This window comes from Lacticaseibacillus zhaodongensis (genome assembly GCF_009687905.1).
Taxonomy (GTDB): Bacteria; Bacillota; Bacilli; order Lactobacillales; family Lactobacillaceae; genus Lacticaseibacillus; species Lacticaseibacillus zhaodongensis.
Window position 1 is genome coordinate 230,403 of the sequence record NZ_BLBG01000002.1, and the last position, 57,315, is coordinate 287,717.

The 57,315-nt window shown below is 51.7% G+C and carries 56 protein-coding genes, 1 tRNA gene and 2 pseudogenes (2 of these 59 running past the window's edge); 40 read left to right on the top strand and 19 right to left on the bottom strand.

What is annotated here, in order from left to right; genetic code table 11:
* From pcrA to GN107_RS03640, 11 genes and pseudogenes are all read left to right on the top strand, one after another.
* Positions 1-1,589, top strand: the 3' portion of a protein-coding gene (gene pcrA / locus GN107_RS03590; RefSeq protein ID WP_155286477.1) for a DNA helicase PcrA. It extends 697 nt beyond the left edge of the window; 1,589 of the gene's 2,286 nt are visible here — the last part of the coding sequence; the start codon falls outside the window, past its left edge; its stop codon occupies positions 1,587-1,589.
* Between the two features lie 15 nt (positions 1,590-1,604).
* On the top strand, positions 1,605-3,614 hold the full coding sequence (gene ligA / locus GN107_RS03595; RefSeq protein WP_155286478.1) for an NAD-dependent DNA ligase LigA: 2,010 nt from the start codon (positions 1,605-1,607) through the stop codon (positions 3,612-3,614).
* A 7-nt stretch (positions 3,615-3,621) separates the two neighbouring features.
* A complete protein-coding gene (locus tag GN107_RS03600) occupies positions 3,622-4,797 on the top strand; it encodes a CamS family sex pheromone protein (protein ID WP_155286479.1) in 1,176 nt (391 codons plus the stop codon).
* Between the two features lie 486 nt (positions 4,798-5,283).
* Positions 5,284-5,580: an Asp-tRNA(Asn)/Glu-tRNA(Gln) amidotransferase subunit GatC gene (gene gatC / locus GN107_RS03605; RefSeq protein WP_155286480.1), complete on the top strand. Its 297-nt coding sequence runs from the start codon at positions 5,284-5,286 to the stop codon at positions 5,578-5,580.
* Positions 5,581-5,583: 3 nt separating this feature from the next.
* A complete protein-coding gene (gene gatA / locus GN107_RS03610) occupies positions 5,584-7,041 on the top strand; it encodes an Asp-tRNA(Asn)/Glu-tRNA(Gln) amidotransferase subunit GatA (protein ID WP_155286481.1) in 1,458 nt (485 codons plus the stop codon).
* Positions 7,041-8,471: an Asp-tRNA(Asn)/Glu-tRNA(Gln) amidotransferase subunit GatB gene (gatB, locus tag GN107_RS03615; RefSeq protein ID WP_155286482.1), complete on the top strand. Its 1,431-nt coding sequence runs from the start codon at positions 7,041-7,043 to the stop codon at positions 8,469-8,471. Before gatA ends, gatB begins: the two co-directional genes overlap by 1 nt.
* Before the next feature lie 45 nt (positions 8,472-8,516).
* The gene (locus tag GN107_RS03620) at positions 8,517-9,530 is read left to right on the top strand and encodes a diacylglycerol kinase (RefSeq protein ID WP_155286483.1); all 1,014 of its coding nucleotides are present in this window, start codon (positions 8,517-8,519) and stop codon (positions 9,528-9,530) included.
* Positions 9,531-9,624: 94 nt separating this feature from the next.
* The gene (rlmD, locus tag GN107_RS03625) at positions 9,625-10,986 is read left to right on the top strand and encodes a 23S rRNA (uracil(1939)-C(5))-methyltransferase RlmD (RefSeq protein WP_155286484.1); all 1,362 of its coding nucleotides are present in this window, start codon (positions 9,625-9,627) and stop codon (positions 10,984-10,986) included.
* A 458-nt stretch (positions 10,987-11,444) separates the two neighbouring features.
* Positions 11,445-12,376 (top strand): annotated as a pseudogene (locus tag GN107_RS03630) (ABC transporter substrate-binding protein).
* A gap of 163 nt (positions 12,377-12,539) precedes the next feature.
* Positions 12,540-13,088 (top strand): SDR family NAD(P)-dependent oxidoreductase, encoded by a 549-nt coding sequence (locus GN107_RS03635; protein WP_155286485.1) that lies wholly within the window; start codon positions 12,540-12,542, stop codon positions 13,086-13,088.
* Positions 13,089-13,143: 55 nt separating this feature from the next.
* Positions 13,144-13,410 carry a hypothetical protein gene (locus GN107_RS03640; RefSeq protein WP_155286486.1) on the top strand — a complete coding sequence of 89 codons (267 nt, stop codon included), beginning with the start codon at positions 13,144-13,146 and terminating at the stop codon, positions 13,408-13,410.
* 75 nt (positions 13,411-13,485) lie between these two features.
* On the opposite strand, the gene GN107_RS03645 is transcribed toward GN107_RS03640, so the two are convergent.
* Both GN107_RS03645 and GN107_RS03650 read right to left on the bottom strand, forming a co-directional pair.
* Positions 13,486-14,358, bottom strand: a complete 873-nt coding sequence (locus GN107_RS03645; RefSeq protein WP_155286487.1) for a DegV family protein — start codon at positions 14,356-14,358, stop codon at positions 13,486-13,488.
* A 132-nt stretch (positions 14,359-14,490) separates the two neighbouring features.
* Positions 14,491-14,940: a MerR family transcriptional regulator gene (locus GN107_RS03650; protein ID WP_155286488.1), complete on the bottom strand. Its 450-nt coding sequence runs from the start codon at positions 14,938-14,940 to the stop codon at positions 14,491-14,493.
* A gap of 126 nt (positions 14,941-15,066) precedes the next feature.
* Here GN107_RS03650 and GN107_RS03655 point away from each other — a divergent pair, with 126 nt between their 5' ends.
* The 6 genes from GN107_RS03655 (at position 15,067) to GN107_RS03680 (ending at position 19,920) form a co-directional block, all read left to right on the top strand.
* On the top strand, positions 15,067-15,831 hold the full coding sequence (locus GN107_RS03655) for an SDR family NAD(P)-dependent oxidoreductase (RefSeq protein ID WP_155286489.1): 765 nt from the start codon (positions 15,067-15,069) through the stop codon (positions 15,829-15,831).
* Positions 15,832-16,003: 172 nt separating this feature from the next.
* Positions 16,004-17,002, top strand: a complete 999-nt coding sequence (locus tag GN107_RS03660; RefSeq protein ID WP_155286490.1) for a YihY/virulence factor BrkB family protein — start codon at positions 16,004-16,006, stop codon at positions 17,000-17,002.
* Positions 17,003-17,073: 71 nt separating this feature from the next.
* Positions 17,074-17,886: a Cof-type HAD-IIB family hydrolase gene (locus GN107_RS03665; protein ID WP_155286491.1), complete on the top strand. Its 813-nt coding sequence runs from the start codon at positions 17,074-17,076 to the stop codon at positions 17,884-17,886.
* Between the two features lie 78 nt (positions 17,887-17,964).
* Positions 17,965-18,765 (top strand): metallophosphoesterase, encoded by an 801-nt coding sequence (locus tag GN107_RS03670; RefSeq protein WP_155286492.1) that lies wholly within the window; start codon positions 17,965-17,967, stop codon positions 18,763-18,765.
* A gap of 182 nt (positions 18,766-18,947) precedes the next feature.
* Positions 18,948-19,301 carry a ribonuclease G gene (locus GN107_RS03675; RefSeq protein ID WP_155286493.1) on the top strand — a complete coding sequence of 118 codons (354 nt, stop codon included), beginning with the start codon at positions 18,948-18,950 and terminating at the stop codon, positions 19,299-19,301.
* Between the two features lie 127 nt (positions 19,302-19,428).
* Positions 19,429-19,920: a GNAT family N-acetyltransferase gene (locus GN107_RS03680; RefSeq protein ID WP_155286494.1), complete on the top strand. Its 492-nt coding sequence runs from the start codon at positions 19,429-19,431 to the stop codon at positions 19,918-19,920.
* Positions 19,921-19,987: 67 nt separating this feature from the next.
* On the opposite strand, the pseudogene GN107_RS03685 reads toward GN107_RS03680, so the two are convergent.
* The 3 genes and pseudogenes from GN107_RS03685 to GN107_RS03695 form a co-directional block, all read right to left on the bottom strand.
* Positions 19,988-20,455: pseudogene (locus GN107_RS03685) on the bottom strand (NUDIX hydrolase).
* Between the two features lie 30 nt (positions 20,456-20,485).
* A complete protein-coding gene (locus tag GN107_RS03690) occupies positions 20,486-21,451 on the bottom strand; it encodes an SPFH domain-containing protein (RefSeq protein WP_371863473.1) in 966 nt (321 codons plus the stop codon).
* Positions 21,452-21,505: 54 nt separating this feature from the next.
* The gene (locus tag GN107_RS03695; protein WP_155286495.1) at positions 21,506-21,700 is read right to left on the bottom strand and encodes a hypothetical protein; all 195 of its coding nucleotides are present in this window, start codon (positions 21,698-21,700) and stop codon (positions 21,506-21,508) included.
* Positions 21,701-21,812: 112 nt separating this feature from the next.
* On the opposite strand from GN107_RS03695, the gene GN107_RS03700 reads away from it, so the two are divergent.
* Positions 21,813-22,544 carry a GH25 family lysozyme gene (locus GN107_RS03700; RefSeq protein WP_155286496.1) on the top strand — a complete coding sequence of 244 codons (732 nt, stop codon included), beginning with the start codon at positions 21,813-21,815 and terminating at the stop codon, positions 22,542-22,544.
* A gap of 136 nt (positions 22,545-22,680) precedes the next feature.
* Here the strand turns inward: GN107_RS03700 and GN107_RS03705 are convergent, their stop codons facing one another.
* Entirely contained in the window at positions 22,681-23,088 is a 408-nt protein-coding gene (locus tag GN107_RS03705; protein WP_196246235.1) for a DUF4828 domain-containing protein, read from the bottom strand.
* A 199-nt stretch (positions 23,089-23,287) separates the two neighbouring features.
* Here GN107_RS03705 and GN107_RS03710 point away from each other — a divergent pair, with 199 nt between their 5' ends.
* The 3 genes from GN107_RS03710 to GN107_RS03720 are packed head-to-tail and all read left to right on the top strand — an operon-like array spanning position 23,288 to position 25,958.
* A complete protein-coding gene (locus tag GN107_RS03710) occupies positions 23,288-24,277 on the top strand; it encodes a Gfo/Idh/MocA family protein (protein WP_155286498.1) in 990 nt (329 codons plus the stop codon).
* A gap of 31 nt (positions 24,278-24,308) precedes the next feature.
* Positions 24,309-25,619 (top strand): DEAD/DEAH box helicase, encoded by a 1,311-nt coding sequence (locus GN107_RS03715; protein ID WP_155286499.1) that lies wholly within the window; start codon positions 24,309-24,311, stop codon positions 25,617-25,619.
* A gap of 18 nt (positions 25,620-25,637) precedes the next feature.
* A complete protein-coding gene (locus GN107_RS03720; protein WP_155286500.1) occupies positions 25,638-25,958 on the top strand; it encodes a PTS sugar transporter subunit IIA in 321 nt (106 codons plus the stop codon).
* A gap of 81 nt (positions 25,959-26,039) precedes the next feature.
* On the opposite strand, the gene GN107_RS03725 is transcribed toward GN107_RS03720, so the two are convergent.
* From GN107_RS03725 to GN107_RS03735, 3 genes are all read right to left on the bottom strand, one after another.
* Positions 26,040-26,113, bottom strand: a tRNA-Arg gene (locus tag GN107_RS03725).
* Positions 26,114-26,165: 52 nt separating this feature from the next.
* Positions 26,166-26,864 carry a YjjG family noncanonical pyrimidine nucleotidase gene (locus GN107_RS03730; RefSeq protein WP_155286501.1) on the bottom strand — a complete coding sequence of 233 codons (699 nt, stop codon included), beginning with the start codon at positions 26,862-26,864 and terminating at the stop codon, positions 26,166-26,168.
* Between the two features lie 180 nt (positions 26,865-27,044).
* On the bottom strand, positions 27,045-28,277 hold the full coding sequence (locus GN107_RS03735) for an aminopeptidase (RefSeq protein WP_155286502.1): 1,233 nt from the start codon (positions 28,275-28,277) through the stop codon (positions 27,045-27,047).
* 196 nt (positions 28,278-28,473) lie between these two features.
* Here GN107_RS03735 and GN107_RS03740 point away from each other — a divergent pair, with 196 nt between their 5' ends.
* The 3 genes from GN107_RS03740 (at position 28,474) to GN107_RS03750 (ending at position 31,448) form a co-directional block, all read left to right on the top strand.
* Positions 28,474-29,100, top strand: a complete 627-nt coding sequence (locus GN107_RS03740; protein ID WP_155286503.1) for a TetR/AcrR family transcriptional regulator — start codon at positions 28,474-28,476, stop codon at positions 29,098-29,100.
* 94 nt (positions 29,101-29,194) lie between these two features.
* Entirely contained in the window at positions 29,195-30,337 is a 1,143-nt protein-coding gene (wecB, locus tag GN107_RS03745) for a non-hydrolyzing UDP-N-acetylglucosamine 2-epimerase (RefSeq protein WP_155286504.1), read from the top strand.
* Positions 30,338-30,437: 100 nt separating this feature from the next.
* Positions 30,438-31,448 (top strand): alpha/beta hydrolase, encoded by a 1,011-nt coding sequence (locus tag GN107_RS03750; RefSeq protein WP_155286505.1) that lies wholly within the window; start codon positions 30,438-30,440, stop codon positions 31,446-31,448.
* An 89-nt stretch (positions 31,449-31,537) separates the two neighbouring features.
* On the opposite strand, the gene GN107_RS03755 is transcribed toward GN107_RS03750, so the two are convergent.
* Positions 31,538-31,996, bottom strand: coding sequence for a flavodoxin (locus GN107_RS03755; RefSeq protein WP_155286506.1), 459 nt, complete (start codon positions 31,994-31,996; stop codon positions 31,538-31,540).
* Positions 31,997-32,178: 182 nt separating this feature from the next.
* Between GN107_RS03755 and map the strand changes: the two genes are divergently transcribed.
* The 5 genes from map to GN107_RS03780 all read left to right on the top strand — a co-directional run bounded on the left by map (position 32,179) and on the right by GN107_RS03780 (position 37,181).
* Positions 32,179-32,997, top strand: a complete 819-nt coding sequence (gene map / locus GN107_RS03760) for a type I methionyl aminopeptidase (RefSeq protein ID WP_155286578.1) — start codon at positions 32,179-32,181, stop codon at positions 32,995-32,997.
* 89 nt (positions 32,998-33,086) lie between these two features.
* Positions 33,087-34,079 (top strand): YihY/virulence factor BrkB family protein, encoded by a 993-nt coding sequence (locus tag GN107_RS03765; RefSeq protein WP_155286507.1) that lies wholly within the window; start codon positions 33,087-33,089, stop codon positions 34,077-34,079.
* 170 nt (positions 34,080-34,249) lie between these two features.
* A complete protein-coding gene (locus tag GN107_RS03770) occupies positions 34,250-35,320 on the top strand; it encodes a phosphomevalonate kinase (RefSeq protein ID WP_155286508.1) in 1,071 nt (356 codons plus the stop codon).
* A 207-nt stretch (positions 35,321-35,527) separates the two neighbouring features.
* Positions 35,528-36,457, top strand: coding sequence for a UTP--glucose-1-phosphate uridylyltransferase GalU (gene galU / locus GN107_RS03775; RefSeq protein WP_155286509.1), 930 nt, complete (start codon positions 35,528-35,530; stop codon positions 36,455-36,457).
* A gap of 160 nt (positions 36,458-36,617) precedes the next feature.
* The gene (locus GN107_RS03780; RefSeq protein ID WP_155286579.1) at positions 36,618-37,181 is read left to right on the top strand and encodes a restriction endonuclease; all 564 of its coding nucleotides are present in this window, start codon (positions 36,618-36,620) and stop codon (positions 37,179-37,181) included.
* Here GN107_RS03780 and GN107_RS03785 read toward each other — a convergent pair.
* Complete coding sequence (locus GN107_RS03785; RefSeq protein ID WP_155286510.1) at positions 37,178-37,468, bottom strand: hypothetical protein; 291 nt, start codon at positions 37,466-37,468, stop codon at positions 37,178-37,180. The two genes, GN107_RS03780 and GN107_RS03785, sit on opposite strands and share 4 nt — an antisense overlap.
* Before the next feature lie 162 nt (positions 37,469-37,630).
* Here GN107_RS03785 and GN107_RS03790 point away from each other — a divergent pair, with 162 nt between their 5' ends.
* The 5 genes from GN107_RS03790 to spxB all read left to right on the top strand — a co-directional run bounded on the left by GN107_RS03790 (position 37,631) and on the right by spxB (position 44,262).
* The gene (locus tag GN107_RS03790) at positions 37,631-38,518 is read left to right on the top strand and encodes a magnesium transporter CorA family protein (RefSeq protein WP_155286511.1); all 888 of its coding nucleotides are present in this window, start codon (positions 37,631-37,633) and stop codon (positions 38,516-38,518) included.
* A gap of 218 nt (positions 38,519-38,736) precedes the next feature.
* Positions 38,737-39,927: a thiolase family protein gene (locus GN107_RS03795; protein WP_155286512.1), complete on the top strand. Its 1,191-nt coding sequence runs from the start codon at positions 38,737-38,739 to the stop codon at positions 39,925-39,927.
* Positions 39,920-41,173, top strand: coding sequence for a hydroxymethylglutaryl-CoA reductase, degradative (locus tag GN107_RS03800; protein ID WP_196246236.1), 1,254 nt, complete (start codon positions 39,920-39,922; stop codon positions 41,171-41,173). The genes GN107_RS03795 and GN107_RS03800 overlap by 8 nt, the downstream gene beginning before the upstream one ends.
* A 2-nt stretch (positions 41,174-41,175) precedes the next feature.
* Positions 41,176-42,348, top strand: coding sequence for a hydroxymethylglutaryl-CoA synthase (locus GN107_RS03805; RefSeq protein ID WP_155286514.1), 1,173 nt, complete (start codon positions 41,176-41,178; stop codon positions 42,346-42,348).
* A gap of 144 nt (positions 42,349-42,492) precedes the next feature.
* Positions 42,493-44,262 carry a pyruvate oxidase gene (spxB, locus tag GN107_RS03810; protein WP_155286515.1) on the top strand — a complete coding sequence of 590 codons (1,770 nt, stop codon included), beginning with the start codon at positions 42,493-42,495 and terminating at the stop codon, positions 44,260-44,262.
* Between the two features lie 110 nt (positions 44,263-44,372).
* Here spxB and GN107_RS03815 read toward each other — a convergent pair whose 3' ends face one another.
* The 3 genes from GN107_RS03815 to rlmD (GN107_RS03825) form a co-directional block, all read right to left on the bottom strand.
* Positions 44,373-45,380, bottom strand: a complete 1,008-nt coding sequence (locus GN107_RS03815; RefSeq protein WP_155286516.1) for an SLAP domain-containing protein — start codon at positions 45,378-45,380, stop codon at positions 44,373-44,375.
* Between the two features lie 153 nt (positions 45,381-45,533).
* A complete protein-coding gene (locus tag GN107_RS03820) occupies positions 45,534-46,025 on the bottom strand; it encodes a nucleoside 2-deoxyribosyltransferase (RefSeq protein WP_155286517.1) in 492 nt (163 codons plus the stop codon).
* Positions 46,026-46,053: 28 nt separating this feature from the next.
* Positions 46,054-47,421 carry a 23S rRNA (uracil(1939)-C(5))-methyltransferase RlmD gene (gene rlmD, locus GN107_RS03825; RefSeq protein ID WP_155286518.1) on the bottom strand — a complete coding sequence of 456 codons (1,368 nt, stop codon included), beginning with the start codon at positions 47,419-47,421 and terminating at the stop codon, positions 46,054-46,056.
* Positions 47,422-47,598: 177 nt separating this feature from the next.
* Here rlmD (GN107_RS03825) and GN107_RS03830 point away from each other — a divergent pair, with 177 nt between their 5' ends.
* A complete protein-coding gene (locus GN107_RS03830) occupies positions 47,599-47,979 on the top strand; it encodes a hypothetical protein (protein ID WP_155286519.1) in 381 nt (126 codons plus the stop codon).
* Positions 47,980-48,058: 79 nt separating this feature from the next.
* Here the strand turns inward: GN107_RS03830 and GN107_RS03835 are convergent, their stop codons facing one another.
* Positions 48,059-49,636: a helix-turn-helix domain-containing protein gene (locus tag GN107_RS03835; protein ID WP_155286520.1), complete on the bottom strand. Its 1,578-nt coding sequence runs from the start codon at positions 49,634-49,636 to the stop codon at positions 48,059-48,061.
* A 185-nt stretch (positions 49,637-49,821) separates the two neighbouring features.
* On the opposite strand from GN107_RS03835, the gene recX reads away from it, so the two are divergent.
* The 3 genes from recX to GN107_RS03850 all read left to right on the top strand — a co-directional run bounded on the left by recX (position 49,822) and on the right by GN107_RS03850 (position 51,816).
* The gene (gene recX / locus GN107_RS03840; RefSeq protein ID WP_196246237.1) at positions 49,822-50,628 is read left to right on the top strand and encodes a recombination regulator RecX; all 807 of its coding nucleotides are present in this window, start codon (positions 49,822-49,824) and stop codon (positions 50,626-50,628) included.
* Between the two features lie 66 nt (positions 50,629-50,694).
* On the top strand, positions 50,695-51,231 hold the full coding sequence (gene ntdP / locus GN107_RS03845; protein WP_155286580.1) for a nucleoside tri-diphosphate phosphatase: 537 nt from the start codon (positions 50,695-50,697) through the stop codon (positions 51,229-51,231).
* A gap of 63 nt (positions 51,232-51,294) precedes the next feature.
* On the top strand, positions 51,295-51,816 hold the full coding sequence (locus GN107_RS03850) for a hypothetical protein (protein ID WP_155286522.1): 522 nt from the start codon (positions 51,295-51,297) through the stop codon (positions 51,814-51,816).
* 99 nt (positions 51,817-51,915) lie between these two features.
* Here GN107_RS03850 and GN107_RS03855 read toward each other — a convergent pair whose 3' ends face one another.
* Complete coding sequence (locus GN107_RS03855) at positions 51,916-52,410, bottom strand: hypothetical protein (RefSeq protein ID WP_155286523.1); 495 nt, start codon at positions 52,408-52,410, stop codon at positions 51,916-51,918.
* Positions 52,411-52,472: 62 nt separating this feature from the next.
* A complete protein-coding gene (locus GN107_RS03860) occupies positions 52,473-52,907 on the bottom strand; it encodes a GNAT family N-acetyltransferase (RefSeq protein WP_155286581.1) in 435 nt (144 codons plus the stop codon).
* A 214-nt stretch (positions 52,908-53,121) separates the two neighbouring features.
* On the opposite strand from GN107_RS03860, the gene GN107_RS03865 reads away from it, so the two are divergent.
* Positions 53,122-54,261, top strand: coding sequence for an AI-2E family transporter (locus GN107_RS03865; protein ID WP_155286524.1), 1,140 nt, complete (start codon positions 53,122-53,124; stop codon positions 54,259-54,261).
* A gap of 74 nt (positions 54,262-54,335) precedes the next feature.
* Positions 54,336-55,913, top strand: coding sequence for a peptide chain release factor 3 (locus GN107_RS03870; protein ID WP_155286525.1), 1,578 nt, complete (start codon positions 54,336-54,338; stop codon positions 55,911-55,913).
* 89 nt (positions 55,914-56,002) lie between these two features.
* Here the strand turns inward: GN107_RS03870 and GN107_RS03875 are convergent, their stop codons facing one another.
* Together GN107_RS03875 and GN107_RS03880 are read right to left on the bottom strand one after the other, a co-directional pair.
* Positions 56,003-56,704 carry a VIT1/CCC1 transporter family protein gene (locus GN107_RS03875; protein ID WP_155286526.1) on the bottom strand — a complete coding sequence of 234 codons (702 nt, stop codon included), beginning with the start codon at positions 56,702-56,704 and terminating at the stop codon, positions 56,003-56,005.
* A 13-nt stretch (positions 56,705-56,717) separates the two neighbouring features.
* Positions 56,718-57,315, bottom strand: partial view of a VIT1/CCC1 transporter family protein gene (locus tag GN107_RS03880; RefSeq protein ID WP_155286527.1) — the 3' portion only. The gene runs 95 nt beyond the window's last position; 598 of the gene's 693 nt are visible here — the last part of the coding sequence; its start codon lies beyond the right edge, outside the window — the gene reads right to left on this strand; its stop codon occupies positions 56,718-56,720.

Consider the following 57,315-nt stretch of genomic DNA (forward strand, 5'->3'; position numbering starts at 1 on the left):
ACGAGCTCGTGCACATGCTTGCGGACGGTTACCACAACCTTTGCGTAGTTGGGGATGCCGACCAAAGTATTTACGGCTGGCGCGGTGCCAACATGCAGAATATTCTGGACTTCAAGAAGGACTACAAGGACGCCCAGGTGATCCTGCTCGAGCAGAACTACCGGAGCACGCAGACGATTCTGGACGCGGCTAACTCGGTAATCAAGAACAACGCAGCGCGCCAGGTCAAAACCCTGTGGACGCAAAATGGTAAGGGCGACAAGATCGGCTATTATCGGGCTCAGAGTGACCGGGATGAGGCTTACTTCATCATCAAGGAAATTGAGAAGATGAAGCGGACCGGTGATTACAATTTCGGTGATTTTGCGGTGCTTTACCGGACCAACGCGCAGTCTCGGAGCGTTGAAGAAGCGTTTCTGAAGAGTTCGATTCCTTACAAAATTGTCGGCGGCCATAAATTCTACGACCGCAAGGAAATTCGGGACGCACTGGCTTACCTCAGTCTCGCTGTTAACCCGGTCGATGACATCAGCTTTACCCGGGTCGTCAACGAACCGAAGCGGGGGATTGGCGCAAGCAGTTTGGCCAAACTTGGTGAGTTTGCGGATGAACACGGCTGGTCCCTCCTGGAAGCGGCTGAAAATGTTGAACTCAGTAGTCTTGGGTCTCGTGCCCGCAAAAACCTTGCGGAATTTGCGGACATTATGGAAAATCTGCGGAAGAAGCGCCTAGATAGTAATGTCACCGATATGATGACCGCGGTGATTGAAGACAGTGGGTACATGGACGCCCTCCGTGCCGAGCACAGCTTGGACGCGGATGCCCGCATTGATAACCTGCAGGAACTATTAACCGTAACCCAGAATTTTGACGCCCACTACGAACCTGAAGATGAGGAAGCAGACATTTTCGTCGACTTTCTCGGTGAACTCGCGCTGGTTTCTGACGCTGATGATATCCCCGAAGACGCGCAGGAGGTCACACTGATGACCTTGCACGCAGCGAAGGGACTGGAATTTCCGGTCGTCTTCATGATCGGGATGGAAGAAAACCTCTTCCCACTGTCCCGTGCGGCAATGGACGAAAAGGAGCTTGAAGAAGAGCGGCGGCTGGCTTACGTCGGGATTACCCGGGCGAAGAAGAAGTTGTTCTTGACCAATGCATACTCGCGCATGTTCCACGGGCAGCATCAAAACAACCCGGCAAGCCGATTCATCGGTGAAATTGACCCAAGCTTACTGGATATCCAGAATAACGAGGAACAAACTAGCGACATTCCGTTTATTAACTCCCGGCGTTACGGGCGGACAACGGCCGGTACGCAAGGCGGTGCCTTTCAGGCGCAGTCAACTCCTCGCTCCCGACGGATGCAGGCGGCAACGGCCAGCAGCGTTACCGGCCCGGCAACAACCGGTGCTGGTTCAATTAATTGGCAGTTGGGTGACAAGGTCGAGCACCGTAAATGGGGCGTCGGCACGGTCGTCAAGGTTGAGGGTCAGGGTGAAGACCAAGAAATGGACATTGCCTTCCCGAACATGGGTGTGAAGCGGCTACTGGCGGCTTTTGCACCGATCAAACGGGCTGAATAAGCGGAGGTTTGGCTAATGGAACTGACAAAGGAAGCGGCACAGCAGGAATTGGCTGCACTGCGCACACAGCTGAATGGGTGGCGCACGGCGTACTACACCAAGGATGCGCCCGTAGCAACGGATGCAGAGTATGACAAGCAGTATCAGCGCCTTCTAGCCATCGAACAACAATTTCCAGAGCTAGTCACTCCTGATTCCCCCACCCAACAAGTCGGGGATACGGTGTTGCCGGAGTTCACGAAGGTGCCCCACGAGCAGCCGATGCTCTCAATGGGGGATGTGTTCTCGCTGGAAGAGCTCGCCGGTTTTGATGAGCGTCTGCGGAAGACGGTTGATGAAGATTTTGACTACAACGTTGAGCTAAAAATTGACGGCCTGTCCTTGTCGCTGGTTTACGTTGACGGTCAGCTGCAGCAGGCCTCCACACGGGGCAACGGGCGCATCGGTGAGGATGTCACTAAAAATGTGCGCACTATCAAGGATGTGCCGCAGCAACTCACACGGCCCTTAACGCTGGAAGTTCGCGGAGAATGTTACATGCCTAAAGCCGCCTTTGCCAAGCTGAACGCACAGCGCGAGGCGGATGGGCTTGAGACTTTTGCCAACCCGCGGAACGCCGCAGCGGGGTCACTGCGGCAGCTCGACCCGCACGTCACGAAGCAGCGCGAACTAGCGACCTTTATCTACACACTGATGGATCCAGCGCAGTTTAACGTCAGCACGCAGGACGAGGCGATTCGCTTCATGGCTGATTTGGGCTTTGCAACTAATCCTTCCTCCGAACGCCTGGGTGAGTTGAGCGAGATTGACGCCTACATTGAGCGCTACACCGGCCAGCGGGAACAGCTCAGCTATGGCATTGACGGCATTGTGCTCAAGGTCAACAGTCTCCCACTGCAAGCCCAGCTAGGGGCAACTGTGAAGGTCCCCCGTTGGGAAATTGCTTACAAGTTCCCGCCGGATGAGCAGGAAACGGTCGTTCGGAATATTGAGTGGACGATTGGGCGCACCGGCGTGGTGACGCCCACAGCCGTAATGGACACGGTTCAGCTAGCCGGCACGCAGGTTAGCCGGGCAACGCTGCACAATCCTGATTACATCGCCGCTAAGGACATTCGGATCGGGGACACCGTCCTGCTGCATAAAGCGGGGGACATTATTCCGGAGATTTCACGAGTTCTCCTGGATAAACGGCCGGCCGATAGCGTACCGTACCCGATCGTAACAAAGTGCCCGTCTTGTGGTGCCGAGCTGGTTCATATTGAGGACGAAGTGGCGCTACGTTGCATCAATCCGCAGTGTCCGGCCCAGATACAGGAGCAACTGACGCATTTTGCCAGCCGGCCGGCGATGAACATTGACGGTTTGGGGCCAAAAATAATTGCCCAACTGCAGGAGAAGGGGCTCGTGCATGATGTTGCTGATTTATACAGCCTAACTGCTGAAGATTTGGCACAACTTGATAAGTTTAAGGAAAAATCCATTGCTAACCTCTTGCAGGCAATCGACAATAGCCGGCATAATTCAGTTGAACGTTTGTTAACTGGCTTAGGCATTCGCCACGTGGGTGCTAAGGCCGCAACTGTGCTTGCCGAGAACTTCGGCAGCTTAGGTGCACTAGCCAAAGCCGATGAAGAAAGCATTGCTGCCGTTGACGGGGTGGGTCCGATTATCGCCAAAGCGTTAGTGCAGTATTTTGCAATGCCGAACACGCAGGAACTTCTGCAGCAGTTCACTACGGCGGGTGTCAACATGGACTACACCACTGCGACGCCAGCTGCGCCGAGTGATAGCTTCTTCGCAGGGAAGACCATCGTGATCACAGGTAAGTTTGCAGATTACTCCCGGCCGGAATTGAGTGCGCGTTTGCAAGCGTTAGGTGCCAAGGTCACTGGTTCGGTTTCGAAAAAAACCGATTTACTAGTGGCAGGGGCTGACGCGGGTAGTAAACTGAGTAAGGCCACGACTCTCGGTGTGACAGTCATGTCTGCCGACGAGCTGGCCGCTAAACTGAATGAGAATTGAGGATCCTATGAAGAATTTAGTTAAAGCCACAGCTGCCGTGGCGGCAATTTTGCTTCTGGCAGGTTGTGGTAAGCTCGATTTTAGTAACGACAATAGCAGTACTGGCACTAGTAAGTCGGGCCAATACCAGACGACCGGTGTTGCAAGTGATGGCACCTATCAGGGCGTGATTAAGAACGGCAGGTATCAAGTCTCCAAGTCACGGGGCCTGATGATGCAAAACAACAACCAAAACGGTAACACCTTCAACGTGCGCAGCATGGAGAGTGGTCTGGTCAGCTTGTCGCAAAAACAATTCTCAACGGATAAGTATGATTTTGAAGAAGGCCAGTTGCTTTCTACCTCCGTAACCCGCAAATGGTTAGGCCGGCAAAAGGGCAAGTTCAGCAAGAGCGGCGATACGGATAACGCACTCGGTCTGAACCCAGCTAGTAACGGCAGCACCGACCCGAACAAGCGGGTACCGATTTACTTGCAGCAACTGCTGGAACAGGACTACATGGTCAAAAGCGGTAACTCAATGGCTCTTGGCGGTATTTCGATCGGCCTGGGCATGAACGCCATCGATTACTATGTCAAAACGCAGTATGGGGCGCAGTACCAGACGAACATCAGTGCAGCTGAGACGTTGCGGATGGGTAAGGAAATGGCTGCCAAGGTGGTCACCCGGCTCCGCCAGATGAAGGGCGTAGCAGCAAACACTCCAATTTTGGTTGGCATCTATCGGCAGGCTGGCCAGGATAGCTTGGTTGGTGGTACTTATCAGGCATACGCTGTCAGCAAGAGTGGCAGCACAATGGGCACCTGGCACGGTATTAATGAGCAAAATGAAGTTCTGCCGGTAATCAATAATAAGAAACCAGTTAACAACACTGTTGCAACTGACTTTAGCAACTTCAGCGCCCAAGTTCGTTCATTCTTCCCAACTCTGGCCGGGGTGACAGCCCAGGCGCACTATGAGAACGGTCAGCTCGCGGGCTTGAAGATTACTATCAACACTCAGTTTTACGGGCAAACTGAAATCAACAGCTTCACCCAGTATGTTTCTAGTGCGGCGTCCAAGCTCTTGCCAAACAGTGCCAAAATTGAGATCGATATCGAGTCGACCCAGGGCATGCAGGCTTATGCTGAACGGGATACCGGGGCGAAGACCTTCACGACCCACGTTTTCGATAGCTACTAAACTTAGTTTTCAGAAACATTCTACGACGGACCGCTCATGATAATGGGTGGTCCATTTTGTTTAGCGGCTTTGCGCTCACTAACGGCCATCGCTGCCGGCCGTTTCACTGTCCATTCCACTAAGGGTACAACCCGCCCAAGTGGAAGTGGCGACTCCTGACCGTTCGTAATTATGGTGAGGAGTCGGCCTTCTCCGCTACGCTACGTATGTAGGAGAGTAAGCGACAAGTCGCTAACTCTCCCAGCATGTAAACGTGGCCCACAATGCACCTCCTTGCGCTTAGCCTAAAATCACTGTATTCCCAAAGTTCGGGAATGCAGTGATTTTGCTAATGCTCAGGAGCTGACCGCATTGTGGCCCACTCTCCCAATTCCAGGTGCGTTGCTGAAAGTTCCGCGGTATAATTCAATTTGTTGAACTACGCAAAGCCATAAACATGGTGGCTATGATATAGTGAAGGTTAGTATAAGAAAGCGGGGGAAATACATGATTTCTAAGGAACAGGTAGCGCACGTTGCTGAACTTGCGCGCCTCCAATTTTCCGATGAGAAGCTCCAAGAATTCACGGGCCAACTAGATGAAATTATGAACATGGTTGATCAGCTTAGTGAAGTGGACACTGACGGGGTCCCTGTAACGACTCAGAGTGTACTGCTGGAGAACGTTTTGCGCGACGATGTGGCTGAGAAGCCAACCTCACGGACCACGTTAATGAAGAATGTGCCAACCGCTAAGGCCGGCCTAATTCAGGTACCAACCATTATCGACAAGGAGGATGACTGATCAGTGGATTACTTCAAAACTAACATTAAGCAGTTGCACGCAGACTTGCTTGCCGGTAAGACTAGCAGTGAACAGCTGACTAAAGATACTTTCGCTGCGATTGCCGCGAAGGACGGGGATGTCAAAGCATTCCTCGCGCTTGATGAAGACCAGGCACTGGCAACGGCTAAGCAGCTGGATGCAGACAAGCTGAGTGCTGACAGTCAGCTGGCCGGCATTCCAATTGCCATCAAGGACAACATCGTGACCAAGGATCTGACCACGACTGCTGCCTCCAAGATGCTTGCTAACTTTGTGCCGATTTACGATGCAACGGTCATCGAAAAGCTGCGGTCTGCCGGGTCCGTAATCGTTGGCAAGACCAACATGGATGAATTTGCCATGGGCTCATCAACTGAGAACTCCGCAATGAAGACGACTACGAACGCTTGGGACCACACCAAGGTTCCCGGTGGTTCGTCAGGTGGTTCCGCAGCAGCGGTTGCCGCCGGTGAGGTGGTGGCGGCGCTGGGCTCTGACACTGGTGGCTCGATTCGCCAACCAGCCGCATTCAATGGGATTTTTGGATTCAAGCCTTCATACGGGCGGGTTTCCCGTTGGGGCCTGATTGCCTTTGGTTCCAGTTTGGATGCTATTGGTACCTTGACTCGTTCCGTCCGTGACGGTGCCGCCGTGATGAACACCATCATCGGTGCTGATGAAAAGGATACGACCACCGTTCCCCGTGCTCCAGAAGATTTGGGTGCCAAAATCGGCAAGGGCGTTAAGGGCATGCGCATTGCCCTGCCTGCTGAGTACCTTGGCGAAGGGGTCGACCCTAAGGTGGTTGCACAGATCAAAAAGGCCGCGGAACAGTTTAAGGCCATGGGTGCTACGGTCGAGACTGTTAGTCTGCCCCACACCAAGTATGCCGTACCCGCTTACTACATCATTGCCAGTTCTGAAGCCAGTTCCAACTTGCAGCGCTTTGATGGGATTCGTTATGGTTTCCGCGCGCAAGACGTCAAGACGCTTGATGATGTTTACGTTCGCTCCCGCTCTGAGGGCTTTGGTGATGAGGTCAAGCGCCGCATCATGCTGGGGACCTTCAGTCTGAGCGCCGGTTTCTACGATGCTTACTTCAAGAAGGCAGCACAGGTTCGGACCCTCATTACCCGTGATTTTGAAAATGTCTTTAAGGATTATGACTTGATTATGGGCCCGACCACGCCAACGACCGCGTTTAAGATCGGCGACAAGGTGACGGATCCGCTCACGATGTACATGAACGACATCCTGACCATCCCCGTTAACCTGGCTGGCTTGCCAGCTGCGTCTGTAAATGCTGGCTTTGTTGACGGCATGCCAGTTGGCTTGCAACTGATTGCTAAGCCGTTTGCCGAAGCAAGTATTTTCCAGGCGGCAGCGGCGTTTGAAGATGCCAATGATTACATGGAGCAGATTCCAGGGGGGCAGAACTAATGAATTTTGAAACTACGATCGGCCTCGAAGTCCACATTGAGCTGAAGACGAATAGTAAAATGTACTCCCCAGCGCCAGTAACTTATGGTGCCGAGCCAAACACGGAAACTAACGTCATCGACTGGGGCTATCCTGGGGTTTTGCCTAGTGCCAACAAAGGAGCTTATTCCCTCGGCCTCATGGTTGCGCTGGCGCTGCACGCGGATATTGCACCGTACACGCACTTCGACCGGAAGAACTACTTCTACCCGGATAACCCTAAGGCTTACCAGATCACCCAGTCGGAGACGCCACTCGCCAAGAATGGTTACGTTGAGATCGAAGTGGATGGCAAGAAGAAACGCATCGGGATCGAAGAACTGCACATCGAAGAAGATGCCGGGAAGAACACCCATGCTGACGATGGTTACTCATACGTTGACTTGAACCGTGCGGGCACCCCGTTGGTTGAAATCGTTTCTAAGCCAGACATCACCAGTCCTGAGGAAGCATACCAATACCTTGAGCAGTTACGCCAAATCGTTCAGTTTACTGGCGCTTCCGACGTTAAGATGGAAGAAGGCTCCATGCGGGTTGACTCCAACCTGTCAGTTTCACCAATTGGGGCAAGCCAGTACGGGACTAAGACCGAAGTTAAGAACTTGAACAGTTTCAACCACGTGCGCAGTGCTCTGGCGTACGAACAAAAGCGGCAGGTGGCGATGCTTTTGTCTGGGCAGAAGATTCGTCAGGAAACCCGGCGCTGGGACGAACCAGCTAAGGAGACCATTCTGATGCGGGTCAAGGAAGGTGCGGATGATTACCGTTACTTCCCAGAACCAGACTTGCCACCAGTGCGTGTTAGTCAGGAATGGATCGACGATGTGGCTGCTAAGTTGCCTGAGAATCCCGCACAGCGGCGCGCACGCTACGTCAATGACTGGGGAATTCCTGAATATGACGCTGGCGTTTTGACCAACACCAAAGAAATGTCCGACTTCTTTGAAGCAGTCGTTGCTGATGGTGCGGATGCCAAGCAGGCTTCTAACTACCTGATGGGTGATGTCTCCGCGTTCCTGAACGCTCAGCACAAGGAACTTAAGGACATCGCGCTTACCCCTGACCACTTGGCCAAAATGATCAAGTTGATCAATGATGGGACAATTTCCACCAAGATTGCCAAGAAGGTCATTACCCAAATCATCAAGAACGATGTTGATCCTGAGGAATGGGTACGGAGCAAGGGCCTTGTCCAAGAATCCGACCCCGCTGTGCTCACACCGATTATCACCGCCATCTTAGATGATAACCAGCAGAGTATTGATGACTTCCACGCCGGGAAAGACCGCGCACTCGGTTTCCTGGTTGGTCAGGTAATGAAGCAGACCCATGGCCAGGCTAACCCGAACGTGGTTAACCAGATTCTGAATGCTGAGCTGAGCAAGCGCTAGGATTCGGTTGTTGTTGCAGATTGATGAAGATGCAGGAGGATTGTAATGCGACCACGTGCACGATTAATCTATAACCCAAACAGTGGTAGTGAGGGGATGCGGAAGTACGCCGGTGATGTGCTCCACGAACTGGAGCTGGCAGGGTACGAAGCGTCCGCTTTCCAGACCACACCAGAACCACTTTCTGCCCAGCACGAAGCCGCGCGCGCATGTCAGGACGGTTTTGAGCTCATCGTTGCCGCTGGTGGCGATGGGACCATTAACGAAGTGGTGAACGGCATTGCGCCGTTCCCACACCGGCCGAAGATGGGGATTATCCCTGGTGGGACCACCAACGATTACGCTCGTGCGCTGCAGATCCCGCGCGATGATCCGGTTGCGGCCGCCAAAATGATTGGCAAGGGCCAGACCCTGATGATGGATATCGGTAAGGCCAATGACAAGTACTTCATGAATATCGCCGCTGGGGGTTCAATGACTGAACTCACGTACGGTGTTCCGAGTGAAGTCAAGTCGATTTTTGGTTACCTTGCCTACTTCATCAAGGGTGCTGAATTACTGCCTGGCATCCACACCGTCCCACTGCGAGTCGAGTATGATGATGGTGTTTATGAGGGTAATGCGTCCATGTTCTTGATCGGTCTCACTAACTCTGTTGGTGGTTTTGAACAGGTCGTTCCCGACGCCGAACTCGGGGATGGTAACTTCACGGTCATCATCGTCAAGACCGCGAATGTTGTGGACATGGCGCGGCTGATTGCGCTGGCCTTCAATGGCGGAAAGCATGTCGATGACCCGAACATTGTTTACCTGAAGACCAACAAAATTAAGGTCACCCGCACCGATGGTAAAAAGCTCAAAATCAACCTTGATGGCGAGTATGGTGGTGACACCCCAGTTGAGTTCACCAATTTGACCCAACACATTGAGATGTACGCCAACGTTGACGCAATTCCGGCCAAGAATTTGGCTAAGGAGTTGGAGACTCAAGACGAGGTCATGAAAGAGGTCGAAGCTGTGTCCAAAAAGGATATTGATGGGGACGGCAAAATCGGCTAGTCTGGGCAAATGTCCAGAAAAAGTGTAATTTCTAGTGAAAGGATGCGGCTGACAGCCACATCCTTTTGCCGTATTTTGAAAGTGAGGATATTCGATGGCAATACCTGCCAAGAATGAAGATATTGAAGTAACAATCAGCGACCTGAGCTATGAAGGCCTAGGGGTCGCGAAGGTGGATGGCTTCCCGCTGTTCATTGATAATGCCCTTCCTGGTGAGGTTGTGCTCGCACATGTCACCAAGGTGCAGAAACAGTACGGTTTTGCTTTCAACAAGAAATTGCTGAAGGCATCACCTGACCGGGTGGATGTGCACGACCGGATTTACACTCAGACGGGTATCGCCCCCCTGCAGCACCTCAGCTACCCAGCACAGCTGAAGTTTAAGCAGAAGCAGATTGAGGAGCTCTTTAGCAAGCAGCACCTCGACATCGACGTGCTGCCAACAATTGCGAGTCCCCAGACGACTGGTTACCGCAACAAGGCTCAAGTGCCGGTGCGGATGGTCAATGGGAAGCTGGAGACCGGCTTCTTCAAGCGCCGTTCCCACACGCTTTTGCCAATTACTGATTTCTACATTCAGGAACCCGAAATTGACCAGGCAATTGAACTGACCCGGGATCTTTTGCGCAAGTACGACATTCCCGCCTATGATGAAGCTCGCAACCAGGGTGTTGTGCGCCACGTTATGGTCCGTCGCGCCTACTACACGCACATGATGATGATCGTCATTGTGACTCGGACGAAGGAACTACCCCATGCTGATGCGCTCATTGCCCAACTGACGGCTAAGCTGCCGGAAGTGGTCAGCATCGTGCAAAATATTAATCCCCGCCGTACCAACGTGATTCTCGGAAAGCACTCCAAGACGCTTTGGGGACGCGACTACATCGAGGATGAACTGCTCGGTAGCACTTTCCGGATTTCCGCGCAGAGTTTCTACCAGGTCAACCCGCAGCAGACCGAGAACCTGTACGCCAAGGCCGTCGAAGCTGCCGAACTGACCGGTAAGGAAACCGTCATCGATGCCTACTCCGGTATCGGGACCATTTCCCTGACCATGGCGAAGCATGCTAAGCAGGTCTATGGGGTCGAAATCGTTCCTGAAGCTGTTAATGACGCGCGCATCAACGCACGCATCAACGGCATCACGAACGTCACCTTCAAGACCGGTAAGGCAGAAGACGTCATGCAGCAGTGGCAAGATGACAAGCTGAAGGCCGACGTGCTGATGGTGGACCCACCACGCAAGGGGCTGGCGCCTGAATTCATTCAGGCGGTTGGCAGTATGTTGCCGGACCGAATCGTGTACGTATCTTGCAACCCGGCAACTCTCGCACGCGATATTACCTTGCTGGCTGAATTTGGTTACAGTGCTAAGCAGACCCAGCCAGTTGACATGTTCCCGCAGACGCAACACGTCGAATCTGTAACCGTGTTGAAGCGGAATGCTGACTAGTTATTAAGCGGCTGAAAGGGATCAAGCGCCAGTTTTATGGCGCTTGATCCCTTTTTATGTTGCAATGATTTTGCCGCTTTAAATAAAAATTTGAATTATATTATAAAAAGGCTTGACGATTCTAATCAGTCAAGGTAATATTGTCAACATATTAAGAACAGGGGTGTTAATGATGAAAACAAATGCAATTATTACAACACAACTGAACACGTATTATGACGGCTATTACGGATAGCAAGCTTACACATGGGTGTGGGCTTGTTGCTCACATCCATGTGGCCGTCGCATTTAACTATGCAATTTGACGCCACATGGGGATATCGTCCCGCATGTGGCTTTTTCTTTCCGGAAAGAAGTGGCCAGCCACCTGTGGGAGTATGTCCCCGATGGCTGGTCACTTTTAATTTTTGGAGGAAAAAATCATGAAAAAGAAGTTCGCAATTGTAATCGCAGGTTTAATGTCCGTCGCACTGCTAGCCGCCTGTGGCAAGAGCGCCAGTGCAGATACTAATAGCAGCAGCAGTACTAAAACCGTGAAAATCGGGATTTTGCAACAAATCGATCAGGCTGCGCTAGATGATACGACCAAGGGCATCAAGGAGGAACTGAAAGCTAAGGGCTTCGGGGATGCCAAAATCAAGCTGCTCAATGGTCAGGGCGAACAGAGTAATCTGAACCAGATGAGCCAACAGCTCAAGTCCATGAACAATACCGTAAACATTGGGATCGGTTCTGCAGCCTCGCAAGCGCTCGAGAAGGTCGGTAACCAGACACCACTCGTCTTCTCCGCGATCACCGACCAGTAACCGCGGGATTGATCACAAAGGCTAACCTGAAGCATCCTAACCAGAACGCGACTGGGGTAACGGTTCTAGTTAACGTCAAAATGCAGCTGGAGTTGCTGCACAAGATGTTCCCCCAAGCCAAGAAAATTGGGATGATGTACGACGCGGGGGAGCCTAATGCTCTTGCCATCGTCAAGCTGGCCCGCAAGGCAATGAAGCAATTGGGCATGACCCCGGTTGAGGAGACGGTCGCTTCCGTTTCCGATGTTGAACCAACTGCCCGGGCCCTGGCCAAGAAGTGTGACGCGATGTTCATTCCCAATGACCACATCGCTGCTGTGGGGATGACCACAATCGGAAAAGTTTCCACGCAGACGAAGACACCGGTTGTGACCACCGACCCAACGATGATCCAGTTTGCTGGGGTTGCCACGAAGGGTGCTAACTTCGAAGACATTGGGCGCCAGACCGCTGACATGGCCATTAAGATCATCAAGGGCAAAAAGGTTAAGGATATCCCCGTTGAGAGTCCCCGGAAGATTCAGCTTGTGATGAACAAGAAGCGGATGCAGTTCTTTAACGTGAGTGCAGCGGATCTGAAGTAAAATAATGTCGTCCAGCAAGTAGAGCAGTGCAGAAACTCCCGATTCGTTTTCGTGAATCGGGAGTTTCTTTGCTGAGTTAGCTCGTGCTGATTTTGCAATCCAGCTAGTTGAAGTGTATACTCACAAAAAATAGATGTAATTGCAACCTAATAGGAGACTCAACATGATCAAAACAATCATCATTACAGGGGCGAATTCCGGCTTGGGATTTGCAGCTAGCAAACAGATTTTGCAACGGGGTAATGATTATCAAATCATTATGGCTTGTCGTAACATGGACAAGGCCGTGGCCGCCCGAGCGGAGATTCTGCAGACGATTCCGGCTGCACGAATCATTTGTCTTGAACTGGATACATCCTCACTTGCTAAGGTCCGGGCCTTCGCGGTTGCGTTTAAAGCGTTGCACCTGCCACTCTACGGGTTGATTTGTAATGCGGGTGTTGCTGGGCAAAACGTCACGACAACTGCGGATGGCTTCAACAATATTTTTGAAACCAACTATCTCGGTCACTTCCTGCTGACCCAGCTGCTCTTGCCGGAAATACTTCCCGGTGGGCGCATTATCACCGTCAGCAGCGATCGTCATGACTTGCCGCAGATTACGTGGCCCGGGGCGCAGGCAGTTGCCCACTGCGGTCAGGACGAGCAGCGCGACCGCCTCAGTTACTCCTATTCCAAACTATGCCTGGATTCTATTCACGTATGCACTTGACCGGCAGCTGCGAGCGTCTGGGCAGCAGCTGACGGTCAACACGATCAACCCTGGTTTGATGACCGAGACGGGGCTCGCGAAAAACAAGGCCCGATTCACGCCAGAATTTTTGGCGCGGTTCAAGGATATTCTTGCCACAGCCAAGGATTCGGCCGGGATGCTAACCGACTTGATGTGTAATGATGAGTTTGCACAGGGACCTGCAAAATACTTTGATCGCCGGAGTGACAACCCGATTCCGTCATCAAAGCTGTCTTATGACCAGCAAGTACAGCGGGAGCTCTGGGATTACAGTGTGCAGGTAACTGGTCTGCGCAAGTAGTCAGAACGCAAAAGCCGCGTGGAAGTGTAAAACCTCCACGCGGCTTTTGATGTTAACTTTCAGATTGAATAATTGCTATTTGCTTATCTGGTCGCGATCGGCTATCCAGGCGAGGGCCAGCGACCCGGCACCGATGTGGGTCGTAATGGCCGGGCCAAAGAAGGATCTAGCAAAACGAATCTTCGGGAATTTTGCTTGTAGCTCCGCAAGCCAGCGGTCGGCCTCTTCTGGAGTGCCGGCGTCAACGACCCACGCTTTGATCGGGTAATTTTTGCCCTTGGTTTCCTTGGCGAATAGTTCTTCAATGCGTGCGTAAGCCTTGTTGATGGTGCGAATTTTTTCGGCGACAACGATTTTGTGGGATTGGTCGTCAATCGTCAGTACCGGTTTGATTCGTAACATGCCACCCACGAATCCGGCCGTACTGCTCAGCCGGCCGCCCCGGACGAGGTGCTGCAGGTCATTCACGACGAAGTACTCGCCGGTCGTCGCCCGCAACTTATCAAGCATGTCCGTAATTTCAGTAACGCTAGCGCCCGCCTTAGCCATGATGCCGGCCTGGCGTACCATTTCGCCCAGCAGGATGATGGTAATCTGGGAATCGTAGACGATCACGTTTTGGCCCTTGATGTTACGGGCGGCAGCGCTAATGGTGCTGTGAATTCCGGAAATGGTTGCAGACAGGTAAATGTTGATTACGGTGTCGTAACCCTCAGCTAGCAACTCTTTATGGGCCGTCAGCACGTCACCGAGCCGGGGCTGGGACGTGTGCGGGAAATCTTTGCTAGCAGCCATTTTCTTGTAGAATTCTTCTGGTGTGATGTCCTCACCCTCATTGTAAGTCACATCGTCCAGAATGACGGGTGTGGTCACGATGCGAATGGGGAGATCCTTGATTTGATCAGGGGTTAAATAGGCCGTACTATCGGTAACAATTGCAATTTTCATGGGGCCTTCCCAACTTTCTTTTCCAAACGGGCAACAATACGTTCGCTTACTATGTTAATCATCTCGCACGTAAATTACAAAGAGTATCGACCAAAGTGGCGAGCATATCGCCATTTTGGTGCGGGTACCACGTCAATTTGCGCGGGCAAGGGGTGTGGGCAGATTGTGGGCGTGCTTTTCGCTGGTCACAAAATTTATTTCACGGGAAATAATTGCTGCAGCATCAGGCGCGGAATACCGACTGATTTTGGTGTTGATTTCTGTTAGCGCCCGGTCAATTTCCGCACGCTTAGAAAGCACGCGCTGCTTGTGTTCCTCCAGCATTTTACTGCGGGTGGTGATGGTGCTGACGCCGGCCATGCAGAGCTGAATATACTTGCGAATCTGTTTTAACGGCATCGCCGTATCTTTCAAACAGCAGATGGTTTTGATGAAGTTGAGGTCACTGATTGTGAACACCCGGTTGCCCGCAGAATCACGAGCGACGAAGGGCAGCAGGCCCTGTTTATCGTAATAGCGAATGGTGGAAATTGGCAGACCGAAGCGCTGCGCAACATCCTTGATGCTAAAAATATCTGCCAAGTTGCACGATCTCCCTTCTTAAGCCTTGCCCTAAACCTAGGTTCAGGGCATAAGCTTAATTCTAGTCGAAGCAGTCCAACTAAACAATGGGGATTAGCTGAAACCAAACTGGAGGTAACTTAAATTATGCAAATGGCATTGGTAACTGGTGGTAATAAGGGCATCGGTTTGGCACTAGTAAGCACACTAGCTCGGGCAGGAGTGCACGTTTTAATGGGTGCGCGTAGTGCGGAGCGGGCCAGAGCCGCAATCGGTCAGCTGCAAAAAGCCGGGTTAAATAATATTGATTTTTTGCGCATAGATTTGAACGACATCGATTCACTTACGGCCGCCGCAGCAACAGTCACAGAGCAGTATCCTGATCTTGATTTGCTCGTTAACAACGCTGGTATCCCCGGTAATGAAGGTGACAGTCTGGAAACTAAGGTCAGCGACTTACGATCGACAATGGAAGTGAACTTCTTCGGTACTTATGCGCTCACGCAAGCACTCGTTCCAATTTTGAAGCGAAACGCGGGCCGCATTGTTAACATCACGATTCCGAGCGCGCCTAACCAGTACTGGAACCCCATTGCCTACCGCACGTCTAAGGCAGCCCAAAATGCGATGATGGAGGCAATGGCACTAGATTTTCGGAAACACAAGCTGACGCTCAGCACGCTTAGCGTCCACCCGGGGCCGACGACTACGAGCCTGAATGATAATATGAAGGCGCCAGGTTTCCACAAGCCCGCACAAATTGCCAGCGAATTGCTAAAGGTACTGAACGATGGGCAGACACACAATGGTGAAATGGTTGAGTTGCACCCCGAATTGGGCAAAACCAAGGCGAGCGGCATCATGATGCGCGCGGCGGGCTTGTTTGCCAGTCACAAACGTCCGCAAAAATAAGCGGTGTTCCTAGTCCCGTAACTGTCGTGATAGCGGCGGTGTGGGGCTATTTGTTTGCAGTAAACAAAATGCACTGCCCCAAAACGACGGAAAGCACTTTCAATGTATATTGGCGTATTGGTACAATTAAGGTAAGCTAATCGGTTTGCAACTGGCGAAAGGGGGCGGCAACATGACTAAGTGGCAACAATTACGGGCGCGAATTAGTAATATTACGAAGCGGGTGAAGATGGCCGATCAGGATGACAAACCGTTGGCCACTGCTGCGGCGACGCCACGGGTCAAGGCTGCCGTTGTGTTCCGGCGCGGAATCGCCGTGTATGGGGATGCTGAAGTATCCAGCCGGGCCGCCTCCGTTACCTACTACGCAGTTTTGAGCATGTTTCCGCTGCTGATCACAATTGGAAATCTGTTGCCGTTTTTCGGCTTGCGGTATGATTCGGTCGTGGCGTACCTAGGCCAAGTCGTTCCGGCCAGCATCATGACCCTGCTCAACCCGATTATCCGCAACCTGATTGATTCCAGTGGGGGCGGCATCCTGTCAATTGGTGCCCTCGCCACCTTGTGGACCGCCAGCATGGGTATTAACGAACTGAAAAACGGCTTTAACCGGATTTACGGGGTCAAGCCCAAGCAGAACGCGCTTGTGCGGCGGGTACTGGCAATGTTGCTCATGATGATCGTTGTGATCGCACTGGTGGGCGTGATGCTCGCCTTTACCTTTGGTACGCAGCTGTTAGAATGGTTGGTGCGGCACTTGGGACTGAGCGTTCAGTGGCTGCAGGCCTTCAACGCCCTGCGGTGGCCAGTGACGGTGGTTGCGCTGGTTGTGGCACTCTGCCTGATTTACTACTTTTTGCCCAACGCTAGTGTTCGGTTTCGGACGGTGATTTGGGGTAGCTTATTTGCAACAGTGACCCTGATTGCTGTGGCCCAGTTATTCTCACTGTACATGCGTTTCTTTGGGACTAGTTACAGTTCCTACGGGGCAATTGGTTCATTTATGGTGCTCTTGCTCTGGTTAGATTTATCCGCGTCATTATTTTTAATTGGCGCAGTCATTAACGCAGAAGTTGCGGAATATTTTGATGGGGACGTCGAGCGTAGTGCGAGTCGTTTCTTGGATCTGATTCGGCGTAAGCGGCGGGCTGAGCAAAATAAATCATCCTGACAGCCTTCTCAATTCAGGGGGATAAGGATTATCATACAAACTATAGTCAAGTTGAAGGACAGGTCGTAAGAATGATTAGAAGGATTTTCTCGGACATGGATGGGACCATGCTTAATAGTACTGGGCACGTATCGCACCGCACAGTTGTTGCCATTAAGAAAAGTAAGATTCCGGTGACGCTCGTTTCCGCGCGGGCACCCATCGAGATGCAAGAGACCGTAGCACTTCTGGGCTTGCACAGCCCCCAGATTGCTTTTAACGGGGGCCTCATCTTCAACCCATTGGTCAACGGTATTGACGTTATTAGTGAGCGTTATGTCGACGGTGGGGTGGCCAGCACTTTAATCGGCGCCGTCACCAGTCGCTTCCCCCAGGTCAGTGTCAGTATGTATGACGCGCACAATTGGTATGCCGCCGCGGTCGACGCCGGTGTGCAAATGGAACAGCAGTTGACAGGACAGACCGCAACGATCGTTAAGTGGGCGGATGTGCTCAGAGACAACGCCCGGGTATTCAAAATCATGTTAATCACAAAGGACCCGCAGATTATGCTGGCGCTTCATGCGTACCTCAAAAACATGGCCTTGCCGGGCGTCAGCATTCAGCAGTCTGGTGATTATTATTTGGAAATCACCAGTGCCGAGGCAAAAAAGTCCCGCGGGATTCACTATGTTCTTGATCGCTATCACTTGGTCAGTTACGATACCGCCGCGTTTGGTGATGGGCACAACGACCTGCCCATGCTCAAACTGGTCGGTTACCCCATTGTCATGGCCAACGCGCAACCTGAAATCAAGGCCGTGGCGGCATACGTGACTGCTAGTAACGACGAGGACGGAATTGTTCAAGCATTGCAGGAGTACGCACCGTTTCAGCGCAAGTGAAATTGGCTCGTGATACCGCTTTCCGGATTGCGTCTGGGGTGGTAAGATGAGCAATGTAACAGTTTAGGGGGACAAACAATGACAGTTATTGCCGTTTCTGATATTCATGGCAGCATGACCGTTGTGGGTAACCTGCGGCGCATGCAGGCGCGGTACCCAGATGCTTACACTATTTTCTGTGGCGATTATTTCGATGGGCATGAACACAGCGCCGAAGTGGTCGGGACCATCATGCGCCAGGTAGAAGACAAGCGCGCGGTCGCCATCCTTGGAAATCATGATCTGATGTTTTCCGACTACATGGAAGGGGGCACAGCGAGCGACCTGTGGTATGTGAACAACGGTGACCAAACTATCACCAGCATGCTCAAGTACAAGGGAATCACTGGGATTGATCCACGTAGTGATGAGGCTCGGCACGACATGATTGATTCCTACCAAGCCGAAAAAGATTTTGTGCGCAAGTTGCCAACAATCTGCGTTTATGGAAAAATGCTGTTTATTCATGCCGGTCTCGACCTGAACAGTGCTGATCCGCTGCGTGACACGAAGCCTAGCGATCGCATTTGGATTCGTGAGGACTACATTTACCGAGCTGATCGTAGTGACCCGATTTTTGCGCACAACCCATTGGACTACACCTTAGTCACGGGGCACACACCAACCGGTCTGATTGGGGGTCGGTTTGATGGTAGTGATGAAGAAATCAAAACGAGTTTTCCCAAGTGCCCGATCCTCAAGATTGCATACCCCGATGAGTGCGCCCGCTACTTTATTGATGGCGGGGTCCACTCCGGTCAGCCAGAGAATCAGGGGAACATTGCTGTTTTTGACGAGCAGACCGGCGAACTTATCGACAGTTTGCAGACCCGCGCATAATCAAATCAAAGGCTAATTGCTGAGCTTTCTTGCCGTAACAATGGCGGGAAAGCTCTTTTTGCTTCCCCCACGCCGGACAAAATTAGTTTGTCATAATTGCTTTCCAATATTAATCTAAGCATGGTATAATTTTTTGTTGTAAGGGTAGTTATTATTTCGAGTGGATTTTGGAGGTAGCAAAAATGGACCAAAATGAGGAAATTATTCCGGGCACCGTTCCGGCCGGGGTTAAGGGCTGGAACTGGGGTGCGTTTATGTTTAACTGGATCTGGGGAGTTGGCAACAAGACATACTTGCCGCTGTTATGCTTGATTCCTTTGTTTAACATTATTTGGGTCTTCGTTTGTGGGGCAAAGGGTAACGAATGGGCTTGGAAGAGTGGTGACTATCGTGATGTCGCAACATTCACCGCGGTACAAAAGACGTGGAGTCGAGCCGGATTGGTTCAATTCATCGTCGCCATTGTCATCGTGGTGCTGTACATCGCGATTGTCGGGTCAGCAATCGGTGCATTAATGCACAATCTGAATTCATAAAAAATGCCCCCAGCTGGGGGCATTTTTATTATGCAACGTATTCACCATTTGCCACGATTAGTAATTTTGTATATCTGCTAATGACGCAGTATGATGGGGCTAATTGGTATTGAGGGAGGCAGCAGGGATGAAATTACGAAGCGCACGCCAAGAGGATTTAGCCGCCATTGTGGCAATTTACAATCAGAGTATTGCTAGCCACAAGGTGACGGCGGATATGGTGCCGGTGACCGTAGCGCAGCGGCAACCGTGGTTTGCGGCGCATAATTCAGCCCACTGGCCACTATTTGTGGTTCAGCAGGCCAATCAGGTCGTGGGTTGGGTGAGCCTGTCGCCCTACAAACAGCGGGCTGCCTACGATGCAACGGCTGAGATCAGCATCTATCTGGATGCAAATGTTCGCGGTCAGGGTTTAGGAACCGCCGTTCTAACAGAAGTTGAGCACGAGGGGGCCCGGGTCGGCATCAGCACGATCGTGGCGCTGGTCATCGCCGCCAATACGGCTAGTCGCGGACTGTTTAGCAAGGCTGGTTACGCACAGTGGGGATTGCTACCAGACGTGATGGATTTCGGTGGGCAGAAACAATCGCTATTAATTCTTGGTAAACAGATTGCTTAATTGGGACGAATGCAAACAGGGACGGACGCGGTGTCAGACCGCGTCCGTCCTTGTTGTCGATTTCCGTTCAGATTTTGCCTTGCGCGAGTAAGGACTTTAAATATTCAACCATGTCCGCGTTTTGTTTGAAAATGATTGGGGGCAGTTGATCGAGGGGGAAGTACTGCAGCCGCTTTGTTTCCTTGGGGTCAGCCTGGTCGAGACCGCCGCCAATCGGTTTGACAAGGAAGACGACCGCGATGTTCATGACCTTGTCGCCGTTGGGATAATTCATGTAGTAATGATCATCAAAGGTACCCAGTCTGCGCACAATGCTCACGTCCAGCCCGGCATCTTCTTTCATCTACCGGACCACGGCTTCGGCATAACTTTCACCGTATTCCAAGTAACCCCCGGGGACACACCAACCCCCATCAGCGCGCTCCTGCAGCAGGATTTTACGGTGGTCTGGACTTAATACCAGTCCGCCAGCCGCATTCAGAATCAGCGGCATGTGTCCAGTTTTTGCACGAACGTCCTTGATGTAATCAGCCATTTTCAAAAGTCCCCCTTACTAGTGATTAGTTTATGCTTTGTTTGCGGTGTTTGCCGCAGCGTTGACCTTCTTATTCATGACTGACTGCAGGGTTGCCCCAACTGCGGGCATGGTGCCCAAAGAATCGATTGCCGTACTTGGCATCACAACCGTGTTGTTGTTGCCCTTAGCAAGCTCTTCAAGGGCCTTAACGTTCCGGTACTGCAAGTACAAGTCACCATTGTTGACCAAGCCGGCATTAATGCTGTCAATCTGGTCCTTAACCGATTGGGCTAGGAGCCGCTGACTCTCTGCACGGCCTTGTGCTTCCAGAATCTGGGTCTGCTTTTGCCCCTCAGCTTCCAGGATCGAGGACTGCTTTTCACCTTCTGCTTTCGCAATGGCAGCCTGCTTGTGGCCCTCAGCCTCCATGATGTTTGCTTCACGTTCACGGGAGGCTCGGAGCAGCTTGTTCATGGATTCCTGAATGGTTTGGTCAACCTGGATGGAATCAATGTTGACGCGGTCTACATTCAGGCCGTATCCAGCAGTGGTTTCCGCAATTTGGTTGAAGAGACTGCTGTTGATGGCTTCAGTTCCATTGAGGACATCGTTCAGGTCCATGTTCCCAATGATGCCCCGCAGGTTAGCCCGAGTGTCTTGAACCATTGACAGTACGGAGTCCTTGTTCTCATAAACGTAGGCGTGGACGTCGGTGATGTGGTACTTAATGGTTTCGGAAATGCGGACCACAACGTTGTCCTTAGTAATGACTTCCTGTTCATCGACGCGTAACGGAATCTGTTTCATGTTCACGATTTCGGTAATACGGTAGACGAATGGGGGAACGATGTGCAAGCCTGGTTCAAGGGTCTGGGTGTACTTTCCCAGCCGTTCAACAATGCCAACTTCACCGGTATGGATGATGGCGAGGCAGCGGCCAAGAACCGTCAGAATCAGGACGATGACCACTAGTATGGCAACAATGGTGCCAACTGTACTGATAATATTTTCCATGATGCTCCTCCTAATGTTGGTGCCTGTTGATGCAACAGTGCGCCGGTGCCGAGATTAATAATCCAGAATTTCGGTCACTGGCAACACGTAGAGTGAAAGTGGTGTCACCCGTTCGATGCGGACATTGGTTCCGGCAACCGCTGGGCGAATCAATTCGTAGTGATAATTAATTCCGAAAATGGTAACGCTGCCTTGTACGGCGTCACTGCTAAGCGTGAATGTCATTCCCAAAAGTCGATCATCTAACATCGCCCTCACTCCTTGATATAATTATCGTTCCGTATCATCATTAAGACAATAGTGAAACGCATTTATCACGTTAAATCAGACTAAAGACCCATAACATAATGGAGGTTACTAAATGCCCCGTGTTCAGCCAATTTATAACAATACTTTTGCCCGACGGCGGCGCACCATCTACATATTGATAGCACTAGTCGTCTTGGTGATAGCTGGTGCGGGTGGTTACTGGCTTATGCACCGTAATCCTCGGCCCAGTAATAGCAGCTATCCGGTGTTGGGCGTGCGGCTCGATCAAACGGACGGGTTCCCAGATTTTGACCAGTTGCACCAACTAGATGTGCGCTATGTCTACCTGAAGGCAACTGAAGGGGCTAGTTACTTTGATGACAACTTCAGTGCCAATTATGAGCGCGCCAGTTCTAGCACGATGGCCGTTGGCGCCTACCATTACTTCAGTTTTGCCAGCACGCCAGCCGCGCAGGCAAACTACTTTTTCAGCAAGGTTGGTGCGTCAATTGGGACCCTGCCGATTGGTATTCAGGTGAGTGAATACACCAGTTTACCCGCTAAAGCTACTTTGGGCCGGAATTTGACGGAGTTTGTGAACCTAATGAAAGTTCATTACGGCCAGGATTGCATCATCATGGCTAGTCCCAAAGTGTTGGCGTACATTAGCGAGGCGGCTCCCGGGACGCAGCGAATGCAGATTGGGGGTAGCCGACGGGAGGCAAGTAGGTGCCAGTTCTGGGAGTACAGTAGTAGTGCCCCAGTTCCTGGTGGTAGTGACAAATACCGCTGCTCCGTGTTCATGGGTAAGCGGAAGGCGTTTCAGAAGTTACTGACCCAATAACGTGTAAAGGGCGACGCGCAGATAATTTAAAAAAACACGAATTGTTACCGCATATAGAACCACAGTACGCAAAAACTCCTCCTTGGACAGGCAAGCAGTACTGACGTGCTTTCTAGTCAAGGAGGAGTAACTTGTTTTAATCTTTTGCTTCTGAATCGGAATCATCTTTGTCTGGGGTGCTACCGTCCAAATCTGGATAAATAATGGTGTAAGTTTGGTCTTCAGCTTCATCATAAATCGTGACTGGGAAGCCTTCCTTACAACTGATAATTAACTCATACCCAAAATGGTCAAGGAAGGTGAGCTCATTAGTACTGATGCCGACGATCTTGCCATCTAGCTTCTTACCGTCGATTGCAATTGCGAGCTCGGCTGAAACGGAAATTTTATGTTTTTTGTTCGTCACCGGATCGACGAAATCAAAGGAGCCCCGGTATAAGTCGGCTAGAACTTGGGCGGGATTGGCAGTTGCAACGTGTTTATGCGTTTTGTGTTCTAAATGACCGGTCAAATTGCTGAAAAGGTGACTAAGTTTTCCTGCCATGATTATCCCTCCGCTTCTAAACATTATCATAACACTTGAACGGTGGTATCTAGGTGCATTTTACGCAACTTTTGGTTTCAATTTGTAAATAAACGATTAACCGTAATCTTGCTTTACTGAAGCCCTGCTAGGTGCCAGCAATGAAAGCTGTTACAATAAATGGTGAATGCAGATTAATTTTTAATTGGAGGGGCCACACATGCTAAAACTTGGTATTATTGGAACAAACTGGATTACGGGGCAGTTTATTGCTGCGGCTGAGGAAACTCAGCAGTACACACTAACGGCCGTTTATTCACGGCATGAGGATACGGCACGTAAGTTTGCTGAGGATAATCACCATCCCGAGGTGGCGCTATTTACTGATTTGAACAAATTCTGGGCAAGTTCCGCTTTCGACACGGTTTACATTGCCAGTCCGAATAGTTTGCACGGACCACAAGCTGTTGCAGCAATCAAAGCTGGCAAGAATGTGATTGTTGAAAAGCCAATGGTCGCCAGCACCAGTCAGCTCCACCAGTTGACGGATGCCCTGGCCGCGCACCCAGACGCTTTTTTGTTTGAAGCAGCGCGCCATTTGTACGAGCCGAATTTCGCCATGGTGCGTGATTTTGCCCGCCAACGCGAAATTAGTGGGGCCACGCTGGTGTACATGAAGTACTCTTCGCGGTATGATGCATATTTAGCAGGTAAAGAGCCAAATGTGTTTACCACTCGCTTTGCCGGCGGTGCGCTCATGGACTTGGGTGTCTACGTTGTGTACGCGGCGTTGGACTGGTTTGGAGTTCCGCAGCATGCTCAGTATGTGCCGAGCATGCTTGCCAGTGGAGTCGATGGCTCCGGTTGCTTGCACCTCGATTACGCTGATTTCGGTGTGAATCTGATTTTTGGCAAAACTACCCAGAGCTATCTGCCCAGCGAGATTTATAGCGGTAAGCAAACACTGGTTTTAGATGCTCCAGAAAGTATCACCAGTATCAAGCTGCGCGGTGGCGCTGATGATCGGGAACTCGCGGGGCCCCAGGATGATAATCCGATGGTCCGGGAGGCGAGCTTCTTTGCCAAAGCAATCGCAACAAATGATACCCAGGCACGGGACAAGCAGTTCGCTCTTGCTAAGCAGGTGCACGAGCTGATGATCAGTGTCCGGATGGCGGCCGGAATTCATTTTCCTGCCGATGATGAATAGATAATAGTAGGAATCACGAAGGAGAACAATTTTGACAATAGCTGCACCTTTTCAGGAGCTCTGGCAACAAGCTGGATTTACGGCGGAAACGCCAATCCAAGAGGCGGTCGCCGAACCATTGCGCCGTGATGAGAATATCGTTGGCCTCGCCCCAACGGGCTCGGGCAAGACCCTGGCCTTTGCGCTACCAATTCTCGGCAAAATTGTGCCGGGAGCGGGGTTGCAAGCATTACTGCTCGCACCATCACAAGAGCTAGCAATTCAAACGCGGGACGTGATCATGCCATACGCCCAAGCTGTTAATGTGCGCGTGATGGGGGTAACTGGCGGGGCGAACGTTGCTCGCCAAAAGGAACAATTGAAGAAACACCCAGAAGTTATCGTTGCGACAGCCGGCCGCCTGTTGGAGCTCATGAATGCGAACAAAATCAAGTTGGCAGACTTGCAGACAATCGTCATTGATGAAGCCGACGAATTGCTGCGTGATCCTGGACTAGGGCAGGTGCGTGAAATCGCGAGCGCGGCCCCAGCAGATGTGCAGCTTGCATTCTTCTCGGCGACCAGCAGCCCCATTCTGCGGGAGCTGGATAAGTGGTTCGGACAAGATGTAAAGACGATTGACGTCCGGGCGGTCGACAAAACCCGGGGTCCCGTCAAACATTACTTCATGCAAGGTGGTCGCGGCCACGAGGTTGAGTGGCTCGGTAAGCTCGCGCGGGAGGATGATTTCCGCGCGCTGGTTTTCTTCAACAAGAACAGTACGTTAGCGAAGGCAGCCGGAATTATGCGGCACCAGCACGTGCGCTTCGCAACCCTTGAACGGACCGACCGCTCCATGGCCCGTAAGGAAGCGCTGAACCTACTGCGGAAAGGCAAAATTGATTTACTTCTCGTTACCGATTTGGCTGGGCGGGGTCTGGACATTCCCAAGCTGCCCGCTGTGGTTAACTTCGAAGTACCGCGGAGTGCTACTGTGTATATCCACCGGGCTGGGCGGACTGGTCGCATGGGTAATTCCGGGACGGTCATCACGATGGGGGATGCCCATGACTTCCGTAATTTGCGCCGCATTACCGGCGATTACGATGTGGAGCGCGCATACCTTGTTGCGGGTAAGTTAACCACTGAACGGCCAGAATTTGTGGACGAAGCGGATGAGCATGCTAACAACAAGCCACAAAAGAACCAGTCAACGGCTAGTGCCAAGCCGCACGTGCAGAAAGCGACCGCACCACAAGTACAGACGGTGGCAATAGTTGCTGATGCCAAGCCGGCGCGGAAACCACACCGTAAACTCCGCAAACGGGTGCAAAAAAACAAGGGTAAGCACGACAAGAAATAGTCAGGAGATCTGCTAGCGATGATTCCAGAAGACAATCCCAGTGAAGTAATGAACATTATCGTGAGTGGCGGGGACGCTCGAAAGGCCTGTTTAGCAGCCGTCGATTCTGCCAAAAATGGTGATTTTGCGGCCGCGAAGAAGGAACTTGATGCTGCCAGTGCCGCGATTGGTGTGGCGCAAAAGGCTCATAATCGCTTGCTTAGTCAGGAAGCACGTGGCGTGGGGCCAGACTTTTCCGTTCTCCTCGTGCACGCAGAATCCCATCTTGGTAATGCACAGGCTTTGTACGACATGGCTAAGGAGTTCGTCCTGCTTTACAAAGAGTTGCGCACTAAGTAAGCAAATAACTCATTTGCTAACTAAAGAGGGTCTGGTTTCGGTAGACACCGAAACCAGACCCTCTTTTTTGATTTGCACTAGTGCGTCAGGCGAGACTCGAACTCGCTACCTATGGTTTAGGAAACCATTGCTCTATCCAGGTGAGCTACTAACGCAGCACACCCATAATATTACGATAGCACCCGCTGCAATGCAAGAAGCCAGTGCTCACGCACTTTGTGGCAGCAGCAGCTGGCCGAGTTCCTGCAATGACTGCACCTCGAAGCTGGGGTGCAATTCACTCTGGTTTGCCTGGTTGTGCAAGTTGACCCAGATGGTTTCCAGACCGTAGTTAACGCCGCCACGAATATCAGAATTGATGCCGTCCCCGATCATGATGGTGTCGTGCTTGTCGAGTTCCGGTTCCGCGGCAAAAATGGCATCGAAGAACTGCGGAGCGGGTTTGTCGTAGCCAATTTCTTCTGAGATGTAGGTGCCTTTGAAAAATGGTGCAAGGTGACTCTGCTTTAAGCGGGCACGTTGGGTTGCACTATTGCCGTTGGTACCAGCAATGATGGTGTATCCGGCCGCCTGCAGCTGAGTGAGTAATGTTTTGGCGCCGTGCACCCGTTCGTATCCGTGGTTTAAACACTCCCGATATTCGTGTTCAATAGCCTGTGCCGGCTCAGTGGAGCGGTGCAGTTCCTGGAGCAGTGTTGCAAAGCGGCTGGTCATGATGTCACTTCGGCTGATTTCGCCACGTTCAAGCTGGGCCCAGAGCGCACTGTTGATTTCTTCATAGCGTTGCCGGACTGCGGGTGTATCGGGAATGTTGTAATCCTTAAAAACCTGCGTCAAACCTCGCGCTTCCGTTGCTGAGAAATCAAGGAGGGTGTTATCAAGGTCAAAAATTAATTGATGTTCCATCTGTGCTTTACCTTCACTTATCAAGTTTAATTACGGCGGTGCTTATGCACGACTGCATATAGTATACGTGCAGCCGACGACTGTTGTTAACTTTACATAAAGCCAATTTCATAATAACTGCTTTTATTTTTGCAAAAAATGTACAAGCATGGGGGCGCGATTTGTTATCATTTAGTATTTTTATACCCAGTCACCCGCACGGAAAATTGGAATCAGTTCGCCACTCTTACTAATTCCGTCGATGTCCATTGCGGCTGAGCCCATCATGAAGTCAACATGGGTGTCGGCGTTGTTCAAGCCAGCGTGTTCCTGTTCCGCGGTTGTCATCGTGGTGCCACCCGCAACGGAGAAGGGGTAAGCCTGACCAAAAGCCATGTGGTCGGAGGCATTTTCATCAAATAGAGTGTTGAAGAAGATGATTCCGGACTGAGAAATCGGCGATGGGTCGGGTACTAGTGAGACCTCGCCCAGTGAGCGCGCGCCCCTGATTGCGAATAAGTCCTTGAGTACGTGTTCGCCCTGATCAGCCGCAAAATGGATCACCTGGCCATCTTTGAAGGTGAAATGCATGCCGTTAAGAACGTTCCCGGCGTAAGCTAAAGGCTTGGTCGAACTGACTGTTCCATCAATTCGCCTGTAGTCGGGAGCGGTGAAAACTTCCTCCGTGGGCATGTTGGGGATGAAGAAGTCCCCAGCTGGATTATTGGCCCCGGCAGCTTGCCAGATATGGTGTGCAGGCAACCCCACGGTGAGGTCCGTTCCGGGCGCGCTGTAATGCAGGGCATCCAGTTGCAATGAGTTAAGCCAGCTGGCTTTGGCATTTAATTTTTGGACATGATTGGCCCAGGCCTCCTCGGGGTCGTCCGCATAGATACGGGTCGTTTTAAAAATCTCGTCCCATAACTTATCGACGGCTGCAGCACTTGTCAAATCAGGGAAGACTTTTTGGGCCCAGCGTGGGCTGGCCGCGGCAACGATTGTCCACGAAATTTGATTTGAGGAGATTGCGGCGGAAAGGGGTGCGTATGCTTGCTGGAAAGCGTGATTATAGCGGGCGACGCGCTTGCTATCAACACTAGCGAGATTGTCCGGGTCGCTGCTGACGACTGTGATGCGCTTTGCATTATTTGCCAGCCAGTAGTTGAATTTTGCCCCAACATACGGCGGCACTTGGTCCAAGCGGTCATCAGCTAAGTTGAGTAGGTCTAAGCGTTTAGTGGTGTCGTCTTGCCAGTCAACAAGGACCTCCTGGGCCCCAGCTTTATACGCACTAGCGACGATTAGGTGGGCGAGTGGGGCTTGATCAACGGCAATCTGCAGGTAGACCGTGTCGCCCGGTTTTACGCCAGCTCCGGTAGCAACGGTCAGGTCCGCGTATTTTTTAAGAAGGTTTGGGTAATTATCGAGTGTCATCCTTGGTGCCTCGCTTTCGTGTTTAGAGCCAGTTTATCATATTCCAGGCAGGTCACCAGGCTAAGTAGGCTAAAATTAACTTCAATTATTATGCGAAATGCTATTGTTATATTTAGCCAATTTGTTAAAATACAATTAATAACGACTGGTGTCCCGGGGGGATTATTCCAGTTGTCAATTAAACAGGGGGAAAACAATGGCACGTCATAAAACAATTACGCGCGAACAGATTCTCGAGTCCGCATACACGCTGGTTGTGGAGCAAGGATTCAAACGCTTCACAGCGCGAAATATTGCCGCAGAGATCGGTTGCTCAACCCAACCGATTTACCTAGAGTTTAACAACATGGCCGAACTGCGCGATGCAGTGATGGAACGGATCAAGCAGGAACTGACGGAAAAATTCAATAAGGTGTACACCAATGATCCCGTGATTGATATGGCGCTCACGTACATTGATTTTGCACTTGAGAATCACAACCTCTACCAGGCCGTCTTCGTTGAAGATCACTTTGGGGTTGACGACATGCGCAGTTTCTCGATTAATGCAGCGCAGAAACGGCTCGAAAATTATGAGGCCGTTCAGCACCTATCTGCTGCCCAGAAGAACAACATCATTAGTGGTCTGTGGATTGTTGCGACTGGGATTGCTGACCTCATGACTTCTGGTTTCATTTCTATGTCCCATGCCCAGATGATCGATGTCCTGCAGGTCGTCATTCAGGAGTTTATCGAAAATGGCCGGCTTAGTGGCAACACAGGTGAGGATATTATCACCCGGGCCGCACGCCAGAGCAGCCAGCAGAATCATAATGGCAAGTAAAGATTGACTCACGAAACGCGGAGCCGCGGCCGAATTTTGGTTGCGGCCCCGCGTTTCTGTTATACTATTCTCAAAAAGTGCAGGGAGATATAGCATGGCTAAAGTAAAAGTTATGACCGTTTTTGGCACCAGACCCGAAGCAATCAAAATGGCACCGATCGTGCGTGAACTCAAGGAGCGCAGTGATGAGTTCGATGCCGTGACCGTTGTGTCTGCTCAGCACCGGCAGATGCTCGACCAAGTCCTCGAGATTTTCCACATCACTCCGGACTACGACTTGGACATCATGAAGCAGCGGCAGACCTTGGATCAAATCACAAGCAACGTCATTTTGGGTCTTGCCGACATCATGGACAGTGAGAAGCCTGATATTGTGCTTGTGCATGGTGATACAACGACAACCTTTGCTGCCAGTGTCAGTGCCTTTTACCACCAGATCAAATTAGGCCATGTTGAAGCCGGCTTGCGGACTTGGAACAAGTACAGCCCGTATCCCGAAGAAATGAACCGGCAGCTCACTGACGTGCTCGCTGACATGTACTTCGCGCCGACGACCCAGAGTAAGGCGAACCTGCTAAAGGAAAATCATCCTGATGATGAAATTTACATCACGGGGAACACGGCAATCGATGCGCTCAAGCAGACGGTCAATGACGATTACCACCACGCTGTTCTCGACATGATTGATAAGGATAAGCGGATGATTCTGGTCACGATGCACCGGCGGGAGAACCAGGGCGAGCCAATGCGGCGGGTATTCCGCGCGATGCTTGATGTGGTTAAGACGCACGATGACGTTGAAATCATCTACCCTGTGCACCTGAATCCCGTCGTGCAGGAAGCCGCTCAGTCCATTTTGGGTAACCACCCGCGGATCCACCTGATCGACCCACTCGACGTCGTGGACTTCCACAACCTTGCCGCGCGGAGCTACTTTATCATGACCGATTCCGGTGGCGTTCAAGAGGAGGCGCCTTCACTCGGTAAGCCAGTGCTCGTTCTGCGCGATACGACTGAACGGCCAGAGGGAGTTACTGCCGGCACGCTCAAGCTGGTCGGGACCGATCCCGATGCCGTGCGCAGCAACATGATTCAACTGCTGGACGACGATGCTGAGTACCAGCGGATGGCAAACGCTAAGAATCCGTACGGTGACGGCCACGCCGCGGAGCGGATCTTGGACGCGATTGCTTATAAGTATGGTGAAAGCAGCAAGAAGCCGGAACCATTTGCCTGAGATCGTTAGTTGAAAAATTCACTGAGGGGGTGACGCGGAGGCGTGGCCCCTTTTGTGAAGCGAGTAAGCTGCTAATTATTGTTTGCAGGAGGTGCTGGGAATGTTGAATTCGCTTCGGGCTGGTAATTACGCAAATCTCTATCTTGATTTGGCCCAGTCGGCGTATATCGGTCAGCCGTTAAGTTTCCCGGATTTAATTGCTGACCATCCGGTGCGGATCGATTACAGCAAAGCACGTAAACATCACCGCAAACAACACCTACGTTTGGGCCGCAAGGGGGATCCCGTAGTCTACCTGCAGCCGGATACAGCGGGCACCAACGTGGGAGCTGATGGCTTTCAAGCCTTCGTTGTGACCCCCGTTGCTGACATCAAGGGTGCGACGGAAGCTTACTTTGTCGTTCAGGGCAGTCAGTCAATGAATCCAAGTAGTCCGGACTGGTCCAGTAACAATATTCCTTTTGCCATCGACCGCAGCACGCCAGCACAAACAGTGAGCGCACTGTTAGCATGGCGAGCCGCTGTAAAAGCACAACCGCAGATTCAGACTTGGAATTTCAGCGGGCACTCGCTAGGGACCATGGTCATCGCTTCAATGTTGGCCAAAATTACCGTGCAGGAACGGCGCCTGCTTGGCCACACGGTCCTTTTTAACGGTCCGGACATCAGTTTGACCCTCACTGCGCCAGAAATTGCACAGCTACAAGGCATTACCCTGGATGGCAAACTCCACTACTACGTTTCAAGTCGGGACATGATTTCTGCATATCACCGCGAGCATGACCGGGGAATCGGGGATGTCGATTATATCGCCGCGCCAACCGACAGGCAGCGGCATCCCAGCATTGCCGCGCACGCTTTCGACCAGTACATAGTGGCGCGGGATGGGCAGATTGAATTGAACAACAGTAGTGAAAATATCCGCTATGGCCGCACACTGGCGCACGTTGTTGATCATGTCTTTCGCGATGTCGGCTCCGGCAAACAGATTGTGAGCGACCGTTTTGCCCAAATCAACCGCAGCGTCAAGCCAATCCTGACCCGGAAGACCGCAGTGCCAAAGGTCAACCTGACTGATCAGTCTCAATCTGCCCCAGGTGGAAAGAAATAGAAGCATTTTTAGATAATAAATAGCCCGGGAAATAGACTTAACAATTTTTCCGGGCTATTACTGTGCTTACTCTTTACTTAGACGATTGCTTATTCTGCAGTGGCCGCGTGCAGAAGGTCGTCCGCAAATTTCTCGAGGGTGTCGATGTCCTCTGCTTCGGGCGCAAGGTCAATTTTGACGCCCGCCGCACCGCGCTTGGCACCGGTGGCTGCGAAGGCTTCATCGAACATGTCCACTGCAGTGGCAAAGTCATCGTAGAAGCGGTCGCCGCTGCCGCAGGTGCCGTACACCTTACCGTGCAGGTCGAGCTCCTTGAGGTCGGCAAAGAAGTCTTCCCCTTCTTCGGGGAGTAGTCCGGGCCCGCCATCACTAAAGGTGTAGGCCGCGACGATGCAAATATCCGCGTTCTCAAAGTCGCTCGCGTCTGCCTGCGTGATTTCAGTCAAAGTGGTGTCGACGCCCTGGTCGGCGAGCCGTTCCTCAACGATTTCGGCGATTTCCTGGGTATTACCAGTCATGCTGGCGTATACGATTTGTGCACTTGCCATGCTGTTGCCTCCTAAAATAGATGTGCTTTGGCACGATTATAGCAGAGACCGAGCATTCTTGCAGGCGTCGTTGGCACTAATGTGCGCGCTAGACGGATTGTGGTTCACTCTCATTGGTGCAATTTCGTGCTAAAAAAGGGCGCTTAGTGTATCATGAAACTTGGAAATATGGAGGCTTAATGTTGATTACTATTAAATCAGAACGTGAACTTGAAGGAATGTATCGTTCCGGTGCGATTCTTGCCGGGATGCACCGCGGCCTGCGGGACATCATCAAACCAGGTATCTCAAGCTGGGAGATTGAAGAGTGGGCACTTAAGTATTACGCAGAGCAAGATGCAATTGCCGAGCAGATTGGTTTTGAAGGCTATAAGTACGCTACTTGTGTTGCCGTTAACGATGAAGTCGCCCACGCGATTCCGCGGAAGGACCTGATTCTCAAGGAAGGGGACCTCGTCAAGGTCGATACCGTTGTCAACAAGGACGGTTACATGAGCGATTCTTGCTGGACCTATGCGGTTGGCGAAATTAGTCCAGAAGCTAAGAAGCTGATGGACGTTACCCGCAAGGCACTGTACCTAGGAATTGATCAAGCGGTCGTTGGCAACCGGATTGGTGATATTGGTGCGGCAATTCAGCAGTATACCGAGGTTGAAAATGGTTACGGCGACGTCCGCGACCTGATTGGCCATGGTATTCAGCCAACAATGCATGAAGCGCCTAATGTTCCCAATTATGGGGAAGCTGGCAAGGGGCTGCGGCTCAAGGCCGGCATGACCATCACTATCGAGCCAATGATCAACGCTGGTACCTGGCGGATCGGCGTGCGGGAAGTGCCACATGAAGACTGGGAATATTACGTCAGTCAAGATGGTTCGCTCAGCGCCCAATACGAACACACCTTGGTGATTACGCATGATGGTCCCAAAATCCTGACTAGTCAGGACCACGACCTTGATGCGAAGTACCTGCTCAAGGATGGGGAAAAATACGCCCTGTAACTTAGTGGTGGATTCAAGATTATACGTTTACGAGAGGATGGGGCTGCGGCCGCATCCTCTTCCAATCATGACGAAGGGAGGCCGCTCCAATGGCGAAGCGGTCAGTTCGTCTGCGCTATTATGCGCATCGACGATTCGATCAAGAGTCAAAGCTACCATTAGCAAAACGGCATCTCAGTCGTGGTGAAAAGACCGTGGCGACAGTGCAGCTTTTTTTCCGGCGCTTTGCCGACGCCATGATCGACCAGACCGCGGCGGCACTGACCTATTACACGATTTTATCGCTGTTTCCCACGGCACTGATTGTCATTAACCTAGTGCCTAGATTCGGTTTTGGCTTCACCGGGTTGCGGAACGTGCTGAACCAGTTGATTCCTGAAAACGTGATGGCGACTCTGCATCCTGTACTGCATAACTTGGCCCACAATTCGAGTGCTACCTGGCTGGGAATTGGGGCGGTTCTGACATTGTGGGCCGCGAGTTTAGCGATGGCATCTGTTAAAACTGCTTACAACCGGGCTTACGGCGTCACCAAAAATCCGCAGAACTTCTTGATTTCACGGATCATTTCAATGTTCATGATGGTCATCGTTGTGGTGGCGGTAATTGCGACAATGATTATCTTCACTTTTGGTCAGCAATTCCTCGAGTGGTTGACGGCCGAACTGCAGTTGCCGCACGCCTGGTTGAGTGTGTTCCTGACGTGGCGTTGGCCAGTCACTTTGGGGATTCTGATGGTTGCGTTAATGATCGTCGATTATTTCGTACCCAGCGTGGAGCTCCATTTTTGGACAATTCTGCCGGGGGTGTTCTTCACCATCGCCGGCTGGCTGCTCTTGGCACAGGTATTTTCGCTCTACATGCAGTACTTTGGGCGCAGCTTTAGCACCTATGGGACCTTGGGCGCCTTCATTGTCTTGCTCTTGTGGTTGTTCTTTAGCTCGGCAATCATGATTCTGGGGGCAATCCTGAACGCAGTGACTAGTGAGTACTTCTTCGGCAAGCCCGTGCCGTCGCGCGGGAAGACGTTAGAGCGGGGGCGCAAACTGATTCGTGAGCGGCGGCAGCACAATGCTGATTAGCATTCAGGGCGACATTTGGTTATTATTAACTGGTGCGCGTTCAATTTGTGGCAAAAGATAATGCTTTAGTTAAGGCATCAAAATATTTACCGCGCGCAATGAACATTGGGTTAAAATAAAGTTTCTGGGAATGTTTTCCCAACTCGCTTTTGGAAGGGGAACTAAAAGTCGTGGTTACAGCTAAAGCGCCGGGCAAATTATACATTGCCGGCGAGTATGCGGTGGTGGAGACCGGTTATCCGGCCATTGTGGTCGCTATGAATCAATTCGTAACGGTCACGGTGGAACCCGCCGTTAAGTATGGGAGTATTATTTCACAGCAATATCAGGAAAATTCACTTCAGTGGCAACGGGATGGGACCCGCCTTGTTTTTGATAACCGAGACAATCCCTTTCATTACATCTTGTCCGCCATTCGGCTAACTGAAAAGTATGCGATTCAAATGGGTGTGCCGCTCCAGTTGTATAAACTGGAAGTCGATTCCGATTTGGATTCTGATGACGGCAAAAAATACGGTCTCGGTAGTTCCGCCGCGGTGACTGTCGCAACGGTGAAGGCGCTGAATGAATTTTACAAGCTGGAAATGACACCGGCGCAGCTTTACAAACTCGCAGCGATTGCGCACTTGGATGTGCAGGGCAACGGTTCGCTGGGTGATATTGCGGCTTCCGTATACGGTGGCTGGTTGGCCTACCGTTCCTTCGACAAGAGTTGGTTAGCGGCCGCACGGAATCAGTATTCATTGCGCGAATTGCTAAACATGACCTGGCCGCAGCTAAAAATTGAGCTGCTCACGGCCCCCAAAGATTTGCGCTTGCTTGTTGGTTGGACTGGTTCCCCCGCGTCAACCTCACAGTTAGTTGACCGGGTTTCGATTGCTAAGGCTGAGCGCCGCAGCGAATACGCACAGTTTCTGAACGATAGTGAGAGCATCATTGAGAATATTATCACAGGATTCAAGCAACACAGCCTCGCCAAAATTAAGGAGGGCATTCACGCGAACCGGCGGCTCCTCAACCGGCTAGCCGACTTCTCCGGAGTGGAGATCGAGACGGCACCGCTGCGGAAACTGCGCGAGATTGCCACCGATTTCGGCGGCGCGGCGAAGTTCTCTGGTGCTGGTGGTGGCGATTGTGGGATCGTGATCATTGACAAGCAGACTGATGTTAGTGCTTTGCTGGATCGCTGGCAGAATGCGGACATCGAGCCGCTAGCCTTGAAGGTGCACGAAATTAATTAAGACTGAATATGGGCAGCCGGAGCGGAAGAAATTCTGTTCTGACTGTTTTTTTGCGTTCCGTTAGTGCAGCTTATTTTGAGTAATAGGTGAAAACGGTTAGAAAAATCAGCACAATCAACCACGATTAACAATAGGACTACTAGTACCCGCCCCGTTCTAGTAAAATAATAACTAACACAAAGTCATAAGAAAAAGGAGACCTGCATCGTGAAAGTACGCAAAGCCGTCATTCCTGCCGCTGGGTTAGGAACCCGTTTCCTGCCCGCTACTAAGGCACTCGCCAAAGAAATGTTGCCAATCGTCGACAAGCCAACCATTCAGTTTATTGTTGAGGAAGCCAAAGCCTCGGGAATTGAAGACATCCTGATTGTTGAGGGTAAGTCCAAGCGGTCCATTGAGGATCATTTTGACTCCAACCCTGAACTGGAGGCTAACTTAAAGGCCAAGCATAAGGACGAACTACTTGAATTGGTGCACTCCACCACTGATATTGGGGTTAACCTATTCTTCGTTCGGCAGCCATACCCGAACGGTTTAGGCGACGCCGTACGGCTGGCAAAGTCATTTATTGCTGACGAGCCATTCGTAGTCATGCTGGGTGATGACCTCATGGAAGACAAGGTACCACTGACCAAGCAACTCATGAATGAATACGAGAAGACGCACAGCTCAATTCTGGCCGTTAAGCGTGTTCCCCACCGGGAAGTATCTAAGTACGGGGTCATTGATCCGAGTGATGAAGTTGAACCAGGACTCTTCAATGTTTCCCGTTTCGTTGAAAAGCCAGCCGTCGAGGACGCTCCCAGTGACCTTGCCATCATTGGTCGTTACTTGCTCACCCCAGAAATTTTCCAGATTCTGGACAACCAGAAACCTGGTAAGGGTGGCGAGATTCAGTTGACTGATGCAATTGACACCCTGAACCGCACCCAGCGGGTATTCGCGCACGAGTTCACCGGTGATCGTTACGATGTCGGCAACAAATTTGGCTTCGTGCAGACGACAATCGAATACGGCTTGACCCATCCTGAAGTTAAGGATGCATTGCGGCCGTACATTGAAAAGCTCGGCAAGCAACTTGAAGCCGAAGACAAGGCCAAAACCGCTACGCCGAAAGCGGACAAGCCTAGCAAGTAATTGAAAATTGCCCGTAAAAAAGTTCAGTCAGCTGACTGAACTTTTTTAGTGAATAGAATCACGATTTGCCAAAAATGAACAGAAAAGTGGCCGGGCGAACCAATGTTTGCTATGCTAGTGACAGGTTATTTGACACGATTTTTTGGAGGTGGGTCCCATCATTCACAGATTAATGCGCCGGCTCTTTACATTATTGAGTGTTGCGCTGGTTTTGGCACTTACATATAGTTTTGCCGGACGGGGCTGGGTACCAGCGGCTTGGCATCAATACTTGGACCCGTTTAGTTTCGGAACTATCGCCGTGTTCACAATATGGGTAGCAATCTGGATTTTCGACCGCCACTTTCGTTATCGGGACCTATCCTTGGAACGGGTGGATGAGATGGACGGCTTTGAATTCGAACGCTTTTGCGCATATCTCTTGCGCCGTAATGGCTATCGCCACGTGTCCGTTACCCAAGAAAGCGGCGATCAAGGTGTTGACGTAATCGCCACCAAGAACAAAAAGAAGTACGGAATTCAGTGCAAACGGTATAACGGTTTTGTCGGCAACCATGCCGTTCAGGAAGTCTGGAGTGGTCACCAATATTATGACCTTGATGCCGCCATCGTTCTCAGCAACAGTCAATTCTCTGATTCTGCGCAAGAGTTAGCGCAGGAGCTGGGAGTTGAACTCATTGGCCGCGACGGCTTGCGCAAAATGATGCGGCACCTACCTAGCTAGTGGAGGACAATGTTGCCGCCGTGAAACTGACAGCCAAAAATTGGCAGGCTCTGGTTTTCGGAGCGGAGTCTGACTGGCAAATGCCTACGTTCCGGCTGGTTGAGTAGCAGCGCGAGTTCCCAGTGCTTCAACCCATGTTTGGTCAGTGGTACGCAGGTTAATTCTAGGACGTCATTAGTAGTCTGTTCGACTGCGCTGATGTTCAGTGTTGTTGCGGCAACTTCTGCCTGAATTCCGGCATTTCTGTCTAGATCAATGGTTAGGGCGATTAAGTCAATTGCACGCATGGTCAGCAGACCTCCTAGTAGTTGTTGGTAGATACCTTGCTAATTACTATACCATTTTGATTTGGGCCTGTATCTGTTCCAAGTGGGTCGGTCTGTGGGGATGGCATAAGTGGCTGTTTGGGGCTATGCTGAAGTCATCTTTTTTGAGTGAGGACAAACACAATGGCGGAACAATTGCAGTGGCACCACATCAATACGGACGATACGCAGGCTTTGGCTCAGGCGCGGGAGAACTACAATCTAACGGCCGAGCAAACGGGCTACGCCGGTGATCGTTATGAACGGGCCCACGTTGAGTACGATGCCCTGGCGAAGACCTTCTTGCTGGTGTTCAACATTCCTGACGCGGATGTTGATGCGGCGCAGGAAGAGCAGCACCAAATGACATTTTTGATCAAAGACGAGATGATGCTGAGTTTTGGTCACGTTGATGCCAGCAAAATTGTCCGGGAGCTGGAACAGACGGTCGCAGTCGGCAAGTATGAAACCCCGTATCAGTTTTTACTTGAGGCGCTCTACCTCGTTACCGAACGCTTCATGCCTTTGGTGCAGAAAGCCGATGCGGCACGGCATGAGGTGCAACAAGAATTGCGCCAAAAAACCACGCGTAAAATGTTACTAGAATTGTCAAATTTAGAAACTAACGCGCTTTACCTCGGAAACGCTGCTAAACAAAATGAGAGTGTACTCGAGCAGCTGAAGGGAATCACGGTCTATCACGGATTCACGCCTGCTGAGAAGGAACGCTTAGAGGACGTGCTGATCGAAGCGGGACAGCTGGTGGAGATGACTCAGCTGGGGAGCCAAAACTTGTCGCAACTTGAGGGTACTTACAACAATATCCTGAACAATAATCTGAACGACACGATGAAGTTTCTGACGATTTGGTCCATTGTCCTTACCGCCCCCACAATTATCTCCGGCTTCTTTGGGCAAAATGTTCCGGTCCCGTTTGAGCATAGTCCCCAGGGGTGGCTGGTTTCGATTGGATTGGCAGTTTTGCTTTCGGCAATTTTTGCACTGCTCATGTCGCGGTACATTCGTAAATAATTTGGCATCGGGCCACCCTCAGTTCAACTGAAGGTGGCATTTTGGTTAGTTGGAAGTGCGTAAGGAAAGGTAAAGATTATCCAGACCCTTAAGTTTAGGTGCATAGGGCTGGTTAATTAGATAAAATAGTAGCAGTGCTATAAGCGGCGGTTAACAATCTGAGTATTAGTGATGGCCCAGAAGTTTTCCGCAAATCAATCAAAAAAACGGAGGAACAGATTGTGGAAGTTGTAATTGCAGGAACAACCCGGACGCCAATTGGTAAGTTTGGCGGGGCGCTAGCCAGCAAATCGGCCGTCGACTTGGGCGTCATTGCGGCGAAAACGGCGATTGCTCGGGCGGGGATCGACCCGCAGCGCATCAACCAGGCCATCTTTGGTAATGTCTACCAAGCCGGGTCTGGTCAAAATGTTGCGCGCCAGATTGCGCTGAACAGTGGCATGTCCGTTAGCAGCACCGCGATGACGATCAATGAAGTCTGCGGTTCCGGTCTGAAGGCAATTCGCCTGGGCCAAAGTGCAATCATGATGGGTGACGCCGATGTGGTTCTCGTCGGTGGTACTGAGTCCATGAGTAATGTTCCTTATTACGACACAAGCGCGCGCTGGGGGCACAAGTATGGTAATACCCAGTTGACTGACGGGCTGGTCCGCGACGGCTTGAGTGACGCCTTTAGTGGGGTTGCAATGGGCGTGACTGCCGAGAATGTGGCGGCCAAATACGGTGTGAGTCGTGCCGACCAAGACGCGTGGGCGCTCCGTTCCCACCAGCGGGCGGTGCAGGCAACGACGAACGGGGCTTTTGCTGCCGAGATTGCCCCAGTCACCGTGCAGACGCGCAAGGCCACCATCACGGTTAGCAAGGATGAGGGCCCGCGTCCGGACACGAGTACGGAGAAGTTGGCGCACCTTAAGCCGAGTTTTAAGTCTGACGGTACCGTTACGGCCGGCAATGCCAGCGGGCTGAACGATGGCGCTTCCGCCATGATCTTGCTGCGGCGGGATTTGGCCGATGAACTCGGAATCAAGTACGAAGCTGTAATTGACGCCTATGCGGAAGCGGGGGTTGATCCGCAGTACATGGGTTACGGACCCTATGAGGTTGTTTCCAGTTTGTTCGCGAAGTGTCATGAAGAGCCGACAGACGTTGACCTCTTCGAATTAAATGAGGCGTTCGCTGCTCAAAGTGTGGCCGTGGTGCGCAATCTCGGTCTTGATTCAGAGCGGGTGAACGTTGATGGTGGCGCAATTGCGCTTGGCCACCCACTCGGTGATTCTGGCGCCCGCATCGTCACCACGCTGATTCATGCGTTGCAGCGGCACGGCGGGCAAAAGGGTATCGCCGCGCTTTGCATTGGTGGGGGCTTGGGTGTCGGCTTGCAGTTGCACCTGGTGGCCGCTAATGCCTAAGTTTTATCAGCTCAGCCGGGCAGAACGTATTGCCGAATTGCAGCGCGCCGGCATTTTGGGGCCGGACGCTGCAGACTTGCTACGCAACAATGCGGCCCTTGAGGAAGAAACCGCTGACCACCTGACAGAAAATCAAATTGCGCAGTATCCCTTACCGTTGGGTGTTGTGCACAAACTGCGGGTCAATGGTGTGCAGCGTGAGGTGGCCATTGCCGGTGAGGAACCGAGTGTGGTCGCAGCGGCCAGCAATGGGGCCCGAATGGCTGCGATTGCCGGTGGGGTGCGTGCAAGCGCGCCGCGGACACACCTCGTGGATGCAGAAATTGCCTTCACGGTTCAAGTGCCAGCCGCACAGCGAATTTTGACAGAACATGATGCTGATATTCGCGCTGTTGCCGAACGTGCGCACCCGTCAATCGTGCAGCGCGGGGGCGGCCTGCGCACAATTACCTACAGTGAGGTCGGTTCCGCTTGTAAAGTCACGCTGAGCATCGATGTTCAGGAGGCAATGGGGGCGAACATCGTGAACACCATTGCTGAGGCTGTCAGCCACTTGCTAAGTCATTACTTTCAGCAGGAACCGCTATTCGCCATTTTGACCAATTACAGTGCTGCCACCACCACGGCACAAATTGACTTGCCCTTTGCGGCCGTTGCGACTAAACAGGCTAGTGGCGAGCACGTTGCGGCCAAAATTGCGGCGGCCAGTGATTTTGCTTGCCAGGACGTGGCGCGGGCAAGTACGAACAACAAGGGCATCATGAACGGAATCAGCGGTGCCGCTATTGCATTAGGTCAAGATTACCGGGCCTTGGAAGCGGGTGTGTATGCTTACGCCGCGCACACGGGTCGTTACATGCCACTCTCACACTGGACACTGACGGATACCGGCCTGCACGGCGAATTAAGCTTACCGCTGGCTTTAGGAACCGTTGGTGGGGCGATTTCGGCTCTGCCGCTAGCGCAGGTTAGTCAGGAACTGGCGCGCATCGACAATGTGCGGACGGCGCAGGAAGTATTAGCGGCGCTCGGTCTGGTGCAGAATTTAGCCGCCTTGCGCGCACTGGTTGGCCCCGGCATTCAGGCGGGACACATGGCGCTACAAGCAGGAGCACTGGCAATCGCTGCCGGCGCAACGGGAGCAGAGGTTGACCTTGTGACCCGCGAATTGCAGAACACACCGAAAACCCTGGCTGCAGCCCGAATGCTATTGGAACAGTTACGTAAGCACAAGGAGGAACAATAATAATGAAAATTGGGATCGATCGGATTGGTTTGTACTCACCACATTACTACGTTGCCTTAGCAGATGTTGCGGCGGCGCGAAATGTTGACCCGAACAAATACATCATTGGCATTGGGCAGACGGAACAGGCAGTCCCGCCGAGTGCTGAGGACGTGGTGACTATGGGTGCGAGTGCGGCTAACGAATTCATTGGCGACATTGATACCAGTAAAATCGGTCTTCTAGTGCTCGGTACCGAAACCGGAATCGACGCTAGCAAATCCGGTGCGGTCGTTATCCAGCGGCTGTTGCAGTTGCCAATGGGGATGCGGACTTTTGAAATTAAGCAGGCTTGTTATGGCGGAACAGCGGGCCTCATGGCGGCTAGGGATTACGTTGCGGCACACCCAGACAAAACCGCGCTAGTCATCGCCGCCGATATCGCCCGGTATGGTCTGGCTAGTGGTGGTGAGGTGACTCAGGGCGCCGGCGCAGTTGCCATGTTGGTCAGTGCCAATCCGCGCATCATGACGATTGAGGATGATTCAGTTTTCATCAGCAAGGACATCTCGGACTTCTGGCGGCCAGTATACACCGACCTCGCTTTAGCTAAGGGCAAGTATTCCACCGAACAGTACATCGAGTTCTTCCAGACCGTCTGGGCCCGCTACCAGCAGGACACTGGCCGGACGCTCGCGGATTTTGCGGCAGCAAATTTCCACTTGCCGTACACCAAAATGGGGATGAAGGCGCTGAAGACGGCGTTGCCTGCCGCTAGTGCTGCAGTTCAGGAACGGTTACTGGCCCGCTACCACGAATCAACGATTTACAGTCGCCGAATCGGTAACATTTACACCGGTTCGCTCTACCTGGCACTCCTGAGCCTGCTGGAGAATACGAGTGCACTCAAGGCTGGAGACCGCTTGGGGATGTTCTCCTACGGTTCCGGTGCGGTCGGTGAATTCTACAGTGGCGTCTTGCAGCCCGGCTACACGGACCTGCTGGCGGCTGCTAAGCACGTACAGGAATTGGATGCGCGGACCGAGCTGACCGTGCCCGAATATGAGGCCATGTTCAATAACAAGGTTCCTTACGCCGCGGACGATTACGCAACTGATCCAAAAGCAGTGGTCGGCGCATTTCGTCTTGAGGGAGTCGTTAAGCAGGAGCGGCAGTATCGCCGGAATGACAAGTAAAATTTACGTTTCCAGTCTGGAAACCGATAAAGGTGCAAACGTCAATTAATTTTGACGCTTGCACTTTTCTTTTCCAGTGTAATCGTTTACAATAAAGACATGGTTACTAATAATAAGTAAACGTGATGAACGGAGGAGTTAATTATGGCACAGAAGATTAATGCTGCTGATGCGATGCTCAAGGTTTTGGAGGACTGGGGCATCCACCAGATTTACGGTCTCCCCGGTGGCTCTTTTGATTCAACCATGAACGCGCTCTACAACCGGCAGGGGACGATTAAGTACATTCAGGTCCGCCACGAGGAAGTCGGCGCGCTCGCTGCTGCTGGTGAGGCTAAAATCACCGGTAGAATTGCGGCCACTTTTGGTTCCGCTGGCCCTGGTGCCGTCCACCTGCTGAACGGCTTGTACGATGCCCAGTATGATCACGTCCCGGTTTTGGCGTTAGTGGGTCAGGTCCCAACCAGCGCCATGAACACTGATTACTTCCAGGAACTCAACGAGAATCCGATGTTTGCCGATGTTTCGGTTTATAATCGCACCGTGATGACTGCCGAACAGATGCCGCACGTGGTGGACGAGGCAATTCGCCAGGCTTACAAGTTCAGCGGTGTTGCTGTGGTCACTATTCCTAAGGACCTCGGCTGGCAAGAAATCGATGACAATTATGTCAGCAGCGCTAAGCTTTACCAGCGGCCACTGCTGCCAGAACCAGATGTGGGCCGGGTCGATCAGGCACTCGCCATCCTGAAACAAGCAAAGCGGCCGATCATGTATGTGGGGCAGGGAGCTAAGAGTGCGGCCAAGGAAGTGCTTGCGCTGTCGAAAAAACTCTCCATGCCGATTGTTGTGACCGCGCTCGGTAAGGACACGATTCCGGACGATGCGCCTGCGAACATGGGTAGTGCGGGTCGGGTCGCCACCAAGCCGGGGGTTGAAACCGCGCGGGCTGCGGATGCCGTCCTGTTCTTGGGCTCTGACTTCCCATTCCAGCCGTACTTCATCAATCCTGCTGCGAAATATATTCAGGTAGACATCGATGCCAGCAAGTTTGGTCGGCGGCACACCGTTGACGTGGCAATTCTTGCCGACGCGAAGAAGACAGTTCAGTTGCTGTTGGACCGCAGTACGGCCCGGCCGGCTGATGCTTGGTACAACGCTGCACTGGCCAACAAGGCTAACTGGCAGGCGTGGATCGACAGTTTCGCGGATTCTGAAGCCGTACCGATGCGCGTTGAACCAATTTTCAAGCAGATCAATGCCATGGCAACTCCGGACGCAATTTTCCAAGTCGATGTGGGGAACGTGACGATTGATGGCATGCGTTTCCTCGACACGAGTAAGCAGCAGCGTTTCACCACTTCAGGCTGGTATGCGACCATGGGCTACGCGTTGCCGGCCGCAATCGGGGCGCAGGCTGAGTTCCCCGACCGGCAAGTCTGGTCGATTTCCGGTGATGGGGGCTTCTCGATGGTGATGCAAGACATCATTACGCAAGTGAAGTACCACATGCCGATTATCAACGTGATTTTGAGCAATGAGAGCCTCGGCTTCATCGAGGCCGAGCAGGATGACACGCAGCAGCCGCACAGTGGGGTGGCGCTGCAGCCCGGGATGCACTACGCTGACGCGGCCCAGGCGTTAGGTGCCAGTGGTTATGAGGTGACGAACCTGAGCGAATTGAAGGCAGCCTTTGCGGCGGCCCAGAAGCGCCAGGGGCCGGTAGTCATCAACGTGCGGATTGCGAACGACCGGCCGCTCCCAGTTGAGCAATTGGTTCTTGACCGCAAGACGCAAGATCCGGATGCCGTGACTGCGTTCGTCAAGAAGTACCACGCGCAGGGTTTGATTCCACTGCGCGAGTTACTTGAACAGGCTGCAGTTGGGCAAAAGCCAGTGGCTACGGATGATTAACAAATAGTGTTTAGGTAATAAGTATGGTGTACTACAAGGGCCCGTCCAATTATTTTGGACGGGCCCTTGTAGTATCGTGTTCAGTTAGGCTTGAGGGTTGGAGCTGATGCTTATTTAAGTACGCGCACCGTAATATTCTGGCGGCCGAAGCGCAACGCCTGTGAATTAGGCATCGCGATGTCGAGCTGGTTTGGGTGGCTGTAGGCAAAGCCACCAGTGTCACGCACGACGTAAAGCTTGGTCTGACCAGAAGCAAACGTGATTGCTAACTTGGTGCCCCGGCGGAAGCGAGACAGGTTAGCAGCAACCGTGTCATATCCAAAAGTGTAATTGCCGAGCACGCGTGGGTCATAAGCAGTTGCGTTCATCCGGTAAGTAACGCCGGTAGTTTCGTGGCCTAGAATCGTGTAGACCGGGTTCTTGGTGCTCAGATACTTGCTTTGAATCCAGCGGTTGTGGCCAATGTTGGTCCAAGCCAGCCCGTTTTTCTTCACGGACTGGAACACGGTGATTTTGCTCCCGTGCTTGATCGGCTTGTTGATGGACTTACCGCCTGGAGCGTTGTAAGTCGTAACGCTGTACCCAGACTTGTAAACGACGTACCGACTGGCTGGTTTAACGGTGGAGGTGTAACTAACTTGAATCCACTGGGTCTTGCCAACCTGAATCCAGTCAGCGCCGTTTACGGTCTTGATTGCAGATGCATTCCAGGCTGTTCCGTGCTTGAGATTCTTACCGGTCGCTTTGCCGGCTGGTGCGTTGTAAACTTTAACGCCATAGCCGGGAACATAGTCGATGTAGTAAGTCTTAACCGGTTTGGTCAAACAGAGGTCACTAGTCAGGACCCACTGGTTGGTACCAACACTGGACCAGCTTTTGCCGGCAATAGTGACCATGTTGAAAATTTTCCAGGCCGTCCCATAGTTGAGTTTACGGCCAGTTAGTGCTCCGTTTGGTGTCGAGTGGATGGCTGTGCCGGATTTATTGCCAATGTAGCGGGAACCAAGTGTGGTTGCTGCTTGCACCGCCACGGCGGAGTTCTGAGCCTGTGCCGTTACGGTGCCCCCGAGCATCGACACACCGACCAAGACTGATAGCGCGATGGTTTTTACTTTCATAGTTATATATCTCCCTCAAGTCAACGACAAATAACTGTCGTAATTACGCTACTTATCGTAACGTACTATCTGCGCCTTGTGGGGAAATATGCGGAAGTGTTAGGGATGCGTAAATTAACCGTTAAGATGTTACCGCGTTGTCATAATGACAAATTAGATAATTTTGCCATCGTTTATTAATTGCTGAACAGCCTGAATCATCGCTTGCGTATTATTCACAATGGTCCCGTTAAGCTTGATGAGGCCCGTCGTGTAGAGGTTCATGTAGTGGAATTGGTTCTCTGCGATGGTGCTGAGTGCGGCCAATTTTTTGTTGTTGGTCGCCCCCTGCTGCCGGGAATCAGTGTACAAACCGACGATGGGGATGTGGTTTGCGTAAGCAACGCCGATTTCACTGGCCACACCAGCGTCGATCGAAATTCCATCCAGAACCGCAATCATCAGCTGGCTAGAGGTCAGCTCGTTTGTATCAGCTTCCGCAATCATTTTGGAATCCGCATAGGCGGTCTTATCGTTAATTGCTGCATTTTCCTGCGGTAGGTACACAGTTAGTTCCGGGATGGCGCTGCGAAGTGCACTTACCACGCGGGTATTGTACTCAGCATCTGCCTGACTGAACAATCCGTTAGCAAAATATGCTTTCATAATTTTTCCTCCATGCTAGTGTTCAAGCTCACTTGCGACTGAAACGAACTACGGCTTCACAGCGGGCTGTTTGCGGGAACATGTCCACCGACTGAATAAATTCGACGCGGTAGACACTGCTGAGTGCCTGTAAATCGCGTGCCAAAGTGGACGGGTTACAACTGATATACACGAACTTCTTCGGCTTGGTCCGCAGTAGCGCCTTGATGAAGCCAGATTCAAGGCCAACGCGGGGTGGGTCAACAATCACGGCGTCAGGTCGGAATCCGCCCGCGAGCCACTGGGGCATGAGGTCCTCGGCTTTACCGACTTCGTAATGGGCGTTAGTGATGCCGTTGTGCTGCGCGTTGTATTGGGCGTCCGCAATTGCGGCGGGGATGGTGTCCATCCCGCGAACGCTTTTAGCAAGGTGAGCCATGCTAAGACCGAGGGTACCGACCCCGCAGTAGGCATCAACCAGCGTTTCACCGGCAGCTAAATCTAGAGCGTCGATTGCAATCTGATACAGTTTAGCGGTTGCCTCGGGGTTCAACTGGAGGAAGGCTTGCGGGGAGAGGGCAAACTCGTGACCGTTGATTCGTTCCATCAGGTATTTGTCCCCGGCAAGCAGCTTGGTTTCGTTGCCCCAAATCAGACTGCCGTGACTGGTGTTAATGTTTTGGTTAACACTAATTACGGCGGGGAGCTCGGTGGCAATTCGGGTCAGCAGCTGAGCGGCATGGGGTAATTTCTTGGAATTAGTGATGATGGTTAGTTGCGCCTGCTGAGTGGCAACGGATTCCCGGACAACGAGCGTTTTGATGATACCGGAGTGTTTCTGCTCGTTGTACACAGGAATAGCCAATTCCTCGATCATTTTGCACAGTGAATTCATGATGCTCATCGTGAGCGGCCGCTGCGTGGCAAAATCATGAAGCGGAATCAGCGTGTGACTATTGGGTGCGAACAGCCCGGCGCGTACGTGTCCGTCAACGATCCGGACCGGGAATTGCGCCTTATTTCGGTAGTGCAGCTGTTTCGGCGCGGCGATGGTCGGCCGGACATCGTAGTCCTGCCAGCCGGTCGGGCGAAACTTTGCCAAGGCCTGTTCGATTACATCCTGCTTAAAGCGTAACTGGGCCGGATAAGCCAATGCCGCCAGTTCAATACCGCCAACGACCCCGTAGTTTGGATCTACAGGTTTGATGCGTTCAGGACTGCGCTTGCGCAAACGGTGCACCTTTGCTTCTAGGTACCGGGGGTGGACCGCGGTGACTTCGGCCACAACGACTTCGCCAGGAAAGGCGTCCGGAATGAAGGTGATTTTGTGCCGATAATAACCAATTCCCGCACCGTTAATGTCAAGGCGCTTGATGGTAAGGGGGAAACGTTCCCCAATTTGAATATTTTCTTCCATGATAGTGGCAGCTTTCTAGAGCCAGCGGCAGCGGGTGCACGCTGGTTCTGTACGTATGTCTAGACGGGCCCAAAACTTCCCGCCTGTTCGTCTACCGCTTATTGTAGCAAATAATGTCGTGTTGCCCGCAGATTTTCTGTATAATGGGAAACAGAAAAGCATTCAGGGGGCACAATTGTGAAAATTACGTTTTCGAATCCCGCTTCAAAACGCGTGGAGATGACGGTCCGGCATAACGATATTGAATATAACTTACATAACGGTGAGTCGTTATCGTTAAACGTCAAGCGTGGCGACGCGTTAACATACCGCGTTGGTAAGCTGTCTGCAACTCACGCAATCCAGTTTCAGTCACCAGACGCGTCGTTCAAGATTGAGGTGAGCAAAAAGGCTCAGCTTATTGGGATGGCAATCTTTTTCGCCATTATTCTCGCGATGTACCTTTTCAAAGTGCTTAATAATACTGTGATTGCGACCGCAATGGTTATCGTGGCCTTGATTGCTTATGAAGCGGTGCTTTACTTTGCGGGTTACAAGGTGACCGTTCTCCACCACTAGCCGGAGTTAAAATTGAACAAAAAAACAAGCGGGTCGCAGTTTAACTGTGGCCCGCTTGCGTATTGATTCAGGAGCTGGACTAGTTTGCTGCGACCTTGGCAGCGGCAAGGTCCATTAGTTCAACCATTAGGCGGTATAAATCTGAGTCTTCGTTTTCGTTACCCCAATAGATCATGGTCGGGGTGTGTTTCCACTTGAGCTTGGCGCCGGCCATTTCGGCGGCCATTTGCGAAACATTGGGGGCAGAAGTGATGATCACATCTGCCTGTTCGTCACTGTCGTCAGGAATCACGCGAACCATACTGAGCGCACTCAAGAATTTAAAGACATCGCGCGAGATAAAGGACTGGTTTTCGTTTTCGACCCGAATCGTCAGCGGTGGTTCAGTTTCAAAATCGCTCAAATCCGGAACCAAGGCGTAAAAAACGGACTGGGCGATGTCGGGGAGAAAACGGGTGTACAGATGTGCGGCAGACGAAGTGGGCAGTTCATCGATGAATTTGTAAATTTTGTCGTACAGGGGCTTGCCCCCGGCCATGACCTCAGCCGAATCGTTGAAATCGCTGCTCTTGACAAAAGCTCCGTCCAGAACGAAAAAGGTGTAGCCAATTCGGTAGAAATTGCTTTGCAAAATTTTGTCAGCCCGGATGTGCAGGCTGGAACTGGGCGCTAAGTTGCTGGTGAGTGCGTCCATTAATTGGGCAACGAATGTGGCGACCGGGTTAGAAAAGCTGCAGAAGTAGGTCCGCAGATTCCGATCCGTCGCGGTGTCCTCTGTACCAGAGGCAAGTAGCGTGCTGCGAATGAAACGATAATACTCCAGCTCCGCCTGCAAAACGCGGTCCACTAAGTGTGGAAAGTGGTCCTTATTGAAAATGAGCGTGGCGCTAGGGGAGTAGTTATTGGCGTAGCCGCTGTAATGATTAGTGATGCTTTGCAGCCGTGGATTTGTGATGAAGTACTTATGCTGTTTGATTCGTAACAATTGGACCCCAAGAATCACTAGTAGCTGTTTGGTGGCAAAGGGGACGGGCGCGACCCCTACCTTGTCTGAATCTGCATTGATCTGGCTAAAGAGTTGCTTGACTTTGCTTTCGTCGATTTCAGCGAACGGCCAGCCAGCACCCCGAAACGCTTCCGTGTAAAAGGTGTTCATGAGCATCCGAATCTGGAGCTCGGTTCCCTGCATAGCCCATGTGGCATAATCGAAACGAATTTGCTTTTCCTGTAGGAAGATCCGGAAGGGCTCAATGCGCCGCCGCAGGGTGGAACTACTGATGTTTTCGGCTGCACAGAAAGCTTTGGAGTCGACACCATCATTTTGAAAAACGGTGTTAAAGAAACGGAAGGTGATGGAATCTTGCAGCAGGTAGAAGCGGTAGCTGTCAACGTGAATGTCGGTAGCTAAGGCGGCGAAGTCGTTTTCTTTGTCGCCATCTTCGCTGTCTTGATCAGTCGTGACCGTGTGCACTTTGCCAGCCATCGTTTCAAGGTCAGCCATTAAGTCTTGAAAAGCATTGTAGGTTTGCTGGTAAGAGTAGCCCAAAGTCTTGCTGAGTTTGTTAATGGTGAAGCCAGCACCATTGAGCGACTTGAGTAGTTGAAATAGGCGAAATTTAACTCCAGCATGTTTATCAAAGAAGTAAGATTCGAACATAGCCCTTGCCACCTCACATTTTTCTCTAAGCGTAGTATAACATATGTTGTAATGGGACTAATCAATAAAACGGGTATTAGTGCTAAAATAGTCTACGTATAATAAATGCTCGCGGGGCGCACTAAGAGCTGGACCGATGGAATTCTTAATAGTTCAGATAGTTAACGATGAGAAGAGGAAGCTTGATGCCAACAATAACAAGCATCGCCACCCAGAAACGGGCGGGACGGTACAATATTTATGTCGACGGCCATTTTGCATTTGGACTCGATGAGAGCACGATCGTCCGCTTTGCACTCTTTAAGGGGCAGGAATTAACTGACGAAGAGTTACAGCATCTGCAGGATGATGATGAACGGGCCAAGGCACTAGCAACGGCACTGGATTACCTCAGTCACCAGAGTCGGACCGTTGAGCAGGTCCAAAAGAAATTACGGGGTAAGGACTATCCAGAAAACGCTATCGCCCAAGCGTTGACCCAGCTTCAGGAATTACACTACCTCGATGACGCTGATTATGCACAGCGCTTTGTCCAGGAAAATGTCCGCAGTGGTGAACGGGGCCGGCGGGGGATCAGTGATTGGTTGCGCACACGCGGGGTTGCCGCAGACACGATTGAGAGTGCCCTAGCAGCGTTGACATTTGATGAGGAAGAAAGCATTGCCCAACGGGTTGCCCAGAAGTACTTGCGGCATCCCGGTCAAAAAAGTGCCAAGGCGCTGACGCAGGGTCTGCGGCAGCAGCTCATGCAAAAGGGCTTTAGCAGTGAGGTTATTGATGTCGTTCTTGAGGACAATGTTCCGGAAGTTGATCAGGAGCACGAGGATGCACTGCTGCGAGAGCAGGCCGCAAAGCTGTGGCGGCAGAAGCGCCGGTTCAAACCTGCCGAGCGGAAAATGAAAGTTAAACAAGCACTGTTTCGCAAGGGCTTTAGCGGGACGCCAGTGGATAATATTCTCGCAGATCTAGAGGCGGAAGAAGACGATGACTGAGTCCTTAAGCGCGGTTGATTCTGGTATACTAAAAGGGATACGAAATAAAAGGAAAGCTGGATGTCTATGCTAGTCCCTCGAGAAGGCGATTATATTGCCATTCAAAGTTACAAGCACAACGGGCAGTTGCACCGGACATGGCGGGACACGATGGTCCTGAAAACCAGTGAGGATGCACTAATTGGTGTTAATGATCACACACTGGTCACCGAGAGTGATGGCCGGCGATGGTTGACCCGGGAACCAGCGATAGTTTATTTTCACAAACACTACTGGTTTAACATAGTGGCGATGATTCGTGAGGGTGGCGTTAGTTATTATTGCAATCTGGCTTCACCGTTTACTATTGACCAGGAAGCACTTAAATACATTGATTACGATTTGGACGTGAAGGTATTTCCGCATGGGGAAAAACGGTTGCTGGATGCCGATGAGTATGAAGATCACAGTCAACGCTGGCACTACTCCAAGGCGACCGACCACATTTTGAAGCAAAACGTATCAGTCCTGGTCGATTGGATTGATCACGGGAAGGGACCATTTTCCCAAGCTTATGTTGATTTATGGTACAACCGCTACTTGCAGTTATCACACCGGGTTTAATTAATGACGGGTCGGATGCAGATTCCGACCTTTTTTCTGAGCAAGAAAGGATCGAACAACTTTATGGAAGCAAAGATGCACGCGGCATTGCGCTTTATTGGTCATGCTTACACGGAGGCGAACACCTCCGCTAACGATTCCTACCAAGAAGTATGGCAGGAGTGGGCGGACACAGACCATTTTGCACAGTTGGATGAACTTGCGGGAAGTGCCGCACCCAAACTGCGCACTAGCATGATGGTGTTTTCACCATATGGGAACATCGTGTACTGGATCGGCAGAACTTTTCCTGCAGGAACTCCGGTGCCAGCCGGATACCAGAGTTTTGACCTGCCCGCGGCGACCGCTGCCAGCATCACGAAGAAAAGTAGTATGATGATGACCGCTTATCCAGTCAGCGCCGCGCTACAACAGGGCGCGCTGGCACTGGATAAGGCTGGTTACGATCTGCCAGAATACATTGGGCAGACCGCGACTCCATACTATCTCGAAAGCTACAAGCTTGATGGCGACCAAGTGCAGGAAGTGACCTACACCATCTATGTTGGTGCCGACAAGGACTACGGGTATGATGATCCAGATTAATTAATGATTTAGTGCCCCAGCTGCTGATACATAAACGCCGTCAATCCAATGGGTTGACGGCGTTTTGTATAGTTTTCTTATTCAAGTGTGGTCCGTGTTTTAACCATCGTTTTTTGCATCCAAATTGGTGCGGGGCGTGATGCTCAACACATCGAAGTCTATGTAGGCGCCAATGCATAGGGAGATAAAGAGAATAGCAACTAACCAGCCGTTCAAGCTCCCCATAATCAGTGACTTACCGGCTTGACCCGGGAACAGGAAGCGCATCAGGTAAGTTGACCCTAACGCGAGCACCAGGTCCATCACGAAGTTAAGCACCTGTTTGGGCGCTCGCGCTTGGTCAAGCATGAAGAAGCGGACGACCCGGCGAATGAAGTAGTGAGTGTAGCTCCCCAGAATGCGCAGGGGTCGTTCTAGCGGAATCTTGGCAAAAAATAGTAAGGTTGCCCCGACCGTTGCCCCGACTAAAGACCGCCACAGACTGTCACTGTGCATCACCAGTGCATTGTAGGCCACCCCGATGATACCCAATCCGCACAGATAGGGTATCGCGAAGAGGAAAATAAAAATTGTCATTGCTTTCCTGCCGGTCATGTTTGTGCCTCCTAACAATTGTGAAGAACCGTGACTCTATTATAGCACCGGAAGCGTAACGCTTAGTAGACGAGCTCCATTTCGCGGTGCCGAATGCCTGCATCCAGAAACTCTGGTTTAGCGGTCATACTGAAACCGAGCCGCTCGTAAAAACCAGTTGCGTGCACCTGTGCACCCAGCATTAACTTTTGTACGTGTTGCTGCTTACCGTAGTCAATGGCAGCCTGAATCATTTCGCGGCCGTAACCCTTGCCGCGCGCAGCCTTAACAACGGCAACCCGTTGCACGTGAAAACCGTAGTCTTCCCGAAGCAGGCGCAGCGTTGCTAGCGGCTGGCCAGCAGCATCATAGCCGGTGAAGTAGGTGGCTTTGCCCTCGTCGGCATCGACTTCGAGGGCGGATGGTACGTGTTGTTCTTCCACGAAGACGGCCTCACGAATCTGGACGCTGTCTTGATGAACGGCGCTGTCTAAATCATTACTAACTTTGATATTCAACATTTTCTGTAATCTCCAGTCTGCATAGTTGGTGCAAGGCACCTGTTTAGTATGTAATCATACTCGTTTTTCTGTTTAGGTGCAGTGTCGGCCCGCATTTGACGCAAAATTGCTGTCCTAGCAAGTTATTGAATCTACCTGGCGTCTAAGACTAAACTAATGTAAAATTGACAGGAATAGATTGCCATAATTTCGGGATGCAAGTGGGGCACATATGTTAGAAAAAATACGTAATTCGAAGGTCATGTTTTGGTCACTCGAAATCCTGATCATCGTTGGGATTGTTAACGGCTTAACGGCGGTTTCCTTTATTTTTCAACCCGTGGTCACCTTCTTCTCGACCTGGTTGATTCCCCTAGTTGCGGCTTTGTTTCTATACTATATCTTTAACCCCCTGATTAGCCTGTTGGAGCGGATGCACGTTAAGCGGGTCGTTTCAGTGCCCTTATTGTTCGTACTTCTGATTGGTGGCATCGTGTTGCTTTTTGCAACCCTGATTCCCAGTGTGGTCCACCAGTTCACCCAACTGTTGGCATCGTTGCCTAGTTTGCTGCACAACACGCAGGACGTTGTGGCCAAAGCCTCACATTACCGCTGGTACCAGGAGATGAATGTCGGCAAGCAACTAGCCAAGATCAAACCAGCCAAAATCGTTTCGGCACTCTTTAATTCGGTCAGTTCCGGATTGCCGGGGATCGTTGGCTCCGTTGCGGGAATTTTCTTCTCCCTGATTACTATCCCGATGGTATTCTTCTACATGCTCAAAGATGGGAAGAATTTTGTCCCCAGTGTTGAGCGTTTGTTTCCAGAGCGCTATCGGGAAGACGTTGGTGCGGTTTTTCTGCGGATGGACGACACGCTGTCCCATTATATTTCCGGGCAGGCAATTGAGTGCGTTTTCGTTGGTGTGTTTATGGGCATCAGTTATAGCCTCATTCACCAACCTTACGGTCTGTTGCTGGCGGTCTTCTCGGGCTTAGCAACCTTGATCCCGTACTTGGGACCATATGTCGGCTTACTACCAGCCTTGCTGGTGGCCAGCACTCAGGGGTGGAAGCAGATCCTGCTCGTCATTGCGGTCACCATCGTGGTGCACACAATTGACGGTAATTTTATCTATCCGAATGTAATTGGGCGCTCGCTAGATGTGCACCCGCTGACCATTGTCATCATCTTGCTGGTCGTAAGTCATCTCTACGGGCTGGTCGGCACGATTTTGGCGATCCCGGTCTATGCGGTCGCCAAGACAATCGTCATTTATGTATGGCAAATTATTAGAATCAGACAAAACCCGCCCGAGCCGGAGACTTTGCTCCCCCGGGACCCAGAAACCAAGCCCACCCACAAGCAGTAACGCCTGCGGGGGTGACTAACTTTTGCACTGGACAATTAAGCCGCCGCTGATTGCGGCCTTGAAAGGAACTATTGATGAACAAGAATGAACTAGAACAAGCGGTCGCTAAGCGGCGGACTTTTGCAATTATCTCGCACCCTGATGCCGGGAAAACGACAATCACCGAACAACTGCTGCTTTTTGGGGGTGTGATTCGGGAAGCCGGAACTGTCAAGGGGCGCAAGTCAGCGCATTTTGCTAAATCCGACTGGATGGCGATTGAAAAGCAGCGCGGGATTTCCGTCACCAGTTCTGTTATGCAGTTTGACTATCAAGGTAAGCGCATCAACATTCTGGACACCCCAGGGCATGAAGATTTCTCTGAAGATACCTACCGGACGCTGATGGCGGTAGATGCGGCAGTCATGGTCATTGACTCTGCCAAGGGTATCGAAGCCCAGACTAAAAAGCTGTTCAAGGTTGTTAAGAAGCGGGGCATCCCGATTTTCACCTTCATGAACAAGCTGGACCGGGACGGGCGGGAACCACTCGATCTGATTGCAGAGCTTGAGGACTTGCTTGGCATTGAGGGTTACGCAATGAACTGGCCAATGGGTTCCGGGAAAACACTTCTTGGAATTTATGACCGCGTCAACCAGCGGATCGAACGCTACCGGCCAGAAACACCCGAGCAGCGGTTCGCACCCCTTGACGATCAGGGTAAGCTGCCAGCTGGCGACCCCCTGACCAAGGATTCCGCTTACCAGCAGTGTCTCGATGATATTGAATTGCTGGACGACGCTGGTAACCAGTTTGATGAGGCCAAAATCATGCGCGGAGACCAGACGCCCGTCTTCTTCGGTTCCGCGTTGACCAATTTTGGGGTGGAAACCTTCTTGAACAGCTTCGTTAAGTACGCACCAGCACCTGGTCCGCACAAGACCGTTAGTGACACTGAAGTCGCGCCGACCAGCCCCGATTTTTCCGGTTTTATTTTCAAAATTCAAGCGAACATGAACCCGAACCACCGGGACCGGATTGCCTTTATTCGGGTGGTTTCCGGTGAGTTTGAACGCGGGATGGATGTTACGTTAACGCGGACGGGCAAGACCATCCGGCTCTCGAATTCGACCGAATTCATGGCCAACACTCGGGAGACGGTCGAAACTGCCGTCGCCGGCGATATTGTTGGGCTTTATGATACCGGCAACTTCCAAATCGGTGATACTATTTACGCAGGTAAGGACAAATTAGAATTCGAACCGCTTCCCCAGTTCACACCTGAACTATTTATGCGCGTGACCCCGAAGAACGTGATGAAGCAGAAGTCCTTCCACAAGGGGATGCAGCAGTTGGTCCAAGAAGGTGCAATTCAGTTGTACCGGACTTACACGACCGAAGAATACATTCTCGGTGCGGTCGGACAGCTGCAGTTTGAAGTTTTCAAATTCCGGATGGAAAATGAATACAACTCTGAAGTTGAAATGACGCCAATTGGCAACCGGACCGCACGCTGGATCGATCCCGACCAGCTTGACGAAAAGATGAGCTCATCCCGAAACCTGCTGGTCAAGGACGTTGAGGGTAAGCCGCTGTTCCTCTTTGAGAACCAGTTTGCAGAGCGCTGGTTTGCTTCTAAGTACCCAGACGTAAAGCTCAGTGCCAAAATATAATTACCCGGGTCGCGCTCTGAATTCAAAAAAGGGAGCTAGTCAATTAACCATGATGGTTGATTGGCTAGCTCCTTTTTACGTAATTATTGTTAGAATAGGCGGCCGACACCGTAGTGAATGAACATTGTGATGATTCCGATGATGATGTTGCGAACGACGGCGTTTTGAACAAAGCCGTGTCCCAATTCTGCGGAGAACAAACCGGTCAGACCAACCGCGATGATGGTTGCAATGATGGTGCCGATCCAGCGCATGATTCCGGGTAGGAAGGTGAGTGCAGCCAGGGGCAAAATGCCCCCAAGTGCTGCACAAATCAAGGATGCCAGCGCGGCGGCCCATGGATTCATGAGCTCGTTCGGATTAAGGTCATACTTGACGCCAACGACCGTTTCCAAGGGCTGCTTGGTCATGAGCTCATCAGCAATCTGGCCAGCGGTTTCAGCGGTTACGCCGCGGGCAACATAATCGGCAACGACGGCTTGCCGTTCAAGCGCAGGATCAGTTTTCAACAGTTCCGATTCAACATGCACCGCAGCAGCCTCAGTATCGCGCTGGGAGCTTACGCTTGCATACTCACCACCGGCCATTGAAAAGGCAACAGCGAGCAGATCAGACATTCCGGCGATAAATAAGGTGAACGAGTTGGTCGTGACTGCCCCGACCGAGAACAGCACCCCAACAACGGTCAAGATGCCATCGTTAGCGCCTAGGACCCCAGCCCGTAGCGTGTTGGCTCGTGTGGCTAATGATTGGTTCTTTTTTGGTTTGCGATTTACTTTGGCTTGTTCCATGATTAGCTACCTCCTAGCGGGCAAACAAGTGGCCAACGCCATACGTAACGGCCATTGTGATCAGGCCGCTAATGACATTCCGTACGGTTCCGGGAACCGGTCGTGCGTTGCCCAGCTTCGCAGCGATGAAACCGGTGATGCAAAGGGCGATGATCACAGCGGCGATGGTCGCAATGATTTTGTACTGTGCCCCAACCAGAGTAATCATGAGCATGGGCAGTAGTGAACCCAGCGGGAAGGAAATCATTGATACAAGTGCTGCACCGATAGCACTCGTGGACTTCGTCGGGTCAATGTTGTACCGCTCCCGCACCGCTGTGTTGATGGGTGAAGTGGCGAACATTTCCGTCGTTGCTTTTTGCGCAAGTTCACGACTGATACCGCTAGCAACATATTTGTCAGTGACATAATCCATTTCCGCTTGGGGGTTCAGGCTTAGGCGCACGCTTTCGTCTGCTACCGCGCGTTTTTCGGAATCTCGCTGGGCATGGACACTTACGTACTCGCCCATTGCCATCGAAATCGTTCCTGCAAGCATTCCGGCCATTCCTGAAAGGATAATCGTCCCGTTATTCGAAGTTGCGGCGGCGACCCCGATGACGATTGCGGCC

Coding starts and splice junctions, on each gene's coding strand:
- ligA (WP_155286478.1), top strand. CDS start 1,605: ATGGAACTGACAAAGGAAGCGGCACAGCAGGAATTGGCTGCACTGCGC.
- GN107_RS03600 (WP_155286479.1), top strand. CDS start 3,622: ATGAAGAATTTAGTTAAAGCCACAGCTGCCGTGGCGGCAATTTTGCTT.
- gatC (WP_155286480.1), top strand. CDS start 5,284: ATGATTTCTAAGGAACAGGTAGCGCACGTTGCTGAACTTGCGCGCCTC.
- gatB (WP_155286482.1), top strand. CDS start 7,041: ATGAATTTTGAAACTACGATCGGCCTCGAAGTCCACATTGAGCTGAAG.
- GN107_RS03620 (WP_155286483.1), top strand. CDS start 8,517: ATGCGACCACGTGCACGATTAATCTATAACCCAAACAGTGGTAGTGAG.
- rlmD (WP_155286484.1), top strand. CDS start 9,625: ATGGCAATACCTGCCAAGAATGAAGATATTGAAGTAACAATCAGCGAC.
- GN107_RS03635 (WP_155286485.1), top strand. CDS start 12,540: ATGATCAAAACAATCATCATTACAGGGGCGAATTCCGGCTTGGGATTT.
- GN107_RS03645 (WP_155286487.1), bottom strand. CDS start 14,358: ATGAAAATTGCAATTGTTACCGATAGTACGGCCTATTTAACCCCTGAT.
- GN107_RS03655 (WP_155286489.1), top strand. CDS start 15,067: ATGCAAATGGCATTGGTAACTGGTGGTAATAAGGGCATCGGTTTGGCA.
- GN107_RS03660 (WP_155286490.1), top strand. CDS start 16,004: ATGACTAAGTGGCAACAATTACGGGCGCGAATTAGTAATATTACGAAG.
- GN107_RS03665 (WP_155286491.1), top strand. CDS start 17,074: ATGATTAGAAGGATTTTCTCGGACATGGATGGGACCATGCTTAATAGT.
- GN107_RS03670 (WP_155286492.1), top strand. CDS start 17,965: ATGACAGTTATTGCCGTTTCTGATATTCATGGCAGCATGACCGTTGTG.
- GN107_RS03675 (WP_155286493.1), top strand. CDS start 18,948: ATGGACCAAAATGAGGAAATTATTCCGGGCACCGTTCCGGCCGGGGTT.
- GN107_RS03680 (WP_155286494.1), top strand. CDS start 19,429: ATGAAATTACGAAGCGCACGCCAAGAGGATTTAGCCGCCATTGTGGCA.
- GN107_RS03690 (WP_371863473.1), bottom strand. CDS start 21,451: ATGGAAAATATTATCAGTACAGTTGGCACCATTGTTGCCATACTAGTG.
- GN107_RS03695 (WP_155286495.1), bottom strand. CDS start 21,700: ATGTTAGATGATCGACTTTTGGGAATGACATTCACGCTTAGCAGTGAC.
- GN107_RS03700 (WP_155286496.1), top strand. CDS start 21,813: ATGCCCCGTGTTCAGCCAATTTATAACAATACTTTTGCCCGACGGCGG.
- GN107_RS03705 (WP_196246235.1), bottom strand. CDS start 23,088: ATGGCAGGAAAACTTAGTCACCTTTTCAGCAATTTGACCGGTCATTTA.
- GN107_RS03710 (WP_155286498.1), top strand. CDS start 23,288: ATGCTAAAACTTGGTATTATTGGAACAAACTGGATTACGGGGCAGTTT.
- GN107_RS03720 (WP_155286500.1), top strand. CDS start 25,638: ATGATTCCAGAAGACAATCCCAGTGAAGTAATGAACATTATCGTGAGT.
- GN107_RS03730 (WP_155286501.1), bottom strand. CDS start 26,864: ATGGAACATCAATTAATTTTTGACCTTGATAACACCCTCCTTGATTTC.
- GN107_RS03735 (WP_155286502.1), bottom strand. CDS start 28,277: ATGACACTCGATAATTACCCAAACCTTCTTAAAAAATACGCGGACCTG.
- GN107_RS03740 (WP_155286503.1), top strand. CDS start 28,474: ATGGCACGTCATAAAACAATTACGCGCGAACAGATTCTCGAGTCCGCA.
- wecB (WP_155286504.1), top strand. CDS start 29,195: ATGGCTAAAGTAAAAGTTATGACCGTTTTTGGCACCAGACCCGAAGCA.
- GN107_RS03750 (WP_155286505.1), top strand. CDS start 30,438: ATGTTGAATTCGCTTCGGGCTGGTAATTACGCAAATCTCTATCTTGAT.
- GN107_RS03755 (WP_155286506.1), bottom strand. CDS start 31,996: ATGGCAAGTGCACAAATCGTATACGCCAGCATGACTGGTAATACCCAG.
- GN107_RS03765 (WP_155286507.1), top strand. CDS start 33,087: ATGGCGAAGCGGTCAGTTCGTCTGCGCTATTATGCGCATCGACGATTC.
- GN107_RS03785 (WP_155286510.1), bottom strand. CDS start 37,468: ATGCGTGCAATTGACTTAATCGCCCTAACCATTGATCTAGACAGAAAT.
- GN107_RS03790 (WP_155286511.1), top strand. CDS start 37,631: ATGGCGGAACAATTGCAGTGGCACCACATCAATACGGACGATACGCAG.
- GN107_RS03800 (WP_196246236.1), top strand. CDS start 39,920: ATGCCTAAGTTTTATCAGCTCAGCCGGGCAGAACGTATTGCCGAATTG.
- GN107_RS03805 (WP_155286514.1), top strand. CDS start 41,176: ATGAAAATTGGGATCGATCGGATTGGTTTGTACTCACCACATTACTAC.
- spxB (WP_155286515.1), top strand. CDS start 42,493: ATGGCACAGAAGATTAATGCTGCTGATGCGATGCTCAAGGTTTTGGAG.
- GN107_RS03815 (WP_155286516.1), bottom strand. CDS start 45,380: ATGAAAGTAAAAACCATCGCGCTATCAGTCTTGGTCGGTGTGTCGATG.
- GN107_RS03820 (WP_155286517.1), bottom strand. CDS start 46,025: ATGAAAGCATATTTTGCTAACGGATTGTTCAGTCAGGCAGATGCTGAG.
- rlmD (WP_155286518.1), bottom strand. CDS start 47,421: ATGGAAGAAAATATTCAAATTGGGGAACGTTTCCCCCTTACCATCAAG.
- GN107_RS03835 (WP_155286520.1), bottom strand. CDS start 49,636: ATGTTCGAATCTTACTTCTTTGATAAACATGCTGGAGTTAAATTTCGC.
- recX (WP_196246237.1), top strand. CDS start 49,822: ATGCCAACAATAACAAGCATCGCCACCCAGAAACGGGCGGGACGGTAC.
- ntdP (WP_155286580.1), top strand. CDS start 50,695: ATGCTAGTCCCTCGAGAAGGCGATTATATTGCCATTCAAAGTTACAAG.
- GN107_RS03850 (WP_155286522.1), top strand. CDS start 51,295: ATGGAAGCAAAGATGCACGCGGCATTGCGCTTTATTGGTCATGCTTAC.
- GN107_RS03855 (WP_155286523.1), bottom strand. CDS start 52,410: ATGACCGGCAGGAAAGCAATGACAATTTTTATTTTCCTCTTCGCGATA.
- GN107_RS03865 (WP_155286524.1), top strand. CDS start 53,122: ATGTTAGAAAAAATACGTAATTCGAAGGTCATGTTTTGGTCACTCGAA.
- GN107_RS03870 (WP_155286525.1), top strand. CDS start 54,336: ATGAACAAGAATGAACTAGAACAAGCGGTCGCTAAGCGGCGGACTTTT.
- GN107_RS03875 (WP_155286526.1), bottom strand. CDS start 56,704: ATGGAACAAGCCAAAGTAAATCGCAAACCAAAAAAGAACCAATCATTA.